The organism is Variovorax sp. Soil_C_17 (assembly GCF_057657265.1).
The window spans coordinates 1-56,392 of the sequence record NZ_JBDGIT010000009.1 but is presented as its reverse complement, the minus strand read 5'-3'; the positions used below and the strand labels follow the sequence as shown (position 1 = coordinate 56,392).

Annotated in this window: 48 protein-coding genes and 8 pseudogenes (1 of these 56 cut by a window edge); 24 read left to right on the top strand and 32 right to left on the bottom strand. The window is 65.8% G+C overall.

Annotated elements, in window-relative coordinates; translation table 11 throughout:
• Positions 1-231, bottom strand: the start of a protein-coding gene (locus tag AC3A6Y_RS28755; RefSeq protein ID WP_487871641.1) for a class I SAM-dependent methyltransferase. 606 nt of this gene lie to the left of the window's left edge; only the first 231 of its 837 coding nucleotides appear in the window; the start codon lies at positions 229-231; its stop codon lies off the left edge, out of view.
• Between the two features lie 496 nt (positions 232-727).
• On the opposite strand from AC3A6Y_RS28755, the gene AC3A6Y_RS28750 reads away from it, so the two are divergent.
• Positions 728-874 (top strand): hypothetical protein, encoded by a 147-nt coding sequence (locus AC3A6Y_RS28750; protein ID WP_487871640.1) that lies wholly within the window; start codon positions 728-730, stop codon positions 872-874.
• Positions 875-1,044: 170 nt separating this feature from the next.
• Here the strand turns inward: AC3A6Y_RS28750 and AC3A6Y_RS28745 are convergent, their stop codons facing one another.
• The gene (locus AC3A6Y_RS28745; RefSeq protein WP_487871639.1) at positions 1,045-1,743 is read right to left on the bottom strand and encodes a winged helix-turn-helix transcriptional regulator; all 699 of its coding nucleotides are present in this window, start codon (positions 1,741-1,743) and stop codon (positions 1,045-1,047) included.
• A gap of 104 nt (positions 1,744-1,847) precedes the next feature.
• Between AC3A6Y_RS28745 and AC3A6Y_RS28740 the strand changes: the two genes are divergently transcribed.
• The 4 genes and pseudogenes from AC3A6Y_RS28740 to AC3A6Y_RS28725 all read left to right on the top strand — a co-directional run bounded on the left by AC3A6Y_RS28740 (position 1,848) and on the right by AC3A6Y_RS28725 (position 5,207).
• The gene (locus tag AC3A6Y_RS28740) at positions 1,848-3,275 is read left to right on the top strand and encodes an FAD-binding oxidoreductase (RefSeq protein ID WP_487871638.1); all 1,428 of its coding nucleotides are present in this window, start codon (positions 1,848-1,850) and stop codon (positions 3,273-3,275) included.
• 146 nt (positions 3,276-3,421) lie between these two features.
• Positions 3,422-3,814 (top strand): annotated as a pseudogene (locus AC3A6Y_RS28735) (DesA/ISL3 alpha bundle tail domain-containing protein); the annotation flags it as partial.
• A gap of 82 nt (positions 3,815-3,896) precedes the next feature.
• On the top strand, positions 3,897-4,055 hold the full coding sequence (locus AC3A6Y_RS28730; RefSeq protein WP_487871637.1) for a DUF3309 family protein: 159 nt from the start codon (positions 3,897-3,899) through the stop codon (positions 4,053-4,055).
• 345 nt (positions 4,056-4,400) lie between these two features.
• Complete coding sequence (locus AC3A6Y_RS28725) at positions 4,401-5,207, top strand: transglutaminase-like domain-containing protein (protein WP_487871636.1); 807 nt, start codon at positions 4,401-4,403, stop codon at positions 5,205-5,207.
• Between the two features lie 341 nt (positions 5,208-5,548).
• Here AC3A6Y_RS28725 and AC3A6Y_RS28720 read toward each other — a convergent pair whose 3' ends face one another.
• The 3 genes and pseudogenes from AC3A6Y_RS28720 to AC3A6Y_RS28710 form a co-directional block, all read right to left on the bottom strand.
• On the bottom strand, positions 5,549-5,698 hold the full coding sequence (locus AC3A6Y_RS28720; RefSeq protein WP_487871635.1) for a hypothetical protein: 150 nt from the start codon (positions 5,696-5,698) through the stop codon (positions 5,549-5,551).
• A 42-nt stretch (positions 5,699-5,740) separates the two neighbouring features.
• A pseudogene (locus AC3A6Y_RS28715) lies at positions 5,741-5,983 on the bottom strand (ISKra4 family transposase); the annotation flags it as partial.
• A 1,112-nt stretch (positions 5,984-7,095) separates the two neighbouring features.
• Positions 7,096-8,829, bottom strand: coding sequence for a winged helix-turn-helix domain-containing tetratricopeptide repeat protein (locus AC3A6Y_RS28710; RefSeq protein ID WP_487871634.1), 1,734 nt, complete (start codon positions 8,827-8,829; stop codon positions 7,096-7,098).
• Here AC3A6Y_RS28710 and AC3A6Y_RS28705 point away from each other — a divergent pair.
• A complete protein-coding gene (locus tag AC3A6Y_RS28705) occupies positions 8,789-9,343 on the top strand; it encodes a tetratricopeptide repeat protein (protein ID WP_487871633.1) in 555 nt (184 codons plus the stop codon). The two genes, AC3A6Y_RS28710 and AC3A6Y_RS28705, sit on opposite strands and share 41 nt — an antisense overlap.
• A 462-nt stretch (positions 9,344-9,805) precedes the next feature.
• Here AC3A6Y_RS28705 and AC3A6Y_RS28700 read toward each other — a convergent pair whose 3' ends face one another.
• The 10 genes from AC3A6Y_RS28700 to AC3A6Y_RS28655 form a co-directional block, all read right to left on the bottom strand.
• Entirely contained in the window at positions 9,806-11,056 is a 1,251-nt protein-coding gene (locus AC3A6Y_RS28700) for a TIGR02270 family protein (RefSeq protein ID WP_487871632.1), read from the bottom strand.
• Entirely contained in the window at positions 11,053-11,820 is a 768-nt protein-coding gene (locus AC3A6Y_RS28695; protein ID WP_487871631.1) for a hypothetical protein, read from the bottom strand. The genes AC3A6Y_RS28700 and AC3A6Y_RS28695 overlap by 4 nt, the downstream gene beginning before the upstream one ends.
• On the bottom strand, positions 11,813-12,724 hold the full coding sequence (locus AC3A6Y_RS28690; RefSeq protein ID WP_487871630.1) for a type VI immunity family protein: 912 nt from the start codon (positions 12,722-12,724) through the stop codon (positions 11,813-11,815). The genes AC3A6Y_RS28695 and AC3A6Y_RS28690 overlap by 8 nt, the downstream gene beginning before the upstream one ends.
• A 32-nt stretch (positions 12,725-12,756) precedes the next feature.
• Positions 12,757-13,596 (bottom strand): DUF4150 domain-containing protein, encoded by an 840-nt coding sequence (locus AC3A6Y_RS28685; RefSeq protein WP_487871629.1) that lies wholly within the window; start codon positions 13,594-13,596, stop codon positions 12,757-12,759.
• Between the two features lie 4 nt (positions 13,597-13,600).
• On the bottom strand, positions 13,601-14,671 hold the full coding sequence (locus AC3A6Y_RS28680; protein WP_487871628.1) for a hypothetical protein: 1,071 nt from the start codon (positions 14,669-14,671) through the stop codon (positions 13,601-13,603).
• Positions 14,668-15,744, bottom strand: a complete 1,077-nt coding sequence (locus tag AC3A6Y_RS28675; protein WP_487871627.1) for a DUF2169 family type VI secretion system accessory protein — start codon at positions 15,742-15,744, stop codon at positions 14,668-14,670. Before AC3A6Y_RS28675 ends, AC3A6Y_RS28680 begins: the two co-directional genes overlap by 4 nt.
• A gap of 29 nt (positions 15,745-15,773) precedes the next feature.
• Positions 15,774-16,256 carry a DUF6484 domain-containing protein gene (locus AC3A6Y_RS28670; RefSeq protein WP_487871626.1) on the bottom strand — a complete coding sequence of 161 codons (483 nt, stop codon included), beginning with the start codon at positions 16,254-16,256 and terminating at the stop codon, positions 15,774-15,776.
• Positions 16,257-16,259: 3 nt separating this feature from the next.
• A complete protein-coding gene (locus AC3A6Y_RS28665) occupies positions 16,260-18,602 on the bottom strand; it encodes a type VI secretion system Vgr family protein (protein WP_487871625.1) in 2,343 nt (780 codons plus the stop codon).
• A gap of 782 nt (positions 18,603-19,384) precedes the next feature.
• On the bottom strand, positions 19,385-19,633 hold the full coding sequence (locus AC3A6Y_RS28660; RefSeq protein ID WP_487871624.1) for a hypothetical protein: 249 nt from the start codon (positions 19,631-19,633) through the stop codon (positions 19,385-19,387).
• A 109-nt stretch (positions 19,634-19,742) separates the two neighbouring features.
• Positions 19,743-24,440 (bottom strand): beta strand repeat-containing protein, encoded by a 4,698-nt coding sequence (locus tag AC3A6Y_RS28655; protein WP_487871623.1) that lies wholly within the window; start codon positions 24,438-24,440, stop codon positions 19,743-19,745.
• Between the two features lie 484 nt (positions 24,441-24,924).
• Here AC3A6Y_RS28655 and AC3A6Y_RS28650 point away from each other — a divergent pair, with 484 nt between their 5' ends.
• Positions 24,925-25,134, top strand: coding sequence for a hypothetical protein (locus tag AC3A6Y_RS28650; RefSeq protein ID WP_487871622.1), 210 nt, complete (start codon positions 24,925-24,927; stop codon positions 25,132-25,134).
• Between the two features lie 375 nt (positions 25,135-25,509).
• On the opposite strand, the gene AC3A6Y_RS28645 is transcribed toward AC3A6Y_RS28650, so the two are convergent.
• Together AC3A6Y_RS28645 and AC3A6Y_RS28640 are read right to left on the bottom strand one after the other, a co-directional pair.
• Positions 25,510-27,102 carry an OpgD/OpgG family glucan biosynthesis protein gene (locus AC3A6Y_RS28645; RefSeq protein ID WP_487871621.1) on the bottom strand — a complete coding sequence of 531 codons (1,593 nt, stop codon included), beginning with the start codon at positions 27,100-27,102 and terminating at the stop codon, positions 25,510-25,512.
• Between the two features lie 86 nt (positions 27,103-27,188).
• Positions 27,189-27,444, bottom strand: a pseudogene (locus AC3A6Y_RS28640) (urease accessory protein UreD); the annotation flags it as partial.
• 416 nt (positions 27,445-27,860) lie between these two features.
• On the opposite strand from AC3A6Y_RS28640, the gene AC3A6Y_RS28635 reads away from it, so the two are divergent.
• From AC3A6Y_RS28635 to AC3A6Y_RS28625, 3 genes are all read left to right on the top strand, one after another.
• The gene (locus tag AC3A6Y_RS28635; RefSeq protein WP_487871620.1) at positions 27,861-28,046 is read left to right on the top strand and encodes a DUF3606 domain-containing protein; all 186 of its coding nucleotides are present in this window, start codon (positions 27,861-27,863) and stop codon (positions 28,044-28,046) included.
• A gap of 632 nt (positions 28,047-28,678) precedes the next feature.
• Complete coding sequence (locus AC3A6Y_RS28630; RefSeq protein WP_487871619.1) at positions 28,679-28,846, top strand: hypothetical protein; 168 nt, start codon at positions 28,679-28,681, stop codon at positions 28,844-28,846.
• Positions 28,830-29,099, top strand: a complete 270-nt coding sequence (locus tag AC3A6Y_RS28625) for a hypothetical protein (protein ID WP_487871618.1) — start codon at positions 28,830-28,832, stop codon at positions 29,097-29,099. Before AC3A6Y_RS28630 ends, AC3A6Y_RS28625 begins: the two co-directional genes overlap by 17 nt.
• A gap of 496 nt (positions 29,100-29,595) precedes the next feature.
• Here AC3A6Y_RS28625 and AC3A6Y_RS28620 read toward each other — a convergent pair whose 3' ends face one another.
• Positions 29,596-31,668, bottom strand: a complete 2,073-nt coding sequence (locus tag AC3A6Y_RS28620; protein WP_487871617.1) for a thioredoxin domain-containing protein — start codon at positions 31,666-31,668, stop codon at positions 29,596-29,598.
• A gap of 463 nt (positions 31,669-32,131) precedes the next feature.
• Here AC3A6Y_RS28620 and AC3A6Y_RS28615 point away from each other — a divergent pair, with 463 nt between their 5' ends.
• Positions 32,132-32,455, top strand: coding sequence for a hypothetical protein (locus AC3A6Y_RS28615; RefSeq protein WP_487871616.1), 324 nt, complete (start codon positions 32,132-32,134; stop codon positions 32,453-32,455).
• Between the two features lie 21 nt (positions 32,456-32,476).
• Here the strand turns inward: AC3A6Y_RS28615 and AC3A6Y_RS28610 are convergent, their stop codons facing one another.
• Positions 32,477-32,644: a hypothetical protein gene (locus AC3A6Y_RS28610; protein WP_487871615.1), complete on the bottom strand. Its 168-nt coding sequence runs from the start codon at positions 32,642-32,644 to the stop codon at positions 32,477-32,479.
• 8 nt (positions 32,645-32,652) lie between these two features.
• On the opposite strand from AC3A6Y_RS28610, the pseudogene AC3A6Y_RS28605 reads away from it, so the two are divergent.
• A pseudogene (locus tag AC3A6Y_RS28605) lies at positions 32,653-33,200 on the top strand (Crp/Fnr family transcriptional regulator); the annotation flags it as partial.
• A gap of 62 nt (positions 33,201-33,262) precedes the next feature.
• Here the strand turns inward: AC3A6Y_RS28605 and AC3A6Y_RS28600 are convergent.
• Genes AC3A6Y_RS28600 through AC3A6Y_RS28580 form a run of 5 tightly spaced genes read right to left on the bottom strand, consistent with a single transcriptional unit; the run spans position 33,263 to position 39,270 of the window.
• Positions 33,263-34,363, bottom strand: coding sequence for a tartrate dehydrogenase (locus tag AC3A6Y_RS28600; protein ID WP_487871614.1), 1,101 nt, complete (start codon positions 34,361-34,363; stop codon positions 33,263-33,265).
• 24 nt (positions 34,364-34,387) lie between these two features.
• Positions 34,388-35,194 carry a 4-hydroxy-2-oxoheptanedioate aldolase gene (gene hpaI / locus AC3A6Y_RS28595; RefSeq protein WP_487871613.1) on the bottom strand — a complete coding sequence of 269 codons (807 nt, stop codon included), beginning with the start codon at positions 35,192-35,194 and terminating at the stop codon, positions 34,388-34,390.
• 8 nt (positions 35,195-35,202) lie between these two features.
• Positions 35,203-36,672 carry an NAD-dependent succinate-semialdehyde dehydrogenase gene (locus AC3A6Y_RS28590; RefSeq protein WP_487871612.1) on the bottom strand — a complete coding sequence of 490 codons (1,470 nt, stop codon included), beginning with the start codon at positions 36,670-36,672 and terminating at the stop codon, positions 35,203-35,205.
• A gap of 40 nt (positions 36,673-36,712) precedes the next feature.
• Entirely contained in the window at positions 36,713-38,263 is a 1,551-nt protein-coding gene (locus AC3A6Y_RS28585) for a UxaA family hydrolase (RefSeq protein ID WP_487871611.1), read from the bottom strand.
• A gap of 23 nt (positions 38,264-38,286) precedes the next feature.
• Positions 38,287-39,270 carry a tripartite tricarboxylate transporter substrate binding protein gene (locus AC3A6Y_RS28580; RefSeq protein WP_487871610.1) on the bottom strand — a complete coding sequence of 328 codons (984 nt, stop codon included), beginning with the start codon at positions 39,268-39,270 and terminating at the stop codon, positions 38,287-38,289.
• Positions 39,271-39,377: 107 nt separating this feature from the next.
• On the opposite strand from AC3A6Y_RS28580, the gene AC3A6Y_RS28575 reads away from it, so the two are divergent.
• Positions 39,378-40,382, top strand: a complete 1,005-nt coding sequence (locus AC3A6Y_RS28575) for a LysR substrate-binding domain-containing protein (RefSeq protein WP_487871609.1) — start codon at positions 39,378-39,380, stop codon at positions 40,380-40,382.
• Between the two features lie 95 nt (positions 40,383-40,477).
• Positions 40,478-42,232: an adenylate/guanylate cyclase domain-containing protein gene (locus AC3A6Y_RS28570; protein ID WP_487871608.1), complete on the top strand. Its 1,755-nt coding sequence runs from the start codon at positions 40,478-40,480 to the stop codon at positions 42,230-42,232.
• 411 nt (positions 42,233-42,643) lie between these two features.
• On the opposite strand, the pseudogene AC3A6Y_RS28565 reads toward AC3A6Y_RS28570, so the two are convergent.
• Positions 42,644-42,844, bottom strand: a pseudogene (locus AC3A6Y_RS28565) (IS110 family transposase); the annotation flags it as partial.
• 180 nt (positions 42,845-43,024) lie between these two features.
• Here AC3A6Y_RS28565 and AC3A6Y_RS28560 point away from each other — a divergent pair.
• Positions 43,025-43,231 carry a hypothetical protein gene (locus tag AC3A6Y_RS28560; RefSeq protein WP_487871734.1) on the top strand — a complete coding sequence of 69 codons (207 nt, stop codon included), beginning with the start codon at positions 43,025-43,027 and terminating at the stop codon, positions 43,229-43,231.
• Between the two features lie 3 nt (positions 43,232-43,234).
• Here AC3A6Y_RS28560 and AC3A6Y_RS28555 read toward each other — a convergent pair.
• From AC3A6Y_RS28555 to AC3A6Y_RS28540, 4 genes and pseudogenes are all read right to left on the bottom strand, one after another.
• Positions 43,235-43,389 (bottom strand): annotated as a pseudogene (locus tag AC3A6Y_RS28555) (IS30 family transposase); the annotation flags it as partial.
• Positions 43,390-43,589: 200 nt separating this feature from the next.
• Positions 43,590-44,540 (bottom strand): LirA/MavJ family T4SS effector, encoded by a 951-nt coding sequence (locus tag AC3A6Y_RS28550; protein ID WP_487871607.1) that lies wholly within the window; start codon positions 44,538-44,540, stop codon positions 43,590-43,592.
• Positions 44,541-44,957: 417 nt separating this feature from the next.
• Positions 44,958-45,155, bottom strand: a complete 198-nt coding sequence (locus AC3A6Y_RS28545) for a hypothetical protein (protein ID WP_487871733.1) — start codon at positions 45,153-45,155, stop codon at positions 44,958-44,960.
• Entirely contained in the window at positions 45,098-45,601 is a 504-nt protein-coding gene (locus AC3A6Y_RS28540; RefSeq protein ID WP_487871606.1) for a thermonuclease family protein, read from the bottom strand. The genes AC3A6Y_RS28545 and AC3A6Y_RS28540 overlap by 58 nt, the downstream gene beginning before the upstream one ends.
• A 936-nt stretch (positions 45,602-46,537) precedes the next feature.
• On the opposite strand from AC3A6Y_RS28540, the gene AC3A6Y_RS28535 reads away from it, so the two are divergent.
• The 4 genes and pseudogenes from AC3A6Y_RS28535 to AC3A6Y_RS28520 form a co-directional block, all read left to right on the top strand.
• On the top strand, positions 46,538-46,915 hold the full coding sequence (locus AC3A6Y_RS28535; protein ID WP_487871605.1) for a DUF1330 domain-containing protein: 378 nt from the start codon (positions 46,538-46,540) through the stop codon (positions 46,913-46,915).
• Between the two features lie 108 nt (positions 46,916-47,023).
• Entirely contained in the window at positions 47,024-47,317 is a 294-nt protein-coding gene (locus tag AC3A6Y_RS28530; RefSeq protein ID WP_487871604.1) for a GYD domain-containing protein, read from the top strand.
• Positions 47,318-48,086: 769 nt separating this feature from the next.
• A pseudogene (locus AC3A6Y_RS28525) lies at positions 48,087-48,311 on the top strand (SDR family oxidoreductase); the annotation flags it as partial.
• Positions 48,312-48,364: 53 nt separating this feature from the next.
• A pseudogene (locus tag AC3A6Y_RS28520) lies at positions 48,365-48,530 on the top strand (ISKra4 family transposase); the annotation flags it as partial.
• Positions 48,531-48,856: 326 nt separating this feature from the next.
• Here AC3A6Y_RS28520 and AC3A6Y_RS28515 read toward each other — a convergent pair.
• Genes AC3A6Y_RS28515 through AC3A6Y_RS28505 form a run of 3 tightly spaced genes read right to left on the bottom strand, consistent with a single transcriptional unit; the run spans position 48,857 to position 51,566 of the window.
• Entirely contained in the window at positions 48,857-49,813 is a 957-nt protein-coding gene (locus tag AC3A6Y_RS28515) for a LysR substrate-binding domain-containing protein (protein ID WP_487871603.1), read from the bottom strand.
• Positions 49,813-50,598 (bottom strand): alpha/beta fold hydrolase, encoded by a 786-nt coding sequence (locus AC3A6Y_RS28510; RefSeq protein ID WP_487871602.1) that lies wholly within the window; start codon positions 50,596-50,598, stop codon positions 49,813-49,815. The genes AC3A6Y_RS28515 and AC3A6Y_RS28510 overlap by 1 nt, the downstream gene beginning before the upstream one ends.
• Positions 50,595-51,566: a Bug family tripartite tricarboxylate transporter substrate binding protein gene (locus tag AC3A6Y_RS28505; protein ID WP_487871601.1), complete on the bottom strand. Its 972-nt coding sequence runs from the start codon at positions 51,564-51,566 to the stop codon at positions 50,595-50,597. Before AC3A6Y_RS28505 ends, AC3A6Y_RS28510 begins: the two co-directional genes overlap by 4 nt.
• 213 nt (positions 51,567-51,779) lie before the next feature.
• Here AC3A6Y_RS28505 and AC3A6Y_RS28500 point away from each other — a divergent pair, with 213 nt between their 5' ends.
• From AC3A6Y_RS28500 to AC3A6Y_RS28480, 5 genes are all read left to right on the top strand, one after another.
• A complete protein-coding gene (locus AC3A6Y_RS28500; RefSeq protein ID WP_487871600.1) occupies positions 51,780-52,763 on the top strand; it encodes a Bug family tripartite tricarboxylate transporter substrate binding protein in 984 nt (327 codons plus the stop codon).
• Positions 52,764-52,788: 25 nt separating this feature from the next.
• Positions 52,789-53,856 (top strand): mandelate racemase/muconate lactonizing enzyme family protein, encoded by a 1,068-nt coding sequence (locus AC3A6Y_RS28495; protein WP_487871599.1) that lies wholly within the window; start codon positions 52,789-52,791, stop codon positions 53,854-53,856.
• A 7-nt stretch (positions 53,857-53,863) separates the two neighbouring features.
• Complete coding sequence (locus AC3A6Y_RS28490; protein ID WP_487871598.1) at positions 53,864-54,829, top strand: Bug family tripartite tricarboxylate transporter substrate binding protein; 966 nt, start codon at positions 53,864-53,866, stop codon at positions 54,827-54,829.
• Positions 54,830-54,854: 25 nt separating this feature from the next.
• A complete protein-coding gene (locus tag AC3A6Y_RS28485; protein ID WP_487871597.1) occupies positions 54,855-55,631 on the top strand; it encodes an enoyl-CoA hydratase/isomerase family protein in 777 nt (258 codons plus the stop codon).
• Between the two features lie 51 nt (positions 55,632-55,682).
• Positions 55,683-56,392: acyl-CoA dehydrogenase family protein (locus AC3A6Y_RS28480; protein ID WP_487871596.1), on the top strand; the 710-nt coding region annotated here is incomplete at its 3' end.

The following is a 56,392-nucleotide window of genomic DNA, read 5'->3' as shown; positions in this document are numbered from 1 at the left end:
TGCAGCGTCGCCTAGCCGCTGCTGCGCCAAGCGCGCCACGATACCGGTGCCGCACGCGATGTCGAGCACTCGGTCGCTAGCGGACACGCCCAGTTCTGCCACGGTGAGTTCAGCCCATGGTCGGAACAGCGGGCCGACGAGCCACCGCTCGTACATCTGCGGGAAAATTGCCTTCTCCATGGCATAGGTGGGAAGGATCATCGTGGCCTCCACCGTGTCGATCCGATCCATGTCCTTGAAGATTACTGCGCACCGCAGAGATGTCAATGCGCCGGCCAAGATGGATTCTTTCGTTGGTGCCGGGCAGGCGCTCGCAACCTCGGATCTAGCCGCTATCCCATCCCACCGTGATCGGAGCCGCAGGCTCCGGCAAGGCTTCGATCTCCGCTGGCCTCCGCTCTCGCAGAAAAGGTTCCGGCCCGAGCTGCGGCTCGAGTCCGTCCGCGGTGGCATGAATGTGCCGGCGGGTGGTCTTGATGCGATCCTTGTTCGATCGGCAGCATCTCCTGCAGCAGCGCTCTGACTGATGCGAAGGCGGCTTGTGCCGCCCGCTTGAACTCAAGGTACGTTTGCACCGTCAGTCCACTGTGGCGTGCGCACTGTGAAGAATTCGCAGGATGTGAACGCAATCCTTTTCGACCCGATGGGCACTATGTACGGCGTGCGGCGAAGGACCCGTTCGCGTGTCCCTTGAACGCGCCCTGGACGCCCATCCTCTGGACATCACTTGCTTGGCGATGCGCTCGACCACGGCAAGCGCTGCGCGCGGATCATCCTGTTCGATGAAGTCGAGAATCCGCGCTCGGTCATCCATCGCCAGTGGCATGGGCAATTCGGACGACGGAACGTCATCGACCTCTCCCGTGTTCTCTAGGATGCTCGCCTCAACGGTCAGTACCAGGCCATCGAACGTCAAGGTAAGAAGCGCCCGCCCGCTCGACAATGAACGCATCGTGCTGCAGAGCGCCAGCGTGGTCGGATTGACCCCGAGGTCCCCAGTGCCGGCCGATTGCGGTGCCCGAGTGGGAGTAGGCGTCGAGGATGTCAGCCTGCGGGGCTTGCGTCGGCACGGGCGATCGGCGTGATCTGGGCGAACATGCTGCGTGAGTTCCAGGTCGGAAAAGCTCTGACGAGCGGCATGGGACCGTGGAGTCGGATTCGGCCCTCGCGGGTGGCTTGGGCCCAGGTGAGCTGGCCGGCATGCCATTTGACAAAGGCTTCGGCTTCCGCTGTGATATAGAGGTCTTCGTCACGGCCTGGGCACGTCTTGCAGATCTCGGTGTCTTTGAGCTCGATGAGGAGCCAATAGCGCTCAGGGCGCGGACGACCGGTGAAGTCGAAGCGGATGACGATGCGTCGATCCGGGAGCCGGTCCCGGCGCAGCGCCCGACACATCGACCACAGGGCCACATACGGGTCGAGGTGCTCGGGGGCGATATCGAGCCAGCGCGCTCCCCACTCGCCGAGCGACTGGCAAACCGCGAAGAGCTCGTCGCCCGCGGACGTGAGCTTGTAGCGGTGCCCGCGCCCGTGGGGCTTGGGTGCCGATTCGACGATGCCGCGGCGTTCAAGCTGCCCGAGTCGCTCTGTGAGCAGGGTACGTGGCAAACCGGGCGCGCCCTGCAGGATCTCACTGAAGCTTCCGCAACCAAGGTGGAGGTTCCGGATGATCAGCGGCGTCCATCGCTCGGCAAAGATCTCGGCGCCACGGGCGATGGGACAGTATTGGCCGTACGTCCTCATGACCAAAGTGTCGCGCGCCCGCCTTAGGTTGTGAAGTCCAGATTCTTGACTTTACGGCCGCGGCCCCCAGTGGTCCGATGGAGTCCTCGAAAGTGGAGGACACCATGACGACACCCACGACCGCGGAACTATGCCACAGGAGCAAGCAGCCAATCCTTGTCGAGATCGACGGGTTTCGAGGCCGGCTGATCAGTGCTGACCACACCGAATACGACAGCGCGCGTGCGGTGTGGAACGGCGCCATCGATCGGCGCCCGCGTCTGATTGCCCGATGCATCGGGACCGCAGACGTGGTCGCGGCCGTGCGTTTCGCCCGCGACCACGATCTGGAGATCGCCATACGGGGCGGAGGCCATAACGTGGCGGGCACCGCCGTTTGCGATGACGGCATTGTCATCGACCTCTCCGCCATGCGGGCCGTGCGGGTCGATCCGGCCCACCGCTGGGCCTGGGTGCAGGGCGGTGCGCTGTGGGGCGACGTCGACCGCGAGACTCAAATGCACGGTCTGGCTACTACAGGGGGAATCGTGAGCCACACCGGCGTCGCCGGGCTCGCCCTTGGGGGTGGCGTCGGATGGCTGATGCGCAAGTACGGATTGACGGCGGACAGCCTTCTGGCCGCCGACGTCGTCACCGCCGATGGCGTGCTGCTGCACGCGTCCGAGGACGAGCACCCCGACCTGTTCTGGGCGTTGCGCGGGGGCGGCGGCAATTTCGGCGTAGTCGTATCGTTCGAATTCCGCCTCCAGGGCGTCGGCCCCACCGTCCTGGCCGGGCCCATCCTGTGGGATGCGAGCGATGCCAGGGAGGTCCTGCGCTTCTACCGCGACTTTGTTCGCGATGCTCCCGACGAGCTCGGTACGGTGGTGAGGTTCGGCACCGCTCCACCGCTACCGGCCATCCCCGCGGATCTACACTGGCGGCCGGTGATGATGGTCGGGAGCTGCTACGCAGGGCCGATCAAGGACGGGGAGCGGGTGCTCGGGGCGCTGCGCGTGTGCGGTTCTCCTCTGCTCGACCTTGTCGGCCCTACACCCTACGTAGCATTCCAGGGCGCGCTCGACTCGATCGTCGTCCATGGCTGGAACTACTATTGGAAGTCAACTCACCTTCCCGCACTCGGCGACGAGCTCGTTGACGTGATCGTCCAGCACGCGTTCGCCTGCGCGTCGCCACGATCGTACGTGGCAATGTTCCATCTGGGAGGCGCGGTGAGCCGGGTGCCCGAGGGCGGCACAGCATTCGGGAACCGGCAGGCTGCGCACGCGATCACACTTGATGCGGTGTGGCGACCCGGCGAGAACTTCGCCGCGCCGGACTCCGTTTGGGTGAGGGAGTTCTTCGCCTCGCTCGGCCCGTTCCGACAAGGCGTCTACGTCAACTTCCTCGGCGGCGATGAAGACCCCGGCCGGGTGCGCGAGGCGTACGGCGCCCGCGTCTACGACCAGCTGATGGACGTGAAGACGAAGTACGACCCCGACAACGTCTTCCACCATAACCAGAACATCCGCCCACGCTTGAGTCATGCCTGAGTATTTGCAATCGCGCGAAATCCGCCGCCGGGTCTGTCATATGTTGACATGGATGCGCGCGGCATGCCGACCATTGTTCCTCGGCGAACAAGGACGCCACGGTCTACCCCATCAATGGCAAGCGGCGTGATAGAGGCATCCGCCGGATGGGATGCCCACGCGCAAAGTCGCGCCCCGGGGATCCATCGAGGAACCGTTGCGACGTGGGCACCCTGCAGGCTGTCATTACCCACCGCTACGACGTACTGGCCACGTTCGCCAGGTCCTTGCGCCCGGCTGCCGTGGAAGAGCTCCTCAGGTTGCGGGGCACCGCGATCACGGGCTTGACGAAATCCAGGGCATTGGACCCGGTCAGGTACTTGCTGCAAAGGGATGCGAGGGAATTGCCGGAGAAGGAAAGCTCCGTCTTGCAGCAGGCTTTGCACTCCAGCACGGTACTGAGCACCATCTACGCGATACGACAGGATCTCACCGCCCTGTGGAGCCGATCTGCCGCCTCCAAGGAGCAGCTGGTGAAACAGCTGAAAGACTGGTGCGGGCGCGCTGAGGAAAGCGGCATTGGTGCACTGCGTGTGTTTTCTCGAACGCAGCGCTGTTACGACTCACTGGCAGGAGAGATGAATGACCCTGGGAACAATTCTGCTGATCATCGTGATCCTGCTGCTCATCGGCACGATTCCAAGCTGGCCCCACAGTCGGGGATGGGGCTATGGTCCGAGTGGGGGCATCGGGCTGGTGCTGCTGGTCGTGGTCGTCCTGTTGCTGCTGGGCAAGATATAGCCGCGGCTGATCGGCAAGTGGCTGATGGCCGGCGTCATGGAAGACGGGAAGATGCAGGAGGTGCGTGAGGGGTGGCGAGCGCGCAGGCGCTGAGCGGGTGCGCCGAAGTCTCAAGCGTCAAGGGCTGCGTCCGGTGTGCCGACGGGCGCGGGTGACAACTACCGACTCAAGGCACCGCCTGCCGGTGTCACCTAGTTGGCCGCCATACATGCCTATGCCGAGCCCCACGACATGCGCACGCCAAGGCCACGATTGATCTTTCCGCACGACCAGGGGCCGAGAAGCGTTTGCGACCCAGGCCAAGAATTCCCTTCGGAATTGCCAATCAAGGCGCATCATGGGCCCATGAACATCCATCTTGGTTTTGAGATCGCCTACAAGTTTCCCCAGCCGACGCCGATGATCCTGACCCTCAGCATTCATTACTCGCGCGCCTCGGACCTTCTGCACCCGGACCATCTGCTCACGAAGCCGGCCGTACCCACCACCGCGTACCGCGATCTGTTCGGGAACTGGTGCACACGCCTGGTCGCCCCCAGGGGCCGCTTTGTGTTGGGCACGGATACTGTGGTCCACGACAGCGGCGCGACGGACCTCGTCGTGCCCTCGGCGCCGCAGACGCCGGTGGAGTCCCTGCCCGAGTCCACCCTGCTCTACCTGCTAGGCAGCCGCTACTGCGAAACTGACCTGCTGTCCGATTTTGCTTGGCAACGCTTCGGGAGCGGCCCGACAGGCTGGGGCCGCGTGCAGGCGGTCTGCGATTTCGTGCACCAGCACATCGAGTTCGGCTACCAGCACGCGCGGCGCACCCGTTCGGCTTTTGAGGCCTTCAAGGAAAAGCAAGGCGTGTGCCGCGACTATGCGCATTTGGCGGTCACCCTCTGTCGCTGCCTGAACATTCCCGCGCGCTATTGCACCGGCTATCTCGGCGATGTCGGGACCCCGCCGCCGTACGGCACGATGGACTTTGCGGGCTGGTTTGAGGCTTTTCTGGGCGACCGCTGGTACACCTTCGATGCACGCAACAACGTGCCCCGCATTGGCCGCGTGCTGATTGCGCAGGGGCGCGACGCGAGCGATGTGGCGTTGTCCAGCACCTTCGGCCCCAACGAGCTGGACGGATTCAAGGTCTGGTGCGACGAGGTTCAGTGATTCCCATTGCCTTATGAAGCGTCCCTGCAGCAGCAAGAACGCCACACCGGTGCGTCCGCCGTAGTCGTAGGCAGGCAGGAACTGTCGAGGAGTCATTGTTCGAACGGGCGCGCGATGCCCCGCGCAGGTGCACCTCCATCGACCTGCCGCGCGGCGGCGGCGTCCTGCTGCTCGATGGCCCGCTCCACGGCCGGGTGTCCTTGGCACACGCCCGTTCGTCGCTGGCATTGCGGCCGTCCCGCAGGCTGCGTGAAAGCCGGATGCTGAAGCGGGTCTGCGGAGACAGAGCTGTCATCATCATGCTGAAGAAGCGGTCGACGCAAGCTTGGGCCACTGCGTCGTCAAGGCGATGTCTTCTTCCACTGCATCGCTTCCGTCCGCGAGGGGCCTGCTCGAAGCGCTCGCGGCCACAGGCGGATATGGTCCATCTGATGGGTGGTGCGCGTCAGCGCCGCGCGGGCGGCGGCCTCGCCGTCCATGAAGGAGAGCATCACATTCCTGGGGGTGTGCAGTGCGGCTTGCTTGCTCCCTGCCTATGCTGCGAGCGGCGCATGATCCTGAGCGCCGAAGCCCGGATACCACTTCTCGAAGGACGCGTGTAACTTGTCATTCAGCATCTGCGTGCGGTCCTGCAAGAGCAGATGGGCTCCGCGTGGCGTCCAGCGCATCTGCTGCTTCTTCAAGAACCGTTTGGCGATCACCTGGTTGGCCGCGGATTCGACGAAGCCGGTGGAGATCCGTTCCCCGCACCGGTAGCGCTCCCCGGGATTGGGCATCCCTCGCAGCGTAGCGTGGGAGGAAGGATCTGCACTGCGCACCCCCAACGCGGCCGCCCTCACCCAATTTGAGGCCGGGACGGCCAGAGGTGCCACCCACGACCCATCCACGACGGTGCCGAACGATTGCACAACCGCACGCCACTATGCGGCAACACGCCTGCCTTGTGGCCGGTGTCAGCGACGGGAATACCATCACATGCGTGCTGCGGCGCTGAAAGACTTCGAGCAAGTCAAGATGCTCTACGCCGATCGTGGATTCACCTTATCCAAAGCCCATCAAGAGATCCGGCGGCGAGAGGCGAGAGGCGAGAAGCAGGCAGACGAGAGTTCGGGTCGCCGAAGGCATGGAAATCGGATCAACACCAGGTCAAGACCAAGTCCAGTTCACGCTTGGTGCGCCTCACGCAACACTGCTCCCACGACGTCAGGTATCACCATGTTTACAGAAAGCGGTCGAATGTTCCCGACGCGATACCAAAATAGTCTACACATTCTGAAATTCGGGGATCACACTGCTGTCCACCAGCCAACACCAACACCAACACCGAAGGGATTTTCCATGAGAGTCTTATCTTTGGGACGGCCCGTGCGGACGACTGCTCTTGCATTTGCTTTCGTATTTAGCCTAGTAGGCTCCGCTTACGCCGACTTCACAGTCGATCTTCCGAAAGGAAACGCATGCCCTAGCTTTGACCTGAGGGTGCAGAGCATAGGTGAAGGCACGGCCAAAGACTTTCTCGACAAGGAAGGTAATTTGGTGAAGTCGATAACTGCTGGCCGAGGCGCACAATTGACATTTACCAATCTGGCTACCTCGGTCAGTCTCACCCTAAAGTCGAACGGGTCAGTAAGCAAGGTAACGCGCAACGCCGATGGTACTTCTACTTGGGTCATCACAGGGCATAACGTCCTCATTCTGTTTCCTACGGACGTGCCGCCCGGCCCCACGACCACGCTTTATGTGGGCCGGGTGGTATTTACGGTTGACAACTCGACCGGAGTCTTCACATTGCTAGGGACGAGCGGGAAGTCAGTGGACATTTGCGCCATGTTGGCATAGATGTTTTGGGCAAGGGGATCCGGCTACCGATCGCCCTCGCCCTCCGCACTCAGTCCAAGCCGATCTGGCGCAGGCAGTCGATCAGGTGCTCGCGACCTTGCAGAAAACGAGGATCGTCTCCCTGGACCATGTTGGTAACGCGTGCGGTGTCAAGACCAGGTGGTCGGGTCAGCGGCATGGCCAGGATCGCGCGACCCTCTGCCAAGCGGCCGGCGGCCACCAGGGCGGCAGCCAGCACCAGGGGTGGCATCGGAAGGTGCGGGTTGGCCGCTCGGCCCAGACGCGCTGCACTCGCCGCTTCTTCGTAGCGCGCCGACATGAAATGCGCCGTGGCCACGAGGCCATGCCAAACCCCGGCGCGGAAGTCACCCAGGCTCAGCCGCGCCGCCTGCTGGGCTGCCGCGATGCACTCGTCGAACCGACCCAGGCCCAAAAGCGCCTCACTCCTCATGTAGTGCGCTGTCGGGTTGCCCGCGTTGCGCTCGACCAGCATGTCGGCCAGAAGCAGCGCTGCTGCCCACTCGCCGCGCAGCTGGGCGGCCTTGGACCGCGCCAGCAAGGTCAGCGTGTCCTCCGGGTATTGTTGTTCGAGCCGCTCGGCGGCCTCGAGCGACCGTCTCCGGCATACGTCGGGATCAACGGCCCATTCGAAGTCCACATGGCAGGCATTGATGAGACACACCCCGCCCCAGCCGCGAAGCGAGTGCGGATCCTGTAACACGGCCTGTTCGAACCATTGCAGCGCCTCCCCGAGATTCTCCTGACTGATGCCGCGGTACACCGTCCCCCAGCCGAGCATCGCCAAGTCTTCGGCGGACCTGGATTGGCGCCGGGCCGCACGCTCTCCGGCCGATCGGTGCATTTGCACAAGGATTGCCCGGGCGGCCTGAGCGACGAAGTCGTTGATCGCCGCCTGCGACGGCCGCTTGCGATCGAGCGCAATCTGGCCTGCCCAGTGCTGCTGGCCGCCGTCTGCGTCGATCATCACCATCAGTAGCTCCGTTTGGCCAGCATGCACTCGAAGGTTGCTGCACACGACATGCCGCACCGCCAGTGCCCTGCCGATGTCACGCGGATCAACGTGGTGCTCGCGGTAGCTCGTCAATGCTTCGTGGGCGATCACGCGCCCGCCCGTCAATCCCGATCCGACGGCCAGCGTCAGGTCGGCCACTAAACGGTCGGCCCACCGCCGGGCAACGGCAGACCCTTGGGCCTCTGCTGCCGGCAAGAGGGCGATGGACAGCGCTGGCGGTTCAGAGCTTGGAACGTCGCTGTCTTCGGCCTGACTGTCCCATTCGTCGGGTACAAGCATGTAGCCCTGCCGCTTGACGGTTCGCAGCCACCGCTGCTCCTTGTCTCCCAGCGCCTTGCGGATGTCGGCAACGGCCTGCACGAGCGAATCGTCGCCGACGATCACTGTGGGCCAGACACGCTGCATGAGGCTCGGCTTGTCAACCACATGGCCCGCCCGCTCACCCAACACGAGTAGGACCTTCAGCGCTTGGTGGCGCAATGGGACGAGGTTGCCAGCGTGGGAGCGCAGTTCGCTCGCATGCAGATCAAGCACGTGCAGGCCCAGCGGCAACCGGTATCTGGGGCAATCAACGGCGACATCTCGGTCCATCGAGACCTCCGCGACGACAACGGCATCGTACGTCTTTCGTGGCAGTTTCGGGTTGCCATCAGGACGCGGCACGCGATCGGCGCGAGCATGGTGCGAGACCCGTGCAAAGGAGGCGATGATGCGCACGACGTTGCTTGCAGTGTTGATCGCGATCGCCACGATCACCGCAGGGGCACAGACACTCGACGAAGACGATCGCCCGGACCCCGACGTTGCCCAAGCCGGGCTGGCGTGGCTGATCGGCGACCACGGCAAGGCGCTGCGGCATTTTCAGGCTGCCGCCGCGCGCGGTAATGCCCATGGACAGTACAACCTCGCCATGATGCTGCTGCTGGGTGAAGGCACGGCAGCGCAGCCGCGGCAGGCAGTCGCGTGGCTGCGCAAGGCGGCCCGGAACGGGCTCGCACGCGCCCAGTACGAATTCGCTGAACTGCTCTTCGAGGGTCGACACGTGCCGCGGTCCCTGTCTCAGGCTGCCTGGTGGCACGGCAAGGCTGCGCGGCAAGGCTGGTTGGAGTCCCAGCTCAAGCTCGCCGACATGCACATGCGGGGCAGTGGCGTACGCCGCGACCGGCGTGAGGCGCTGCGATGGTACGTCTTGGCCGCCGCCCGAGGGAATGCATACGCCCGGGACAAGGCACTTGAACTTGGGCGACGGTTCGACGATATCTAGCCACCGTCTGAGAAGCAATCGAGTTCAAGTCGAGTTCCAATTGTTCGTATCGACAGTCCCGCTATGTGGTAGATCGTCGAGTGTCGCGCTATGGCCGGAGGCGGCGTTGCTTCGACTACAACATCGACGAAAACCTTGGCTTCGTGATGCTCTCCCACGCGACCTGCTACAAGTTCGGCTGAGGGGCCTGACTCGCCTGCCACCGTCGATAATCGGCTTCGTTTGGCGGCGAGAAGCCCCAGTGCGTCCGGAACGCGAGGGCATGCGCGTCCCTATCGCACGCAGGGGTTCGGGCTGCACCGGTCGGACCTGCAAGCGGGGTGCCAGCGCAAGTCAGCAACAGCGTCCAGCGTGGGACGCACCATGATGAAGAATCGGCGCTCCGGTCTCCAGGAGCAGGTGCGCTCGGAAACCGGCATCGGCGCCGCGGCTGCGTCCGGGCACCAACTTCCAGAGTGGCGGTCAGGCACGCTCGCGCAGCCAGCGCTGCTGCCGCCAGGCCGGCGCACTGGTGGCAAAAAGCACGCTGCCGGGCCGCAGCAGCGCCAAGTGCAGCGCAGCCGCCACGCGCTGCCGCTGGAAGCCTTCGCGCAGGACCTTCACGCAATGGTCAGGGGTCACCGGTTGCCCGAGGAAGTAGCGGCTGCCGCTTGCGAACCGTGCGCCGTGCCGATCCCACCAAGAGCGGATTTTTTTGACATCCGGCCATGGCAGCGCGATGTCTTCGGGCGGTTCGACATTCTCGTCGTCCGGGTCTTCCGTGGGGCCGTCCTCGAAGCCGTCGGGCGGTGGAACTTCCATCTGTTCGCGATCGAAGTCTGCGCCTGTGATGCAGACGAAGGCCTCGGCAGCGATGCGTGCGACGGCCGGGTTCGCCATCTGGTCGATGAGCCAGGGTGCGTAGCGCGCGTCGCCGACGAAGCCCGATCCGATGATGCGCAGGCGCTGCGCGCCGGGCAGCGTGCTGAGTTCGGTGAGCAGCGCATGGCCGGCGGCGCCCTCCATCGCCTGCAGCGCGAGTTGAAGCGCGCCCATCTGGCGCGGACCGGGCCTGGAGGCGACGGCTGCCAATGCCTCGATGGCCTGCAGTCGGTCACCCAGGAGCACCGCGGACCAGGCGCCCCAGAAGCGCGGTTCGGGCCGGGATTCGCCCATGGCTTCCCGCAGTGGTTGTATGAGATCGGTGCGCCCGAGTTCGCCGGCGGCGCGAAGCGCACGCGTTCGCACGCTGACGGCGCCCCTGTCGAGCACTTCGCCGAGCGCCTCGCCGGGGTCCCTGCGGTGCAGCGCACAGGCTGCGACGCCGAGCTTCTGCCTCAGCGGCAAGCCGTCCTGGAGCAGCGACTTGACCCGGCCGCCGAGGAACTGGGGCGACACCCAGCCGAGCGCTGAAATGAGGCCGGGCACGACGTCCGACGTGGCGTCCCCACGGTCGATCAATGCATCGAGGCTGGTGTCCGCCTTCTCCGCAGCCAGTACCGCGGCCGCGAAGAAGTCCTCGGGCCCCTCGTTGTCGAGGGCGGCCTGTGCCATCTCCCAGCCTGCATCGCCGGCCGTGCGCAGGCCGTCGACGTGCGCGGCGAGCCGCTCGTCCAGGTCCGCAAACTGCCGCCGGTCGTAGTTGGGCGCATGGACGGCGCTTGCCCGCTGGAGCCAGAGGAACGAGGCTTCGTCCGCGTGCTCCGCGAGCACGTTCGAGAGCGTCGCGTTCACCATATCTCCACCATCGACAGCTTCGCGCCCAGTTCGTCGTCCGTGCGCGCCAGCATGTTGACGAAGCCGTCGAACGCGGCATCCGCGGCCACGCAGCCATAGACGGTCGCCTCAAACTGGTACGGGGAGAGCCAGTAGATCTCGACCTCATCCACATCCGGCCTATCGTCGGGATCGCTCTCCGGTTCGAAGTACGCGCCCCTGCCAACCAGGTCCTTCCAGAACAGAACACGCGACGTCAGCAGTTCGATCTCCGCCTCCGAGGGCGGGGCCGCAAACTCCAGCCGAAGGGTGACGGGTTCGAGGGACTTGCCCGGCAAGGAGATGCCGAGCTCGAACGGCGCCTGCGCCGTCCCTGCCGGATAGGGCAGTTCATCCACCATGGCCAGGCCGGCTCGTCCGTCGCGTCCGCTCGTCATCAGCACCGGCATCGGCGCCTCGCGCTCGCCGAGAGCCATGCGAACCAGGTTCGCAAGCAAGCGCGCAGCGCCGGCATCGACGTCGTGGCAGGCGATGTCGGTACCCGATCCGTCAGGTGCGGAAGATTCAACCACGACAGCCCCGGATCGCCGGGGCTCGAAACGGTGGCCTGCACAGATGCCGGCGTTGACCGCGAAGACGAACCATTCGACGCACTCGTCGATCCGGCGTTCATCGCCAGCGGCGACCCGACCGGGCAACATCTCGACCCTGAGCGAAAACGGGTTCGCCTCCAGTTCGGGAACCGCGCGCATGCGCACGCGGCTGTGGGCACGCTCAGTCATCGAATCTCGAGAGCCAGGCCTCGGTGGCGGCGTCGTCGTCCAGGAACAATGGCGCATGCACCTGCAGGCGGAAAGGCGCGAGCAGGTGGCCCACTGCGCGATAGGCGGGCAGCCGTTCCTTCTGTCGCTTGTCGCCGATCGATGGCACGGGGCCGGCCTGGATCAGGTAGCGTCCTTGCATGTTGATCACCTCGCAATCGCCGGGCAAGGCCTGCCGCAGTTCCTCCGGCGGCCCGATGTGTTCCGCCAGCGCCGTGCCCAGCAAGGTGATCCAGTTGATGCACTTGAAGGCCGGTTCGTCGTAGTCCTGCATGTTGACCAGGGTTGTGTTGATCTCGGGGATATCGATGCCCAGGTAACGGGCGGCGACGCCCCGCAGGTGTTCCTCGGCCTGCAGTGCGTTCTCGCCGCGAGAGTCCCAGTTGAGCGCGAAGCCGGCATGGCCGGATTCGAAATCGAGGCGGCCGGTGATCTCCGCCACCAGCTTGGCGAATGCCGCAGGCGAGCGCTCGAGCAGCGAGGCCGGCAGCACGAGACGCATCACGCCCATCGCGGGCGGCTGCTCCTGGTCGTAGAACAGCACGAAGGCGCGGTCCGAGGCATCCCTTTGCGTCTCGCCGCCCTGCAGCACCAAGGCCTGGATGCCGCGCCGGGCCTTCGGGTTCCGCAGCCAGAAGGGCAGCATGTCGAAGACCTTGCCGTGGATGGCCTCGACATCGCCCATCGTCTCGGTCTCGTACCAGCACACACTGTCGCCGATCAGTTTCAGCGCGCGCTCGTAGAAGGCCAGGATGCCCTCGGCCCTGTCCAGCATCGAACCGCGCCAGTACACGGTGATGTCGGCGCACAGGGTGACGAGCCGGACTCCGTCGACGGTGAGTTCGGGCGTGGTCTTGGCAGGCATGTGGACACTCCTTGGTTAGGCCTTAACAGGCCCTAGCAGCTGCATGTTTCGGCGCTGATCTCCACCGGTTTGCGACCGCCGGCCAGGCGCTTCTGACGGTGGTGCTGGCTCAGGCTGCGCCGGCCGGTCGCCGGGTTGATCTTGCCCTTGCGAAACCGATCCCTGGGAAACTTGAAATCGAAGCAGCGCATCTTCGATCCGTTGGCGGCGGTGCGCAGCACATCCGGGGGCGTTCTCCGGATGTGCCGATTCTGGAAGGTGATGCCCCATTTCTTCCATTTGCTCGCGCCGCTGTCCTTGAGCCGCTTCTCCAGCCGGTCGGACAAGCGGGTTCCCTTCTTGACCTTCGAGTAGTCGCGCTTCCATTTTCCGTTGCTGTCCTTCTTGAAGCTCTCCTTCAGGTCCTTGCAGAACTCCTTGCACAGCTCGTCGGCAATGTCCTTGCTGTCTCCCACCAGCACGACGGGGCCGATGTAACCCGTCAGGTTGGCAGCGTTCTCGCTGTTGTGGAACATCTTGTCGGTCAGGCGGCAGGCGTTCTTGCCGTCCATCTTGACGTCGAAGGAATACAGGATCCACGTGGCCTCCTTCATGAAGACGTTCGACTTGACTCCCCCGACAGTGCCGGCGTTGTCGCCGTTGGAAAGAGAGAACTTCGAGCCCTTGTTGGCCCCCATGATCTTGTCTGTCTTGACAGTGGTGGTGCCGCTCGACAGCGTGATGATCTGTGCGATGTTCGGATAGGGAACGGGCACCGGCCCGCCGGGCGACGGCGTCTTGCAGACATCCGGGATGGTCGCCGTTGACAACCCGCCGGCCATCTTGTGAGCCAACGAGAGGTTCGTGCCGTTGACCTTGATCGTGACCGGCATGTCCTCACCCTTCCAGGGGGTCCAGGCCGCGGATGACCGCGGCGCCGCGCTCGCCCGATTCGGAGCTCGCCCAGGCCAGCGACAAGGGCCCGTGGCCGTAGCGCTTGCGGTGGCAGAGCACCGCAAGCGCGATGTGCAGCGCGGCACTCGCGGCGCCGACATCGCCCCAGCAATCGGCCGGGGCGACGAAGTCGGTGGCCGACCTGAAGCGTTCGCTCGTGCGCAGGGCCGCGAATCCGTACTCGTCGGCCCGGTAGGGCTCGCCGTTAAGGTCGCAGAACACGTTGTGGACCTGCTCGCCTGCTTCCAGCGCCTGCAGTGCCTGCCGGAACGCCTGCGTCAGTCCCTGGCCGACACAGACTGCATCGGTCTTGATGAGGTGGGCTTCACGGCCGATGCCCACGCTCACGATCTCGCCCAGCGCCTCAAGGCCGTGGCGGGCGGCGAACGCCGGGGACGCAACGAGCATCGCACCCGCGGCCTCACCGGGAATGAATCCCCAGGCATTGTTGAGAGGACCGCCGCCGTGCAGTTGGTCGCATTCCTCCACCCAGTCCAGCGTCTCCGGAGCCAGGTAAGAGTCGACCCCTGCGACGATGCAGGCCTCGATCGAACCGGCGCCACATCCCAGGCAAGCCGCCTCGAGCGCCAGATAGCCAGCCGCATGGCCAACTTCGTAGGCCAGGATGCGGGCGAACAGGCCGGGATAGCGATGGGCCACCCTCTCGCGCAGCTCTTCGGCGAGTTCGGATGGTGTTCCGGGCCGTGGCGGAGGCAGGGCCAGGGCCAGGCCCAGGCGCAGCGGCCGGGCGGCGACAGCGCCGGCCAGCGGGCCGAGCGCCTCGTCCAGCGCAGGAAGCAGCAACCCGCCCCAACGTACGCCGGGGTCGACGTCCAGGTCCAGCCAGGGGGCGCGCGCAACGCGCATTGGCTCGCCGGCGGTGTCCACCATGTACGGGTGCTCCGAGAAGCCGCACACACCGGCACGCGCCGCCGCCGCGCTGGCCAGGACGTTGCGCCCGACGGGCGTTGACGCGCCGAGCCCGGCGATGAGCAGCGCCGGGGCGCCGCTCACGCCTCCTCCTCTTCTTCTTCTTCTTCTTCTTCTTCTTCCGTTGCGCCCCGCCCGCCCCCCAGGGACAGGATGCGCTTCTCGATCACGCGTGTCCTGAGAAGCTTGTGGACCTTGGGGTGGCACGGCAAGGCGCTGTGCCACACGAGCGAGACGCGCATGAGCTCGGGCTCGAGGATCACGGTGTTCAGCCGCGGCCGATCGTGATGTCGCCGCTCGCCGTCGGAAAAGAAGGTCTCCAGCCCCAGCACCACTCGCGGCAGCTCGAACTGCAGCTCGCCGCCAGGCGTCAGGTGAACCAGGGCGACCGACTCCCCGCCGGCCAGGAAGCGCGGCGCCTGCTGGTCCGCGGGCGCGACCTGGTAGTGCCGGTCGTCGAAGTTGGCCGGCAGCAGCGGGAAGCGATCCTGCTGCCACGCATCGTCATAGCGCCCGGCGAGGCCGAGCCGCGGCTGCCAGTGTGCGCAGACCGGTCCCGGCGCAGCCGGATCGGGCCTGTCGCTCCATGTCTTCACGAGCTGGTCGGGATACTCGACGTTCGGCAGCCGCAGGCCCTCGATGCCGGAGGCCGACAGCGCGAAGCCCGTTCCGACTGGATTGCGCTCGTCCCATTGCGGGCAGGCTGCATGCCGGCTCGCCGGATCGACGCCCCCATAGGCGCGCTCATGCACCAGCGGCATCGTCACGAAGGGCAAGGGTGCAGAGGCCGCCCCGCCCCGCCAGACGCGATCGCCGGTCACGCGCAGTCGCTTCACCACGGGCCCGACCCGGAATCCCACGTCTAGCTCCGTCACCGGCTTGCCGCGCGGCGCCTGCGCCTGCCCGAGCAGCAGCACGTCGGTGGTCGTCTTGGTGCGGACTAGGTCCATGTCGTGCCTGAGACTCGATCGGCCCGGCTCGCCGACGTATTCGGGAACCATCACGACCGGCGGCTGCTCGGCACTCGGCGCGGTCGTCCCGTCAGGCCGGATGTCGAAGCTGCACTTCACCGCGACCAGCCAGATCTCCTCTCCGTCCTTGGCCCGCACCCAGCTGCGCTGCGCTGCATATGGTGTGCGGTTCTCGAGTTGCCACATGGTGTGCGGGCAGGCAGCGTTGCATCGCCTCAATTGATGTCGACGAACGCTCCCTTGAGCTTGTTTAAACCGCTCGAACGCGAGAGCACATAGGTGCCGCGGATCAGGATCTTCCCGGCCCGGGTGAGCACGATGCTGGCCTCGCCGCAGCGCAGTTCGATCCGCTGCCTGCCCTGCAGCACGACGCACTCGCCGTCGATCCTGAGGGCGGCCGCGGGGGCCGGCGCCTCGCGTGGCTGCAGGCGCCCGAGGATCACCGGCTCGCGCACCTTGCCGTTGCGCAACGCGATCACGACGCTCGTGCCGATGTCCGTTTCGGCAAGGCCGAGCGTCGACAGCGCCGGCACCGCATGCAGCGCGTCGGTCAGTGTCACGAGAAAGTGGCCCTCGGCATCGAAACCCGCGAAGGTCGCGAGCGACACGCCCTCCCCCACCACCTTCGACCATTCGGCGACGTCGGCGATCATCGTGCGAACGTCCTGCAGATCGTCCCGGTCCTGGAGCTGTTTCACCGCTTAGTCCTCCCCGAGGTTGGCGCCCTTGATCTTGATCGACCCGCCGGCCTTGAACGACGCGCTGCCGTCGGCCGTGATGGTGATCTTGGCGCCCTTCATCGTGATGCCGCTTGAGTTCATGATGATCTTGCTGCCGCCGGCCTTCAGCACAATGGTCGGCGCTTCGACCATGCAGACCGCGCCCGCCTTGATCTTGATCGGCCCCTTCGAGGTTTCCCCGATGACCGCGGCCGCCAGCTTGTGAGGCCCGCCCACGCTGAACGATTGCGGTCCGCCGACGTTCACCTTGTGCAGGCTTCCGACATTGACCATCTGCGCGCCCCCGATGTTCACCATCTGTGCGCCGCCGACATCGATCATTTCGCCCGCGCCGACGTTGTGCATCCGCCCGGCCCCTACGGTGTGCGTCTCGGCGACCGAGATCGTCGTCGACTGGACGCCGTTGACCGTGTGCGTACGGCCGCCGTTCACCGTCACCGTCTCGCCGCCGTTGACGGTCTCCGTGCGGTGCCCGCCGATCGTGAGGGTCTCGGTGCCGCCCACCGTCTCGTCACGGTTCGCGCCCACCGAGATCGACTGGTTGGCGCCGATCGACTGCGTCTGGTTGCTGCCCACGGTCTCCGAGTCATCGACGTCGATCGTGTCCGTGCGGTTGTTGTTCACCGTCGTGGACTGGTCGTGCAGCACCGTCGTGCACATGTCGTACTGCCCGTGGATGGTGATCATTTCCTTTCCTGCGGTGTCGTTCATCGACATCTCGTTGTAGCCCTTGCCCTTGTGCGTGTTCGTCTTGAGACCGCTCACCACCGCACCGGCGGGCAGTGCGTACGGAGGCATGCTCTCGCCGTTGTAGAAGCGCCCGACGATGATGGGCTGGTCGGGGTCTCCCTCGAGGAAATCGACGATCACCTCCTGCCCGATGCGCGGGATCGCCACCGCGCCCCAGCCCTTACCGGCCCACGGCTGCGAGACACGCACCCAGCACGAGCTGTTCTCGTCCTTCTTGCCGTAGCGGTCCCAATGGAACTGCACCTTCACGCGGCCGAACTCGTCGGTCCAGATCTCCTCGCCCGCCTTGCCCACCACCAAGGCGCACTGCGGGCCCGGCATGCGGGTGCGTGGCGTCAAGCGCGGCGGGCGCCAGGGCATGTCGGTAGGCAGCAGCGTGAGCAGGAAGGCGCCGCTGCCCTGCAGTCCGGTGCGCAAAGCCGGCGATTCGACGATCAGCGCTTCGAATGCCGAGCGCGCGTCGGCATTTACCGCGTCCTGGTCGAGCACCGCCTTCAGCACCTCCGCCAGGGAGCGGCTGGACCGTGTCGGCTCGACGCTCACGTAGCCGGGGTGGGCGACGACAAAGGTGCAGCCGGCGATGACGTACTCGCCATCGCGCAGGCCGTCGGGGTCGCCCTTGAAATCGAAGCGCCTGCCGACGGCAACGTCGGGCCAGCGCGTGAAGGCCCAGTGGCGCTGGCGCCGCCCGACGAGCTCGTCGAGCCGAACGGCGGCGATGTTGTCGGTGTCGTCGCCATCGGCATAGCCGCCCGGGAACTCGAACGCTTCGAGGTCCGACAGCTCATGGGCATCCGGATCGGCCTTGTCGGCGCTGAGTTTCTTGCTCACAACCTTGAAGTCATTGTCGCGCGACGTGAACTTGCCGGTATCGAGCTGGCGCATGCTCACCCACTGCGTGATTTCATTGAATCGCGCCTCGCGCCCATCCGGTGCGTAATCGAGCGTGTCCAGGGCCGGCAGCTTCTCATGCGCGAGGTCCAGCGTGTCCGACAGGTGCATGGTGCCCGGCTCGTCGTGCGCATCGAACCAGTAGTAGATGCCCTCGTCCTCCAGCAGCCGCGAAATGAACGCGTGGTCGCTCTCCTGGTACTGCACGCAGTAGCTATGGGGCGTGTGGATGCCGATGACCTTGTTGGTCCGGGTCTTCTTCAGACTCTTGATGGGGCTGTCCTCGAGCACCTCGTCCATCACGTCGAGCACCGGCTTTTCCTGCAGGATGCGCGAGTTGGTGCGCTTGGTCAGCAGCCAGAACCATGAGCGCAGCTGGATCTGGTACTCGAAGTGGCGCCCCACGGCGCCAAGCCGCATGAAGCGCGTCGCGTGGCCGTGGCAGTGACGTGCGTGCAGGGTGCCGTCGGCGTCCTCGAACTCGATGGCCACGTCGAACACGTGACCCAGGATGTCCCAGGGCGTGATCGCATGGTTCTCCGAGAGCACGACGAGTTCGTAGAACGACGCGCGCGAGAGGCCTTCGTGCCCGGCAACGCTCCAGAACATCAGGTCGGCCGCGACCGGCGATTCGCTCTTGATCTGAAACCGCGCCGCTGTCACGAGGTCATTCCAATCTCTTGTACCGGGTCAACGCATGGCAGCGACTATCGAACTGCGCTCGCGGCGAGTCCATACGTCAGACGCCATCGGCCATGTGGAAGGGGACATGGGGAGTGCCAGGAAGAACGCCTGCTCGACCAAGAAACCGCGGAATTCTTTCGGCTCGCAGGGCACCTTCCTGCACTTGCACTTCCTGCCGCCAATGTCCGTGTCGCCGTCATCACTGAGCACGCAGAAGCGCCCGCTCTCGGACACCTTGAAGATCGTCACCGGATTGGGGCCGGCAAGCGCCTTCTGGCCCGCGGCTGCGGTTGGCTTCCAGGCCGGGCCGAGCGATTGAGCTCCAAGCCGCGGAGCAGGTCAGGATCGGCGATCTGTTTGACGAGTCCGGCATGTCCCAGTTGCTCCAGCAAGGGCAATGCATCGGGACGGGACCAGGACCTTGCCGTTGGGGGCGGGCGCGCCGGGTCACCGAGGGGGCTTGCGCCGGGATTCGGTCGCTCGCTTCCTTGACGCGGGCGGTTGCGATAGGTCGATATTGCTCCTTCGAGGCTTGGTGGACGCGCCCCATCCTCAGCGACCGCAAGGAGGTCCGGGCCCACTGCTAGGAGAACCCCTGCGCTTCGAGCGAGCTACGCCGCGCAGCCTGATCGGACCCTAGGCCTTGGGACTGGCGTGGGGCGCACTTGGGCCGAGCATCTACCTCTTGGCGCTTGGCTTCTCGATCGAACGAACAGCCTTTCCGACGTAGTCGGCGTACGCGACATTCGTCGGACTGCCAATCAAGGCGATGTCCGCGCCGAGGGTGTCAGCCGGCGGGGCTCGCGTCGACACGGGCGGGACACCCGGCTGGACCGAACGTCCTGCAACAGGCATGCGGTGCGCTTCATCCCCCGCAACTCAGGTTGGTCGCTTCTTCGGTGCTTGCCGCTCTCCGCATCCTCAAACGCGATGACGACATCGAAGGCCCGGCCCAGGATGTCGCTCGCTGCAATCGCCTTGTTCTTCGAGATCACCGTGAGTTCATACATCGAAACCGAGCCAGCGCCTCATGCCCGACCACGCGCCAGAACATCAGGTCGGCGATGGCCGGTGAAATCGCTTTCGATGAGGAACTGGAGGTCGGCCATGGCTGTGGCGTCAGAAGTCCGAGCAGCTGTTCCGCTTCTCGGTATCGACGCAGCTCGTCAAGTTGGGCCGTGCGCGCACGCGCGACCACTCGCGCGCGAGGATGTCGGCGCCTTGTTCCGTGCGGTCGGCTTCCAGCGGTCCCGTCGCGAGGCAGATCGGCGCCTGCTGGCCGATGTTGCGCTCGTACAGCCAGGTGGTGGGCGTCTCGCGTGCAACGTCCGGCAACTTGAATTGCGGGAATTCGTCGACGACCAGGCGGCCCGGCACCACATTGACGGCATAGCCTTCGGCCGAGGCGAAGCGGCCGCCGACCCGATACGTGCCGCGTGGACTCAGGGTGCTCGGGAGCGGGTCGAGCGCGCCGGTGATGCCGATGCCCGTGTCGCCGAGGATCAGCCCGTCGACGATCCTGAAGTCTATGTGGGGATTGGGGAAGCCGGCGCGCCGGGTCGCGCTGCCGATCTCCACCGTGAGCCCGGGCTGCTGCGCATAGACGAAGTGATTGCCGCTGGGCAGGATGGTCACGCCGCATGGCCCGCCGTAGCTGCAGTTGTAGTAGTTGGGAAGGAGACCCGACCCTGCGAGCCCGCCACGGTCCTCGCCCACCCAGGTATCCGCCCAGACGCGCCAGTTGCCGCTCGCCGGTGCGCCCGCGGCCAAGGGGTTCTGGAACCGAGCACCGGCGATCAGATCGGCCTCAATGGAGGTCACAGGCGCCGCCAGCGTGAGGTCTTCCGTGTAGGTGCGCACGCGCACTGTGTTCGCCGCGATGCCCGTGGCAGACAGCGATTGCTGCTGGTCCGAAACCGTCACGGTCCCCACGGTCAGCGCATCCGCATCGGCATAGTCGAAGCGGCCGGACGCACTGCCAGCGACGGTGGCGACGCGATTGTTTGGATTGGCCAGCGACACGTCGCCCGTGGTCGAGCGCGCCAGCAAGCTGACTGCCGTGATCGGCGACGTGTCGCTCGGCGCGTGTTGCTGGGTGCCGCCCGGCTTCCCCGCACCGCCGGGCCCGACCGCCTGCGTGATGCTGCCGGCGGCGCCGAGCACGACGTTGCTCGCGCGCAAGGCACTCGCGATCTGCAGGTCGCCGGCGCCCCGGGTCTGCAAGATCGCGTTGCCGCTCGCGATGACGGGCGCCTCGACCGCAAGGTCAGCACCCTGCGTCTCGACGCGCACGTTGGCACCGCTGATCCCAATGCCGCCCACCGGCTGCGAGGCATCTGCAACCGCAACGCTGCCAATCCTCAGTGCGCCCGGCTGCGCATAGTCGAATCGACCACCGGCGCCCCCTGCCACAGTTTCCACGAGGTTGCTCGCGTTCAGCAGCGTCACATCGCCGGCCTGCGCGTTCGCGAGCAGCCGTTTCGCCGAGATCGCGCCCGGCGCCGCCTGCAGCACGCTGACGCCAGCCAGCAGTGCCACCTCCGTCGCTTGCACGCCGGCGTTCAAGGCGACGCTGCCCGCGCCGCCGGCTTGCAGCAAAGCGCTGTCGCCGGCATCGATGACGGATGCAGTGGTTAGATTGCCGTTCACGGTCCGCACACGCGCGGAACTGCTCGTAATCCCGTTTGCGCCGATCACTTGCAGCTGGGTGCCAGGAAGATTGCCGACGAGCACCCCATCGTTGAACTGAGGCGGAACTGCAGGGACATTGCCGACAATCAGGCCGTCGGCGTCGAGATAGTCGAAACGCCCGGAGGCACTGCCAGCCAGCGTGCCAACCTTGTTGGCGGTCGAGATGAGGCTCACATTGCCCGCCAGCGAAAGCGCAACCAGGCGGGTCGCGCCGATGCCGCCGGTGCTTTGGGCGATATCGCTCCCGGCTGCCATTCGCACGTCGCTGGCCCCGAGAGTGGCACCGAGGGCGATGTTGCCGGCGCCAAGCAGACCGAGAGTGCCCGTCGCGAACACGTTGTTCGCGATCGTGAGATCGCCCGCGGACACCAAACCGACATCAGCCGCCTGTACCCCAATGCCGAAGGCCGGTGCACCCGAAGCGGACTGGAAAGCCACTGTGCCGACGGCGAGCGCGCCGCTGCTTCGCAGTTCGAACGAGCCGTTGGTCGCGAACCCCGCCACTGTGCCGACCTTGTTGTCCGCATTCACGAGACGAACGTCGCCGTTGCTGCTGCTGGCCATGACACTGTCGGCGCTGATGGGCGCCGTCGTCCCTTGCGTGATGGAACCCGCGGCGAGCAGCGCGAGCGATTCCGTCGCGAGAGGCGCGCCGAGAAAGATCGACCCTCCGGCGGTCTCGAGCGTGACGCGGCTGGGCAGATCGACCGATTCGGCGAGCGCAATGTTGCCGCTGAAGCCACTGAAGGCACCGGCGCCGATGCTCACCGCGGGGGCCGACAGCAGGGTGAACTCGGCGGTATCGACGACGAAACCGTTGCCTGCACCACCCAGCGTGATCGTCTGCGCGTTGAGATCCGAGATGCCGCCGCCGGTGGTAACCGCGCCGGCGCGCACGTTGATCTGGCCGCTCTTGCTGCTCACCGGGCCGCCGACGCTGATCATGTCGCCCGCCGTGGTCGACAGGGCGCGCAGCGTCACGTTGCCTGTGTCGGTGGCGATCCGGGCCTGGGGGCCCTCGGCCGCAGCGGCCGTGATGATGAGCCCGCTCTGCGCGTTGACGGCATTTGTCGAGCCCGACACTTCGATGTTGCCGCTGGTGCTGGTGAGGCCGGTTCCGTTGCGCAAAATGACGCCACCGGTTGGGAACGCGGTCGCCGGGTCGGTGAATCCTTGGGCCGGCAGGCCGAGACCTCGCACGCTGATGTTCCCGCTGCCCGAACTGATGGCGACGTTGCTGAGGTCTGTGCCCCAGAAGGCGGCCGGTCCCGGATCAACGACGGCCAGCGCGGCTATCGCCGGGCCCGGATCAAAGAACCAGGCCCGCCCGGAGCCGAAAAGCGTGACGTTGCCGCCGTTGGTCGTGATGCTGGTGTCGGTGAGGCTGATGCCGGAGCCGCCAAAGGGCCCCTCAATGAAAGCGCCGCTCGGCGCGGTGGCGTTCATCAGCACATGGCCGCCGTTGGTGGCAATCGTGCCCTGAAACGCGATCCTGCCGCCCTGCGCGCTGTCGTTGGCATTCGCGATGAACTCGACATTGAGCTTGCCGCTACCGCTCGCCTGGATCTGCGGCGCATTGACCACGGAGCTGAACAGGATGCTGCGATTGGCCTCAAGGCGGAAAGTCCGCGTGGCCGAGCCGCCATAGGCAACGTTGACGTTCTGGCCGAAGCTGATGTTGCCCGCGAAGGTTCCCCCAGTCCCCGTGTTGATCGTGACATTGCTGTTCACGAGCGCTTCGTTGATGACACGATCGTAGATCGTCGAGTTCTGGCCCTCGATCGCGGTGAATGGCGCACCGAGGTTGGGCGGCAGCACGGCGCCATCAGCGAGGTGGCCGATCTGTATGTCAACGGGATCGAGCAGCCACTGTCCAGCGCCCCCCGAAGGCGCCCCGGTGTCGACCCGTATGCTCGCCACATCCAGTGCAGCGCCGGAAGTCTCGACGAAGCCGCCGCGGCCAGCGCTGCCGGCGCCGCGCGCCGAGAACTGTCCCAGCGCACGCAAGCCGACGTCGCCCAGCGCAACGATGCGGCCGCCGTCGCCCTGCGTTGTCGCATCGCTGCGCAGCACCGTGCTGTCGGTGATCGCCGCCATGTCGGTCGCATGGATCGTGATCTGGCCGCCGCCCGCGGCGCCACTTGCGTCCGCAGTGGCGCCGTCGAGCAGAACGCGCCGCGCCACGAGATCGATGCTGCCGCCGCGCTGCCCGGCCGACGCGCCGGTGACATCGAGCACACCCGTGACATGCAGGTCATTGCCAGATCCGCCGCCCAGCACGATCTCACCGTTGCGCTCCGACAGGGAACGTGCGCGCACCGTGCCCTGCTGATTGACCACGCGTGCGCCAATGGAGTTCGCATCTGCCAACATCACCACACGGCCACCATTGGCTGCAAGTTGGCCAGCCGCCGCGTTCTCGACCGTTGCCGAGCTGCCGAGCGCGTCGGTCGTGACGTGGAAGGTGGTCAGTCCGTCGCCATCGAAATCCATCGTGACCTTGCGTCCTGACAGCAGGCCGATCGAGCCGCGTGCCACTTCAATCGAGCCGTCGTTACGAACCTGCGCACCGACCAGCGCGACCGTACCTCCCTCCCCAGCGGTGATGCGGCCCGAATTTACGACCGGGGCCTGGTTGGCGTCCGTGCGCTCGAACACGAGCTGCTTGCCCGCCATGAAGTTGGCATTCGAGATGTCCAGTGTCGACGCCACCAGACCGCCGACGGCGACCGACGATCCCTTGCTGAAGAGCACGCCGTTCGGATTGACCAGGAACACTTGCCCGTTGGCCCGCAGGCTGCCGGCGATGGTCGAAAGCTCGTTGCCCACCACGCGATTGAGAAGGACGCTGTTTGGTCCCGGCTGCATGACGTTGACCGTAGCGCCTGCGCCGATGGAAAAGCTGCTCCACTGCGCAATGCCTCTGGCCGTGCTTTGGTGAATGTTCAACGTGGCGGCGTTCGGTTGGGCGATGCTCAAGCCGCCAGCGATGGCGTTGAAGCCGGTCGGTAGCGTCTGCGCCACAGCCTGCATGACGCCAAGGCACAAAAGTGCCAGTGCCAGCGGACGCAGCGGCAGGCAATATGGTCCACCGTCGACACCATCGGAAGGGTTGCGAACTTTCATTGCAGTTCTCCACCGCGTCGAGTCCAGGCCAGTCCAGGTCCAGTCCAGGTCCAGTCCAGGAACACCTTGGTGTCCGCTCTGTCACCGATGTGGCATCTGCACAAAAAGAGGCACATCGAGCGCGAAGACCTGGGAACGCGCTTCAGTGCTTGTCGGCGCAGTCTAGAAAGAGCGCTGCTCGCCGACCATTCTCAAGACGATCTAGCACCAACGCTCTACGTAAATCTGAGGACATACAACTGGCCGAAATTCAGAGGCTCGAGCGATCAAGGGCGCCACTCGCTGCGCTTGCGCACCGCCTTCGGGGATATCGACTTGCGCTGGGCCCACGTTAGCACCGGTGTCACTGCGAAGAATCCCGGGAGGCCGCGTTCTGCCCGGTGAGCGAACTCCTGGCGGTGCACACGTCACCACAACTGAAGTACCTGAGGCCAAGTGGCGCGCAGTCTCCTTCGCGGCGGTCGGTGCGCTGTTGCATGAAGTGTTGCCCGTCGACCACGGGCTGCGTCCGGAAACCATTCGTCGGCATGTTCTGGAAACCGCTGAGCAACTCGAAGCGAAGCTCGGGCCGGAGGAGTTTGCCTACGACTCGCAATGGTCATCGGTGCTCGGCTGCACTGATGATGGCGGCTTCGCTGACGACCGAATGAGCGGGTATGCGCCGCTCTTGCTCGTGCGCAAGGGGCGAATGTGATGCGTCTGGACGGCAGAACAGGCCTCAGTGAACCTAGCCTTCACCGGTCCCGGATGGGCCGACGGCTCTGATCCATGGGGAATCCGCGCCCGGTTTGGCTCCCCTCTCGGCAAGGACCAATTCCTGCAGATGATCAATCCATTGCTCCCGCGAAAGCACGGGACGTGGCGCTTGCGGTTGTGCCAGCTCCGCAATGGAGAGCACCACGGTAGCCATGAGACGCTGATTTCAGCCTATTGCCGCCGATCGAGCCCATCAGCGTGACCCCGAGATCGTCGAGCACCTAGGCTACGCCGAGTGCGATCACCACGCGCCCGTGCCAGCGCGACCCGGGCAGGCGATCGAGGCGGGCCGGGATGTTGCTGTGAAGAGGCGTCATGCGGGCGCGAGCTTGCGATCGGCCGGCGCCGGCGGCGTCCATTCGTACAGCCAGGTTTCGCTCAAGGCTTGGCCGTCGGCACGCAGGAAGAGCCGCAGCGTGACCGGACCACTGCGCGGCGGCGGCACCGCGTCGAAGGTGGCGCGCACGCCGTTCACCGATGCGAGCGGGCGTGCCGACTTGAGCTCGATGCTTCCACTCGATGCGGTGATGACGGGCTCGACCGTCGTCGTCTTCAGGTCGATTCGCGCCAGCTGGCCGCCTGCGAAGTCGACCACGAAGCGCCAGGACCAGTGCCGCCGCTTGCGCCCGACCGTGCCGCCGATGCCGGTGCGCGTGGCCACGCAGGTGGCGAGTGCCGGGCGCACCGGCGCGGTGGCGCCCCAGTAGAGGCGATAGCCGTACAGCAGTTCCTGCCCGCGCTGCGGCTTGTGCGCCGGGTTCCAGAAGGCCACGACGTTGTCGAAGGTCTCGTCCACCGTCGGTATCTCGACCAGCTGGACCGCCCCTTCGCCCCAGGCCGCCTTGGGCTGGACCCAAAGCGAAGGGCGCTTCTCGTAGAAGGCGCCGTCGTCCTGGTAGTGGTCGAAATCGCGGTCGCGCTGCATCAGGCCGAAGCCCTGGGGGTCCTTGTCGACAAAGGAGCTGAAGCGCAGCGTGGCCGGGTTCACGAGTGGGCGCCAGATCCATTCGCCGTTGCCGCGGTGCATCGCCAAACCGTCGGAGTCGTGGATCTCGGGACGCCAGTCGCGGGCGGTGCGGCGGTCGTTCTCGCCGACCTGGAACATGCTGGTGCAGGCGGCGATGCCAAGGCGCTCGATCTGCCTGCGCGGATAGAGCGCAGCATCGACGTCCATCGTCAGCAGCTCGCCCGGCGTGATCGCGAAGCGGTAGGCGCCGGTGATGCTGGGCGAGTCGAGCATCGCGTAGACCACCACCGAGTTCGCGCCCGGCGCCGGCCGCTCGAACCAGAAGTCGGTGAAGTCCGGAAACTCCTCGTCGCGGCCCAGCGCCGTGTCGACTGCCAGGCCGCGTGCCGACAGGCCGTACTGTCTCTCGGCGCCCACCGCGCGGAAGTAGCTGGCGCCCAGAAAGGCGGCGACATCCCTGTCGAAGTCGGGCGCGACGTGGACGCGAAAACCGGCAAAGCCGAGGTCGCGCGGCTGCCGCGCGCCGTCGAGGCCGCTTCGGCCGTAGTCGAACATCGCAGGGTCGTAGGCGAGCTCCTGCGCCTGACCGCCGGCGAGCTCGAACATGCGCACCGGCCGCTTGAAGAACAGTCCCAGATGGAACAGGCGAATCCGGAAGCGCAGCCTATCGTCGGCCCACAGCGCATGATCGGGCTTGAAGCGGATCGCCTGGTACTGGTCCCAGTCAAGCGCCGCGACATCGCGCGGCAGCGCTCTGCCGTGCGGCCGATAAGGCCTGTGAGCGAGATCGCGCGCGGCGCCCTTGAGCCAGGCGTAATCGAATTTTCCGGGGCTGCCGAGCGGCTGGAGTTCGGCGGCCCAGGCTGCGGGTGCCACCGCAAAGCTCGTGCAGCCTGTGCTTGCGACCGCGCCGGCAGCGAGAAAGCTTCTTCTTCGCATGGCGCAGTCTAGGCAGCGGCGCGGCCGCGGTTCGTCGGACGAGCGCCTGTTCGGAGGGGCTTCGGGCCTGTTGACAGGCACTGCATCGCCCAGATGCGCGCCGGCGTGCCCGTCATGTGCCAGAGCTCGGCCCGCCAAGCCTGCCACACCTGGCGCAGTAGCTGCATGGCCAGCCCGACCACCAGCGCGAGCGCACGCAGGACGCGATGGTCTCGGCATGCGGGCTGGTCGCGCCGGCCATAGGCAACGATCAGCGCGCGCGGCATCGAGCGCGGCGTCGCGCCGTGCACGCGCGATCGGCGAGCCTGCGACCAGGTATGCCAGCGGCCGTGCACCGTCATACCAGCGCCGCCGACGCGCTCGGTCCTGCAGGTATCGACGTCGCTGCGGCCGTACTTGTCGAGCACGCACACCTCGCCATCCGTGATGTAGAGGCCGCCACGCACTGGGGCGAGGCTCTGGCAGACCTCGGGGAACCACTTTGACGCGTCGGCGCCCTTGCCGGTCCTGAGCCGGCAGCTGCCCTGCCCGAACTCGGCCAGCAGCCAATACCCGTCGTACTTCAGTTCGCAGATCCACCCCGGCTCTTCCAGGTTGAGCGGCCGCTCGTCGAGCAGCATGGCCGCGAGAGTGTCCAAGTCGGCCATGCCGACATTTCGGGCCCCCTGGTCCAGCACCGCGGCTCGGCAATCCGAAGAAGCCGACACGCTCTGATCAGGGGGGCCACAGACCCCCGCCCGAGCGCGGCGACGTTGCGCATGCCAACGGGGAGAACACCATGCCTGACGACACCAAAAAGACTGGCAGCGACCGGAATTTCATCTCGCTCGAGCAGCGATTGGGCGAAGAGCCTGGGACGCACGCCCGAGCAGTTGCGCGCCGCCGTGAAGGCCGTGGGCAACTCGACCGACGCCGTGCGCGAGTACCTCTCGGCGCACCTCTAAGCGTGGGGTGCGCAAATTGGCCTGACTCAGTTCGGTCTGCGAAGACCTATTTGTAGCGCGAAGCTCGCCTTGCGACTTCCACAGTATCGCTCTCCCTATGGGCAGGCCCACAGTTCCAGGGCCCAATCCAGCATATCGTTAAAGGCCGCGCGCCCCTCTGTAAGGCGCTGCATCTCTGCGGCAAACTTCTCCGCCCACCTAACCACTCAACTTCTCCCGATACCAATCAGCCAAGGTGAGGCGCAAAGGCAAGTTCACCTGCACGGGCTAGCTATCAAAGGCTTTTCCGATCGTACGGTCGCCGCTCGCTGCACGCCTCAACCGCCCGCGGCTGCCATGCGCAGTAATCAGCCGAAGGCGACCATCAGACCGACGAGCTCAGTCAACATCAACCACTTGAACAGGACGCTGCCTTCGGGTTGCGGCCAGGTCGACGCCTTGTATGCTGCATGGCACCAAATCTCGATCCTGCGCAGCAGTTCGGCGCTCAGGGTCTTTGAGGCCGGGATCTACGCCGGGCGAGGGGCCGAAGCTCTACGCCGCCAAGGTGAAGTCCGTACTCGGCAACGAGCTGAGGATGGCGGCCTAGAGAGATTCGCGGCCGCGAGTACGGTGTCCATCGGGAGGGCGGCGTGTGCTTCGACACCGAGGCACATGAAGTCCTGACCGGCCAGCTGAAGCTGCGGCGCCTTGCCCGCCACAAGGTTGTTGAACTTCTGCTCCGGTTGTTGTTGGCCAGCCATCTTCATATCGAACACGTCCAGGAAGTTCCGGCAGCAATTCGTGAACAGCTTCCTTGAACGCGACGGTCTCATTCAGGAAACTGCAGATGATGAAAGAACGCACAACATGAACCCGGCGGCGTCATTGACTCTGACGGTCAAGGAGTTGGAGCCTGGCGAATTTCACTGGATGCTGCTGGAGGAGGTCGAATCGACGCAGGAGCACCTGGGCTACAGACCTGGGAAGATCGGCGATCCTGAACCCAACATTGCTGCGGCATGGGTAGCCGGCTACCTGGCTCTGCGCTCGATACTTAGAAAGTCATCCTGAGATCGCATCGACGTACGCTAAACAGTCGCCAAGCGCGCGCGTCAGCTTTAAATTGGAGCCACCAGGATCGTTGACCTCCAAGCGTGCTTCGTGAAATCCGCAGTTTGCCAGCTGATCGACAACCAGATGTCGAAGCCCGGAGCCTCGCCTGGAGTGGAGCACAACCTTCTTGATCGACGTCATTGGTGGGGAGCAGGTGTCAGTGGGCCGAGGTTATCAATGACTGGTTCTGGCCGCGACTGCGAGTTCGCCGCCGAACCCGGCAGCAGCGTTCGGGCCGATGGCTTGGGTGCCCCATGGCAGCCGGCAGCGCGCGTCGGAGACAGGCGGTCCCGGCCGTGAGTCGACGGTGGTTGACGACCGCTTTCCGGCATTCCAGCACACATCAGCGGGTCGAAGCCGCATGCACCCGTCGGCGCGGGGCACCATGTGCCAATCTCCGCGTGTTGAACGATCGCCCGGCCTTTTCTTGAGCCGATGGCTCGGCCGCAACTCCTCAAGCGGTGCCGTCCGATGCTGCGAACTTGCCGGGCGGGCCAGAGAACTCCTTTGCGAGTTGCTCTCGCAGCGCTTCGACCGATCGCGCCGGCAGCTCACAGCTTCCATTCCGACACAGGTAGGCCTCGCCCACGACCCGGCCTTCCAGCGGCGGCATCGATCCTGGAAAGCCACGCAAGAGTGTGACCAGTGGCGCGAACGCCGACTGCGCCGCCGCCCACAGGGGTTCGCTGCCTGGTCCGGCCGGGATCGCAAGATCAGCCCCCTGCTCCGCCAGCAGCTGTGCATGCAGCAACGCCGATGCGGCCATCGGCGCTTCCTCCATCAATGCGCCGTGACCCTCGAGCGCGGCGCGGGCGATGTTGGCCCAGTCGTCGCGCTCAAAGGGGCCTGCCAGTCGCAGCAACAGCTCGCACGCCGCCGCAGTGCCCGAGGGCACTGCGCCGTCGAAGAGGTTCCGCGCCCGTATCGGCAGCTGGATTGACGCGCTGTCGAAGAAGCCTTCGACCACATCATGGAAGCGCTCGACCATGCCATCGCCCAGGTCAAGCGCGGCGTTCAGCCACTCCAGCTCGCCGGTGGCTGCATGCAGTTCCAGGAGGCCGAGCCCGAGCTGCGCGTGGTCGGCCAGGTACCCCTCTTCTCGCAGCGTGCCGTCGCGCCAGGCGTGGTGGACCCGCCCATCGCGGACCAAGGCGGCCAGCAGGAAGCGCGCGAGCTCTCGCGCAGCCTGCACGAATTCGTCTCGCCCGAGCAGCCGCCCTCCTTCAGCGAATGCGCGCAGCGCCATGCCGTTCCAGTCGGCCAGCACCTTGTCGTCGGTAATCGGCCAGGCGCGCTGGGCACGCGCTGCGTAGAGGCGTTCGCGCACAGAGCGCTCCCAAGACGCAAAGGCCTCGGGTTCCAGGTCGAGTTCGGCGCGTACGCCTTCCGGATCGAGGCGCTTGAGCACGTTCGCGCCGTGCTCCCAGTTGCCTTGCTCCGTCACGCCATGCAGTCGCGCCGCGGCCTGTGCATCGGCGCCGAGCACGGCGCGGAACTCGGCCAGCGTCCAGACGTGGAATTTGCCCTCGACGCCCTCGGCGTCGGCGTCCTGCGCGCAAGCGAAGGCTGCCGGCGCGGCCGCTGGGTGCATCTCGCGCAGCAGGTACGTCAATGTGCCCTCGGCGACGTGGCGCAGCCTCTCTTCACCGGTCAGCCGGAAGGCGCCGGCATACACGCGCGCGAGCTGGGCGTTGTCGTACAACATCTTTTCGAAGTGCGGCACATGCCAGCCCTCGTCGGTGGAGTAGCGAGCGAAGCCACCACCGACGTGGTCATACATTCCGCCGGCGGCCATGTGGTGCAGCGTCGCAACAAGCATCGTGCGCGCACGCCCGTCGCCGCTGGCCGCCAGCGCCAGCAGATACTGCAGCAACGGAGTCTGCGGAAACTTGGGCGCGCTGCCGAAGCCCCCGCGCGTTTGGTCGAAGCGCAGGGCGATCTGGGCCACGGCTCGCCGGTGCATGTCATCGGTCAATGCACGGGGCGAGAGGGCCGTGCCGCGGTGCACGAGATCGAGCAGTGTTTGGGCCTCCCGCTCGATGTCATCCCGCCTGTGGACCCACGCCTCGCGCACGGCGGCGAGCACCTCGCAAAAGCTGGGAACTCCTTGGCGCGATCGCGGCGGAAAGTACGTACCGCCGAAGAATGCGCGAAGTTGCGGGGTGAGAAACATGTTCATCGGCCAGCCGCCGCGGCCGGTGAGCGCCTGCAGGGCGCTCATATAGACGTGGTCGACGTCTGGTAGTTCCTCGCGGTCGACCTTGACGGCGACGAAGCCATCGGCCAACTGGCGCGCCAGCCCCACGTCCTCGAAGCTCTCGCGCTCCATTACATGGCACCAGTGGCAAGTGGCGTAGCCCACTGACAGCAAGATGGGCTTGTCCTCGGCGCGCGCCTTGGCGAACGCCTCCTCGCCCCATGGGAACCAGTCCACCGGGTTGTGCGCGTGCTGCAGCAGGTAGGGGCTCGTCTCGCGAGCAAGGCGGTTGGTGGGGCGGTCCGCGGGTTGCGAACTGCGAGGCGTCATGGACGCCGACCCCGGCCTCGGAGTTTGTCTGGAAACGTTCGACATCTTCTAGCCTATGCCTTATCGAAGGCGTGGTCATGATCAAGGAAAGAAGGTACGCTACACCTCCATGGGAATGTGGTGGCGCTGACATCCACAACGCCGACAAGGTCGAAGCGGCGCTGCGCTATCACGAGGGTGTACCAGCGCGGCCGGTACAGCCAGCGAAGTCGGCCGAGGACCGACTCGGGCGATGTCCGGATCCCCGGTGCCTCTTGAGAGCCTTGGCCACACATGCGCGTTAGTGGTTCTGCGCGAAGGCGCTGTCGTGGAACCCAGCATTGCATAGATTGTCTAAGCGTCAGCGCCGCAGTTGATGATGTCCATCTTGGGCAAAGCCGCCGGCCCGCAAGAGCTATTGGTCTTCCCGATGCGCTGACACAATCGACTGCGACGAACCACCGCCCACAGAAGGAAATGGATCGTGCAAGAGCTGACCTTCCGCACTCTCCTGTATCGCTACTTCTTTTTCGAGTGGCTCTTCCTGGACGTCACACAAGGCAGCCTCATCGAGCGCTCAGCGGCCTGGCGACACAACCGATCCCAAGCTCACTGGCTTGCCACTTACATGCGACGCTGGCTGTGGTGCGCCGTGCTGTTGTACGGGTTGGGGGGGATTGTCGAAATCCTGATTGGCGCGCCGGTGGTCTCGGCGCTGTTCTATGTGCCGAGTGCCTTGAGCGTGTCGGTGAATGCGGTGATCGCGGCGGCTTGGCTGGGGCTCAAGACCTTGTACGAACCCCTCTGAGATCGCGGCCCCATCGAGGAATCAGAAGCTGTGGACTTTTGCACCGCGATCCTGACCTGAGCCATGCCACTTCGACACATGGATGACGGTACAAATGTCGATCCGGCAGAAATGGGGGTCCTTGTACGCCAGGACGTCATCGTTGAAGGTGCCGAAGTTGCCGAAGGTGCTGTCGGGACGGTGTTTCATGCCGTGATTCGCTGCTCTATGTGCTCGAGAACGGGCAATCCGCCGAGATCGCGGTCCTGGAGTTCGAGGGCATGGTCGGTGTCTCGCTCCTGATGGGCGGAGGCAGCACGCCGAACCGCGCGGTGGTGCAGAGTGCAGGCCGTGCGTATCGCCTGGGCGCCGGCCATGTCAAGCATCTGGTCGAGAGGGAGGGCCCTTGCTCCATCTCCTGCTGCGCTATACCCAGTCGCTCATTGCGCAGATGTCGCAAACGGCAGTATGCAATCCACACCATTCGCTCGAACTGCAGCTATGCCGCTGGCTCTTGTTGAGCCTCGACAGGCTGCCGGGCCGCGAACTGGTGATGGCGCAGGAGCTCATTGCCAACATGCTCGGCGTGCGGCGCGAAGGCGTGACGGAGGCGGCCGGCAAGCTGCAGCGACTGAACTTGAACACTACTCCCCTGGGTCACATCGCGGTGCTGGATCGCGCAGGTCTCGAACTGCACGTGTGCGCGTGCTACGAAGTGGTGAAGCGCGAGACCGCGCGCCTGCTGCCCCACGAAATAGCGACCTGATCCGTCGAACGCGTCGATTGGTTTCACCGTGCGGCAGCGCGCAGACGAACGTCATCGTTTGATTAGCATCGAAGGCGGGGCGTCGCGATGGCTTCCGAATCGACGAGCGCGGCGATGGCCGCACCCATCTCGACCGTCGTCGCCTTCCCGCCCAGGTCGCCCGTGCGCGGGCCCGACGCCAGCACCTGCTCGATGGCCCGCACGATCACATCGTGCGCTTCGCGATGCCCGAGGAAATCGAGCATCAGCGCGCCCGACCAGATCATCGCCACCGGGTTGGCAATGCCCTTGCCGTAGATGTCGGGCGCCGAGCCGTGGACCGGCTCGAACAGCGAAGGAAACTTGCGCTCCGGGTTGAGATTGGCCGACGGCGCCAGGCCGATCGTGCCGGTGCAGGCGGGCCCCAGGTCCGACAGGATGTCGCCGAACAGGTTGCTGGCCACCACTACATCGAAGCGCTGCGGCTGCAGCACGAAGCGCGCCGAGAGGATGTCGATGTGCTGCTTGTCCACCTTCACCTCGGGATAGCCGCTGCCGACAGCATCCGCACGGCGATCCCACCACGGCATGCTGATCGCGATGCCGTTGCTCTTGGTCGCCACCGTGAGCTGCTTGCGCGGCCGGGACTGCGCAAGGTCGAAGGCGCACTTCAGCACCCGGTCGGCGCCGAAGCGGCTGAACACGGCCTCCTGGATGACCACTTCGCGCTCCGTCCCCTCGAACATCACGCCGCCGAGATTGGTGTATTCGCCCTCGGTGTTCTCGCGCACGATGTAGAAGTCGATGTCGCCGGGCTTGCGGTCGGCCAGCGGCCCGGGCACCCCTTCGAACAGGCGCACCGGCCGCAGGTTCACATACTGGTCGAACTCGCGCCGGAACTTCAGCAGCGAGCCCCACAGCGAAATGTGATCCGGCACCGTGTCAGGCCAGCCGACCGCGCCGAAGTAGACGGCGTCCATGCCTTCGAGGCGGGCCTTCCAGTCGTCGGGCATCATCTGCCCGGTCTTGGCGTAGTAGTCGCAGCTGGCCCAGTCGATGTGGGTCACGGCCAGTTCGATGCCGAAGCGGCGCGTGGCCTTCTCGAGGACGCGCAGGCCCTCGGGCATCACTTCCTTGCCGATGCCGTCGCCCGGGATGGCGGCGATGCGAAGCGTCCTGCTCATGGTGTCTTTCCTGTGTGTCGATGTTCAGTAGGCGGAGGCGCCGGCGGCGCTCATCGCGCTCTCGGTGCCGAGACCGAATTCCCCAGCCAGCCGGCGCGCCGCCTGTGCCAGCAGCGTGACGTCGATGCCGACCGCAACGAAGGTGGCGCCGAGCTCGAGGTACTTGCGAGCCAGCGCGAGGTCCGCCGTCAGCGTGCCGGCTGCCTTGCCGCTCGCGACGATGGTGCGGATGGCGCGATCGATGGCGGCCTGGACCTCGGGGTGCCCGGCTGCGCCGCGGTGGCCCATCGACGCGGCTAGGTCGGCGGGGCCGATGAACACGCCGTGCACGCCGTCGACGGCGCAGATCTCTTCGAGGTTGTCGAGGGCGGTGACGGTCTCGGCCTGCACCAGCAGGCAGACCTCGTCGTTGGCCGCGCCCAGGTAGTCGCGCCGCGCGCCCCAGCGCGAAGCCCGCGCCACGGCGGCGCCGACGCCGCGCACGCCCTCCGGCGGATAGCGCGTGGCCGCCACCAGCGCGCGCGCCTGCGCAGCGGTGTCGACCATGGGCACCAGCAGGTTCTGCGCGCCGACGTCGAGCAGCTGCTTGATCAGGGCGGTGTCACCGCTGACGGCACGCACGACGGGCTGGCCGGGATAGGCGGCCACCGCCTGCAGCTGCGCCAGGGTGCTGCGCACATCGTTGGGTGCATGCTCGCCGTCGATCAGCAGCCATTGGAAGCCGGCGGTCGCGCAGACTTCCGCGCTGTAGGGCTGCGCCATCGACAGCCACAGGCCGACCTGCGGCTGCTTGGCCAGCAGTGCCTGCTTAAAAGAATTGTTCATAACCATCGCCTCCGTCAATCCAGTGCGCCCTGGCACACATACTTGGTGTGCAGGTAGTCGTCCAGGCCGTGGACCGAGCCCTCGCGCCCATAGCCCGACTCCTTCACGCCGCCGAAGGGCGCCGCTTCTGCCGCGAGCGCGCCTTCGTTGATGCCGACGATGCCCGTCTCCAGCGCATCGGCCACGCGCCAGATGCGGCGCACGTCCTGCGAGTAGAAGTAGGCGGCCAGTCCGAAGGGCGTGTCGTTGGCCTGCGCGATGACGTCGGCCTCGCTGTCGAAGCGCGTGATCGGTGCCACGGGCCCGAAGGTTTCCTCGCAGGAGCAGGCCATCGTGGCGTCGGCGTTCACCAGCACCGTGGGCGCGTAGTAGTGGGGCCCCAGCGCCGTCAGGCGCTCGCCGCCGGTGAGCACGCGCGCGCCGCGCGCCACGGCGTCGCGGACGTGGCGCTCGATCTTCTCGACCGCGCGCACATTGATCATCGGGCCGATCTGCGAAGCCGGGTCGGTCGCGGGCCCGACCTTGAGCGCCGCGACGCGCGCGCCCAGCTTGTCGGCGAAGGCGTCGTGCACGCTGCTGTGCACGAACACGCGGTTGGGGCACACGCAGGTCTGTCCTCCGTTGCGGAACTTGGCGGCCATGAGCCCTTCGACTGCGGCATCGAGATCGGCGTCCTCGAACACGATGAAGGGGGCGTTGCCGCCCAGCTCCAGCGACAGCTTCTTGAGCGTGTCGGCCGAGCGGCGCGCCAGGTGCTTGCCCACCGGCGTCGAGCCGGTGAAGGTGATCTTGCGCACGCGCGGGTCGTCGAGCCAGACGTCCACCACCTCGGGCGTGCGTTCGCGCGAGGCGGTGACGATGTTGAGCACACCCGGCGGCACGCCCGCCTGTTCGGCCAGCGCCACCAGCGCCAGCGAGGTTAGCGGCGTGTCCTCGGCCGGCTTGCAGACGACGGTGCAGCCGGCGGCCAGTGCGGGCGCGATCTTGCGCGCGATCATCGCGGCCGGAAAGTTCCACGGCGTGATCGCGGCGACCACGCCGACCGGCTCCCTGAGCGCGAACATGCGGCGCCCCGGCAAAGGGGCGGGAATGAAGTCGCCGTTGGCGCGCGTCGCCTCTTCGGCGAACCACTCGATGTAGCTGGCGGCGTAGGCGATCTCGCCCTTGCCCTCCGCCAGCGGCTTGCCCTGCTCGCGCGAGACCAGCTTGCCCAGGTCGTCCTGGTTCGCCAGCACGAGGTCGTTCCAGCGCTTGATGATCTGCGCGCGCTGCTTGGCCGGCACCTTGCGCCAGCCCGCGAACGCGGCGTGCGCGGCATCGACGGCGCTGCGCGCCTCGCCGGCGCCGCTGTCGGGCACCTGGGCGATGCACGCGCCGGTGGCCGGGTCCGTCACATCGAGCGTCGCGCCGGTGGCTGTACGCCACTCGCCGGCAATGAAGTTGGCGCTGCGCAGCAGGCCGGGTGAGGAAAGCGTCAGGGGCATGGTGTCCGGGTGTCGGTGGGTTCTGGTCGCGAAGGAAGGCTCAGCTCACGATGCCCATGTGCCAGGGCACGAACTCGTGATCGCCCAGGCCCAGCAGCTCGCTCTTGGTCGGTTCGCCCGAAGCGGCGCGCAGGATGTGCTGGAAGATGCGTTCGCCCATCTGCTGCACGTCGAGCTCGCCGTCCAGGATCAGGCCGCAGTTGATGTCCATGTCGTCCTCGAGGCGGGTGAACATGGCGGTGTTGCTCGCCAGCTTGATGGTTGGCGACGGCTTGGAGCCGAACATCGAGCCGCGGCCGGTGGTGAAGCAGATTAGGTTCGCACCGCTGGCGATCTGGCCGGTCGAGGCCACCGGGTCGTAGCCGGGCGAGTCCATGAACACGAAGCCGGCCTTGTCGATGGGCTCGGCGTATTCGTACACGGCCTGCAAGGGCGTGGTGCCCCCCTTCATCGCGGACCCGAGCGACTTCTCGAAGATGTTGGCGAGGCCACCGGCTTGGTTGCCCGGGCCCACGACGCCATTGAACTGCCCGTTGTGGCCGCGTGTGTACGCTTCCCACCAGGCGAGGCGGTCGAGCAGTTTCTGGCCCACCGCAGGGCTCACGGCGCGGCGCGTCAGCATGAACTCCACGCCGTGGATCTCGGGCGTCTCCGAGAGGATGGCGGTGCCGCCGTGGCGCACCAGGATGTCCATCGCCGCGCCCAGCGCCGGATTGGCGGTGATCCCGGAAAAGCCGTCGGAGCCGCCGCATTCCAGGCCGATCTTCAGGTGCGCGGCGCTGACCGGCTCGCGCTTGACGTCGTTGGCGGCCGGCAGCATGGACTCGATGGCTGCGATGCCCGCGGCGATGGTGGCGCGGGTGCCGCCCGTGTCCTGCATCACGAAGGTTCGCACGTGCGGGCCGGGCACCAGGCCTTGCGATGCCACGAGATCGGCAACCTGGTTGCGTTCGCAGCCGAGACCGACGATCAGCACGCCGGCGAGGTTCGGATGGCGGGCATAGCCGGCAATGGTCCGGCGCAACACGTCGAAGTGCTCGCTCGGCGAGGACATGCCGCAGCCGCTGGTCTGCGCGAAGGCCACCACGCCGTCGACATTCGGGTACGCCACCAGGCGCTCGGGCGTGAAGTGCGCCGCGATCTGCTTGATGACGGTGGCCGAGCAGTTCACGGACGAGATCAGCCCGATGAAGTTGCGCGTGGCGACGCTGCCGTCGGGCCGCACGATGCCCATGAAGGTGGCGCGCTCGGCCTCCGGGACGTAGTCGACGTGGCGCACGTCCTCGCAGAAGCCCGGGTCGCGGTCGAAGTCGACCAGCTCGAGGTTGTGCGTGTGCACGTGCTCGCCCGGCTCGATGTCGCGCATGGCCGCGCCGATGACGGTGTCGTACTTCTTGACTTTCTCGCCGGCGGCAATCCGGCGTGCCGCGATCTTGTGGCCGGCGGGCACCTGCGCACGCATGCGCAGGCCGAGCTGCGGCAAGGTCTGGCCCAGCGCGATGGGTGCGCGGGCGATCAGCACGTTGTCGTTCTCGTGCAGCCGGATCAGCGGCGAAGGGGCCGTGTCGGCAGTGGTGGCAACAGCGGTCATGCGGATCTCCTGGCGGCTTCGCCTCAGTTCTTGCTCATCAGCTCCTTGAGCTTGAGCCTCTCGATGAGCACCTTTTCCTTGGCCACGCTGGCGCTCACGTACTTCTCGTAGTCCGGCGCGTCGAGGTACATCAGCGGCGCGTCGATCTTGGCGCAGGCGGCAGTGAATTCCGGGCTCGTGGCGGCGACCTTGAAGGCCGCGCGCAGCCGGGCGGCGATGTCCACGGCCAGGCCCTTCGGTGCGCCGATGCCGTTGGGGGCATCCACCACGAGGTTGTAGCCGGCTTCTTTCAGCGTGGGCGCGTCCTTGAACTCCGCCGTGCGCTGCTCGCCCCAGGTCGCCAGGAGGCGCAGCTTGCCCGACTTGACGTGCGGTGCCCAGGAGCTGGAGTCGGCCAGCACATCGACGTGGCCGCCCATCAGCGCCTGCAGCGCCTCGGAGCCGCCCTTGAAGGGAATGGCGTTGAACTTCACGCCGGCGGCGATGGCGAACTCTTCCATGCCCACATGCGTCGCGCCGCCCAGGCCCGCGGTGCCGTAGGTAATCTTGTCGGGATTGGCCTTGGCATCGGCCACCAGGTCCTTGAGCGTCTTCCAGGGCGCTTCGGCGCGCACGGCGATGCCGAAGGTCTGGCCCGAGACGCGCGCGATGTAGCTGAGGTCCTTGAGGGGGTCGACCTGCACCATGCCGAGCTGCGAGAAGCGCGTCACCGAGATCGGGATCTGGCCGATGGTGTAGCCGTCCGGCTTGGCGCTCGCCAGCGCTTTCAGGCCGATCATCCCGGAGGCCCCGGCCTTGTTGTCCACCACCACCGATTGGCCGAGCTCCCTGGCGGCCGCGGTGCACAGCGCGCGCATGGTCACGTCGGCGGTGCCGCCGGCAGGCCAGGGGCAGATGAAGGTGATGGGGCGCTCGGGGTAGCCGGCGGCGACAGCGCGCGTGGCGGCAAGCGGAAGCAGGGCAGCGCCGAGGCTGCCCAGCACGAACTGGCGGCGATTGGATCGCATTGTCTTGTCTCCTGGAGGCATCGTAGGGAAGCACCGATTGTTCAAGGCTTCATCATTACGATCAAATGAAGATAACGACTCTGTACTTTCCGAATGGGTTATGAACCATGCCTGATATCGACCGCGTGCTTCGCTCCAACCTGAAGCTGCGGCACCTGCAGTTGCTGGTGGCGCTCGACGAGTTCCGCCACCTTGGCCGTGCCGCCGAATTCCTGTCGGTCAGCCAGCCGGCGGTGTCCAAGACACTGGCGGAGATCGAACGAATGTTCGACCTCGCGCTGTTCGTGCGCTCGACACGCGGGACGGAGCCGACCGCCTACGGCTCGGCCGTGGTGCGCTTCTCGCGCTCGGTGCTGGCCGACTACGGGCGCACGCGCGACGAGCTCGCGGCCGTGGCGAGCGGCGCTGCGGGCCGCACCAGCGTCGGCGCCATGGTGGTCGCCACGCCGTCCCTGCTGATGCGTGCCGTCGCGCTGCTGAAAGAGCGCTCGACGCAGACCACCGTGATGATCGAGGAGGGCGACCTGACCCGGCTGCTGCCGCGCTTGCGCGTCGGCGAACTGGACCTGTTCGTGGGCCGCCTCGAGCCGGGGTACGCGGCGCCGGACCTGAAGACCGAAGCCCTGTATGCCGAGCCCATGTGCGTCGTGGTTCGGCCCGACCACCAACTGGCGTCCGCCGCCAAGCCGACCTGGCGCCAGCTGGTTCAACTGCCGTGGGTGGTGCCTCCGCCCTGGGCGTCGTCACGCATGAAGCTCGAGCAGATGTTCTACAAGCACCGCCTGGTGCCGCCCGCGGACATCGTCGAGACGGCCTCCTTCCTGGTGACGCTCAGCTGCATCCGCGAGCGATCCGCCGTCGGCTTTCTGGCGCTTGGCGTGGCGCGGCATTTCGAAGGCGAGGGCCTCGTCAAGACGCTGAGGCTGCCGGTTCCGATCGAGCTGCCGCCGGTCGGCATGATCACGATGCAGGGGCGCAATCCGACGCCAGCGACCGGGCAGTTGATGCAATGCCTGCGGACCGCGGCGGCCGAGCGAGTGTCGGCCGAAGCTGCCCGGAGGGGCAAGGCGGCGGGTGCGCGGACCGGCTTGCAGATCGAAGGACGTGAATGACAGTCGAGGTCGGCCGCGAAGCCGGCTTCGTTTCGACGGGGATGATGAGCAAGGGTCGTACGCACCTATGGTAGCGACGCCTGTTGAGGTCTACGATGCAGCTCTCTCACCCATCGGGGCAGGCAGTGGACGACACGGGCATTCGGCAGCGCCTGGCGGCAATATTGGTTGCGGACGTTTCGGGTTATTCGCGGCTCATGGCAAAAGATGAGCGCAGCACCATCGCTGCGCTCGATACCGGGCGCAGCGTCTTCAAGGCTCAGATCGAATCCCATCAAGGTCGCGTGATCGACATGGCCGGGGATTCGGTGCTCGCCATGTTCGAGACGGCGATCGGAGCAGTGACAGCTGCCCTCGAGATACAGAAGACGCTCAATGGGTCGATCGGGCAGACGCCCGACGATCATCAAATGCGATTTCGAATCGGCGTGCATCTGGGCGATGTGATCGAAAAGACCGACGGCACGATCTATGGTGATGGCGTGAACATCGCTGCGCGGCTGGAAGGACTGGCCCAGCCGGGTGGCGTGACCATCTCGGGGATGACCCAGGAGGCGGTGCGCAGTCGACTCCAGGCGACCTTCGAGGATCTGGGCGAGCAATCGGTCAAGAACATACCGTACGCCGTTCGGGCATTTCGCATCCACACCGACGGCATGGGCGCGCCACCGGTTCGTGCCGCGCCGCCCAGCCGCAGGTCGAGGAGCCCGGACGCCAAGCCGAGCGTGATGTTGTTTGCGTTCGAATCGCTCGGCGACGACTCGCAAGGTCAACAGCTCGCGACCGCTGCGACCGAAGAAATAGAGTCTGCGCTTGCAAAGCTGACCGGGCTTTCCGTGGTCACCTCCGCCGAAATGGCCGACTATGCGCTAAGAGGAAGAATCCAGAACGCAGCAGGCCGTGTGCGGGCCACTGTCCATCTACTCGATCAGCACACGACAAAGGAATTCTGGTCGCAGCGCTTCGACTGCACATCGACCGATGTATTCCAGGCGATCGACGACCTTGCCCTGCACGCCTCGACGGCGGTGCGCTACGAAATTCACGCGCGCGAGACCGAAATGATCGCGTGCCATGCGCCCGAAGAACTCAGCGACGAGGAGCTGATGTCGCAGGCGGGTCATATTCTTCTGTGCTCCAGGGCTGCCGACTGGCAGCGCTCCAGGGAACTAATCGATCGGGTGATCGGCAGGAGTCCAAACAACTTCATGGCGCTGAGCATCCGCGCGGCTGGCGCGATGACGCAGGTAATGTGCGGCTACAAGGAGATGTCCGCCGAAGACGCCGCCGATTGCCGTCGTCTTGCGCAAAGGGCCATCGACCTGAACGAGCGAAGCGATTTCGCTCATTCGATTCTCGGAACGTTCCATCTCTATGGCGAGCGTGATGTTGCCGCGGCCATTCGCGAGGCCAAGCGCAGCATGGAACTGAACGCAAGCTACATCATGGCGATGGATCTTCTCGGCGCAGCGATGATCTTTTCAGGGGATGCTGCCGCAGGTGTTGCTCATTGCCTGAAGGCGGCCGAAGCCAATCCGCGCTTCCCCGCAAATGCATGGTTCATGCAGAGCGTCGCGCTCGGACATTTCATCCTCCAGCGATACGACGATGCCGTCGAATGGGCTCAGCGCGCCGACCAACGCGAGCGCAACGTCCCTCGGTACCTTCTACTCCTCACGACGGCCGCATGGCATGCTGGCCAGTTCGACCTGGCGCGACGGGCGGCCGACAACCTGCGGGCAGGATTTCCCGAATTCCGGCTGTGCGACCTGAGAAGGTGGCCATTTCAAGACCCCGGCCATTGGTCTTGGTTTTGTCGCGGCCTCATCGAATGCGGTCTGCCCGAGTGATTGGTGCCGGCGTGCCAGCTTTGCGCGCCGCCGATGAGACGGATTCGGCGGTGCGAACTCGAAGTCGTCTCCCCAGGTGGGGTTGTCGCACTTTTCGTGCACGTTTGGATCCGGCGCCGATTGCAAGCTTTTTTCGATGACATCAAAACGGTCTGCATGCATGTATACCGCTTGCGGTCGAAACATGCCCGCAGCCTCGATGAGATCCGCACACCCAGTCCCCAGCAAATTGGCGGCTCGAGCCCGAAGGGGGCAGCCGGCACGAAAATCGGGCTTCAGGGTGTTGGTCCAACCAGTTTTGTCATCACTTCCGAAAGCTTCGCAAACCAGTGCCGGGGTAATCCTCCCTTGCCGGTATCGGGGATGCTCGCCGGCGAGCGAGTTCGCTCAGTGCACTGCGGCGCTCGGGTGCTAGGGCACGTCCCTACTCCGCAGCACCTGGATCACCCGCGCATTCTTGTTGGCAAGCGCCACGGCCGCTCGGTTATAGCCGCGTCGAGCGATCAATTCCTGGAGCCATTGGCTTTGCGCATCCGTCTTGCCGACCGCGTAGCGTAAGACGGATCGGGCACCATGAATCAGCAACGTACGAAGGTGGGTGGCGCCCCTCTTGCCGCTCGAAAGCGGCCTCCTCTGCCTTGCAATCGGGATTGTCCGCTCGGCTGTCGGCTGGGCCATCGCAGGAGACGTCAGAGCGAACGCGATGGCCAGGATGTGCGGTTTCAGGGGCATGCCGCATCATGCGCCAGCAGCAACTTCACGACATACTGACACCATTGCTGGAGGCGTGACATGGAGGAAAAGAGCTTTGAACACCGCGGGCACCAAGTCACGATCAACGTCTTGCAGAACGGCGAACGGTGGAGTTGGTCGTACCGGATCGATGACCGGGAGCCGGTCTCGAACGCACAATCCGGCGCGCCGTCGGAGGATCAGGCCCTCAGTGAGGCAAGACATGAAGCCATAGCGGCGATCAAGGCACTTCAGGGCGGAGCGTAGTTTCAGCGCCGCGGCGGCGGTGGCATCCTCCATGCGCGCGAGCAGAACCAGACGGCTGCTGCGCTCGACGAGAACGCCCACCGAGGACTTGTTGCCTGCGCCCTTGATGCAGTCACCTTCCCGTGTCCGGGCATGACCCGATCGTCGACCTCGGGCGGGCAGCCCCGACGGAAGCGCGGTTCCGTGCTCCGAAGCGCCGGCATTTATAGATGACGGGCGCCACGGATCCCTGTCGGAGATGATCACTTTGTGGAGCCTTGACCGCGGCAGCTGGGCGCACGCGGCATGCCTATCGTCCTTGTCCGAGCCTGTCGGTGCCTTGGTCGCTCAGATGCGCGCGCGGCCTTGAGTCGGAGGATCAGCTCGCCGCATAAGGCTTGAACGCAGGTTTGGCGTTCTTCGGATAGGCGATGCGCGCTGACGGATTGCGCTTGGCCATGGTTTCGTCGCGCATGTACTCCATGACGAGCGAAATATCATCCTCCGATTTCCCCAGCTTCTTGGCGAGATACCTTTGCATGTCGTAGGTGGATTGACGCTTGGCCATGCGGGTGCGCAGGAACGCGCGCAGGACCGGACAGAACTCCGGCGAGGCGTCACCAACGAGCCACAGGTTGAGATTTTCCGGGGATCGGAAGTCGAGCTTGTCGCCGCCGATCGAGGGATCCTTGGCCAGTTGGTCGAAGACGAAAGTCCACAGATTGGTCTTGCCCTTCTGCCAGGGTGCGATGCTGGCGAACACCGTGGCCTCCTGGTTGGCCGGCACTGTCCTGATCGCGCCTGCCTTGATGAGGATGTACCACTGGAGACGATGGGTGTATTCGCCGTGTTCCGGGCCGGCGCCGACGTCCTTCCAGTGCTGTTTCAACGCCAGCGATTCCTTGAACACGTTCCCGAAGACGAAGCCGGCATAGTTCGGCGGCCGGTCGCCGACAATGACGAATCCGTGATTCCGTTCGAACTCGTCCAGCGCGGTCGTCAGTAGCTTGGAGAAATCCCGATCTTTGTACGGCTGAGCACTCTTGGCTGTGTAGGCCGTCTGCTGCTGCTCGAAGTGCTTGACCGCACGCGTAGCAGCGAAGAACGTCTTGCCAATGCGCCTGGTCATGTCCTCGTCCAGCGCGATCAAGGCGTTTCGAAGGACCGGTTCGCCCCGGATCACTCCCCGTGGGCCGCAGGAGAGATAGTGGCCCATTCGAACGTAGTCCTCGAAATGTGGTGACGCGCTCAACAGCGTGTCGTTGACCTTCAGGCTCTTCGCGTCGAAGGCGTCCGTCAGTTCCTTGCGAATCTCGTCTTGCTTTTTCATCTGAGCTACTCCAACGAACAACGAGAACCCCATGGCCGGCAGTGCCGCAGGGCGATGGCATCTGGCCACCGATGAGCGGTCATCGGCTGGCCGGGTCAAACCGGGTACACCTCGCCTGCGGCCTGTGGCAGACCGTCAGGACGAAACCCATCCGCAGGGCGTCGGATTTCGCGAACTCATCCCAGGGATGTGGAATGACTTGAGTGCCTCCAGCGCAAGTGGGTTCACTGTGCCTCTGGGTGACTCCCCGTCGAGCACGCGTGGCAGCGCCCCTTGCCAAGCACTGCCCCATCTCAGAAGCATTGACGGAAGCGCGGTTCTGTGTTCCGAGGCGCCGCCAGTCATTGATGACGGGCGCCACGGACCCCTGCCGGAGACGATCACTTAGGCTGCGGCAGCTGGGCGCAAGCGGCGCGCCTATCGTCCTTGTCCGAGCCTGTCAGCGCCTTGGTCGGTGAGGTACGCGCGGCCTTGACGGTCCGAGGCCACGAACCCGTTGGACCTGAGGCGGTCCGAAACCCGGATGACGCTCGCCGGGAGACGCCGGGCATCAGCCCTCAACAGCGCCTGCAGCGTCTTCCATTGTTCGTCGTTGAGCTGGATCTTCTTGACCATGGCCACCTCCGTCGACCGGGAGTGTGACGCGAAGAGCAGGTAGCAGCCTTCTCATTAGTGCTCTTGCCTCGAAGTCTGTGTCGGTGTAAGGATCGTCGAAGCTTGCCAACCACAGTGCTGCGCCCGTTCGCCGCACCCAAGTCGCCATGGGGTCGGCCTCGGTCCACAGGCCCACACGCTGCGCTGGGCGGCGTACTGCACTTGACCAGCGCCCCGTCCTCCCTCGTCGCGTGGCGCTCATAGACCCCAGCCAGCCCGGCAGCGACCTGGTGCCGCCCAGCGCCCTCTGCGCGGCATCTCACATCGGCGACCGTCCGGCCGTAGCGATCGATGTCGCGCGGCCAGATCTGCGCCTGCTCCAAATAGCAGAGGCCGCTCAGTTCCTGCTTGCTGCGCTGCTCAAAGGGCTGGTGTGACTCGGACGCGTCGATTGCCGCGAGGCGCACCTTGACCTGCTTGAAGGCGCCGGGAGCGCCGCAGCGCGCTGTCAGGGTAGGGGGTGATCACATTGTTTGACAGATTCACATGGTCATGGTTGTCGCCAATGCCCGCATTGGTTTTCGACGGGTGATCCGGAACCCGCAGCCACAACACGCGCGAAGGAGTAGATTGGCGCCCCATCCCTTCGGAGGTCCTGCTGTGTCCTCGACCATCGCTTCAGTAGCGCTGAGACCCTTGCTAGGATGTCCCAGCGGCGAAGAACCGAGCGGCAATCCATGGATCGAGCAATACAAGTCCCCGGGAACTGGTGTCACACATGCGAGTTGTCGTCTCGAGAAGCGTCGCCTTTCCCTGCTGCAGTTGCTCTTCACAAGAGTCCTGACGACACCCCCCGTTTCACCCCGCGCTGGCGCTCGCAGGTGCCGGCTCGGCGAAAACTGTGGAAGCATGCAGTAGTTCGAAAGAACTACAGACGGCTAGGCATTCAATGGCTAGGCTTAGGTAAGTTGTTCACGCGCGGCCACGTCCCTATAAGGTGGCCGCAGCATCTGCACGACGCGAAGGGATCGCGGTGATGGCAGGATCCTAACCGGCGCATCGATGTGCGAACGGGCTGCCGTTCTTTTGTCGCTTGGCTGAGCGGCGGGCGCGGACCAGCCTCGACCAACGCGGAGCGTGGCCTGTCAGTTCGAATCGTCAGGAGCGAGGAAGGCGATTTCCTTTGGGTGGTGGAAGAACGCATGGATGGGATCTGGCTGCGCGATCTGCGGATCTCCGAGCACCAGTTCCTGACCTGTCAGGGCGCGTTCTCTGAGTAAGAAAAGGTTTTATGCAGCTTGCGTCACATGGGGTGACTCAATCCAGCCGCCTTGGCCGCAGGCCTCCTGCCGGAGCCCGGGCAGGCCTGCCTCAACGGAGGGCCACGTATGCGCAATAGTCGATTGAGCGCCGTTGCCGCACTGGCGCTGTTGGTCGGATGCCTGCTTGGCGCCGGTGGCATGCAGGCGTTGCACGCCCAGCAGAAACCGCTCCCCGTAGCCTATGTCATTTCGGAGATCGAACTGACGAACCCCGGCGCCTATGCCAAGGGCGTGCCGCTCGCAAACAAAGCCCTGGCCGCAAGCGGCCAGAAGCGACCGGCGTCCGGCGATACGACAGTGCCTTTGGCCGGAGAAGCGCCCGCCACGCGCATCGTCCTGTCCGTGCTTGAAAGCCTGGACGCGGTCAAGGCAGCCTGCACCTCACCTGCCGACGTAAAGGCAAGAAAGGTCGGCAACCACTACCCAAGGCTCAGGATCTTTGCCGTCGAAGGGCTTTAGACCGACGTTGCACTTTTCACTGTCAGTGCACCTGAACGACGTCCGGCGGCCGCGTCCGTTCAAGGCAAGTGGCATCGGCCGCTCGATGACGCACCTTGAGGAGTTGACATGGTCACCTACGTTGGATTGATGAACTTCACAGACAAGGGTCTACAGACAGTCAAGGACACGACAAAACGCGCCGCCGCCGCCAAAGAGGCGGCGAAGAAGGCAGGTGTCAGCATGCGGGAACTTGTCTGGACCATGGGAGAGTACGACCTCGTTTCAATCATCGAGGCAGAGGACGAGCAGGCATTGGCAGCGTTCAGCCTCGCCACGGCCATGCAGGGCAACGTGCGTTTCCAATCGCTTCGCGCGTTCACGAGCAGCGAGATGGACGCGATACTTGCCAAGCTGCCTTAGGTGAATGACAAACGACCGGGATGCAGGTCCCGGCGTTGTGAGCGTCTGGCCATCCCCTTGCTCTTCAATGACGCGGCCGTGAGGATCGTCTCGAGCGGCAAATCAAGGCCTGGGCGATGGACGCCGTGCACGGCTCTTCGCCGGAAGCCCGTTGGCAGGTCTACGCGCAGTCATGCCGACGCAACTCAACAGCCGATTCGAAGAATTGTTGCCACATCGTTGGCAGTCATCAGCGACGGGTTGACCGACCCGTAAACCGGGTGCCCGGAAGCTGACGGAGATGGGATCGCTGGCCCAGGTAGTGACGGTGCGGGTGACCATCGACGTCAATGCCATGACCCCGGCCCCCGGGCGCAGAAGGTGACTCCGATTTACGAAATCTTCGTGAACAATTCAGCCGCTCGGCTCGATCGTCGTGTTGCCGCTCAAGGGGGTCAGCACGTTGCCAATGGAAAACGACTGGCTCCGCCGATCGGACCCGCCCACTTCTCACATCTCAACTTCCGCGTTCCGGTTCAGCCTCGCGAAGCATGAGCATCTGCTTCTCTAGCGTCGCTCTGGTAAGTCCACGCGCCGAGTCTGCGGCCGGGACGGAACTGCGCTGCCGAGTAGCCCGGAGGTGCCCTCTCTCACGGGCGCACGGTCAGCGACCGTGTCATATTGCACCAGTCGTACTGAGAGGGGCACGCCTGACGCTGACCGACGTCGACGTGACCGCGGGTGAGGAAACGGCCGCTCTGGTGCGCGTGCGACGTGGCGAGGCGAGGCGATTTTCCTCAAGGTCGACGTCACCCGCGAAACTGAAGTGGCGGCGACGGTCGCGGCGACGGTGGCCGCCTATGGGCGACTTGACTGCGCCTTCAACAACGCCGGCATCGAGATCGAAGACTCGCGCATAACGGAATGCGATGAATCGGTGTTCGATCGGATCGTGGGTGTGAACGTCAAGGGCATGTGGCTCTGCCTGAAACATGAACTGAAACAGATGGATGCGCAAGGCGGGGGGCCATCGTTCCCGCGATCCGAGCACATCGCAATGCCGGCGCCATCGTCAGCTACGGGGAGCGCAACCGGTGCGGGGAACGGATCCACCAGCTTCGTCGAATCGGCGGTCAACCAGGTGATCGTCAACTGGCTCGTGAAGAAGCAGCAGATGCGCGGGACGCCACGCGGAGCCCACCTGCTTCTACAGGTCCGCACGCAGATGCTGAATGACAAGTTACACGCGTCCTTCGTCACTGGTGGTATCCGGGCTTCGGCGCTCAGGTTCATGCGCCGCTCGCAGCATCGGCAGGGAGCAAGAAAGCTGCACATCGATTCCTAGAAGATGAAGGTCCTCGTGAACAAGAGTTCCAGAGTTCCGTTCACTTCCGAGCCGATTCGCCGCGATCGTCGAAGAGATTCTCGTGGTGCATGCCGCCGGAGCCGTTCATCGCCGATCCGGCGCAGCTGCCGTGGAAGCGTCTCCGAGCGGGCATGCGGATGAAGCCGGACGGCGCTGCGTTTTCACGCCGGTGCGGCAGCAATTGAGCTGCCGCCTCACGAACGCCACATGCCCTGCTGCGCCATCTCGCCGACGATGCGCACCAGGTGACCCGCAACGGCGGTGACGGCACGCGATGGTCCCTTGGCCTTGGCGAAGGCCATCGCCACGGTGCGCTGGAACGGCGGCTCCACGATGCGCGCCGCCTGCAGCTTGCCCTCTTGCACTTCCTGCCAGACGGCATGCAGCGGCAGCACCGTGTACAGCCGCTCCTGAGCGGTCAGCTGCTTCTGCAGCGGCAGCGAGTCGGCCTCGATCACCGGTGCCAGCGCGATGCGCGCCAAGCGCGCGCCCGCGTCGAGCGCGGTGCGCAGCCCGTTGGGCGCGCCCGGCAGGATGAAGGGCAGTCCATTCAGGCTGGCGAAGGGCACCGGGCCGGCCGCGGTCAGGCGATCGCCGGCCGGGCCGATGAGATAGCTGTCGACCGTGGCCAGGGCCTGCTCCTGCTCGGGCAGTGTGGGGCCGTAGCGGTACAGGATGGCGATGTCGACACGGGCATCGGTCAGCCATTCCTCGACTTGGCCGCTGGAGCCTTCCAGCACCTTGAGGCTGACACCGGCGTGGCGGGCGCGCACCTCGGCGAACAGCCGGCCGATCAGGATGGTGCCGATCGAGGGCAGGCCACCCAGTGTCACGGTGCCCACCGGTTCCCGCAGGTCGGCGCGGATGCCGTGCTCCAGCGCTTGCGCACGCTCAAGCAGCTCCTTCACCTGCGGGAACAGCCGCTGTCCGGTCTCCGACAACTCCACGCCGCGGCCGGTGCGATTGAACAGCCGCGAGCCGCATTCGCGCTCCAACGCGTTGATCTGGCGGCTCAGGAAAGACTGGTTGCTGTCGAGGAACAGCGCGGCTCGCGTCAGGCTCCCCAGCTCCCCGATCGCGACGAACGAACGCCACTTCTGGAGGTCGGCAGCGATCTCCAGTGCGAAGTCAGTAGCCTTGGGCTTGTGCATCAGGCCGGATTATCGAGCCGTCGCACCCATTCGGCGATGGCGGCTGCGACCGCCTGCGGCTGCTCCGGCACCAGCGCATGGCCGGCGCCGTCGATCACCTGCACCGTGGCCTTGGTGCCCAATGCATCCGCCAGCTCAGCGCGCGTGCCCGGCGGCCGCCATGCATCTTTTGCCCCTTGCAGGTCCAGCACCGGTGCATGGCTGCGGCCGAACCATTCGTCCTTCGGTGGATGCCGTGCGGCCTGGCGATAGGCTGCGCGCCATTGCGGATACCAACCCTGCAGCCAGGGCCGCGGGTCGTTGCCCGGCGCGAACATGCAAAGCCGCAGGGCGTCGAGCCGCTCCCGCTGCGCGCACGCAGGATCGGAAGCGATCGCCAGCGCCTGCGCCAGGCCGGCAGGGAAGTCGCGAGCGGCGGCCCCCAGCACCACCACGCCGCGCACACACGCGGGATGGCGCAGATCGGTGACCCGCGCCACCCAGTGGCCGTAGGCATGGCCCACCACGACCGCAGGGGCAGCGTGGAACTGCGCGATGACGCCGGCGACGTCGGCTGCCAGCGTCTCGAGCGTCATGCCGGCGGGTGGCGCACTGCTCAAGCCCATGCCGCGCGGCTGCGGCCGCACCACGCGGAAGTCTTCGGACACCAGCAGGTCGGCGAGCAGGTCGAAATCCTCCGAATCCCTCAACGAGGACGGCAGCAGCACGATGGCCGGGCCCGTGCCCTCGACGATCACCTCGATGCGCGCCGGCCCGAGCTGCAGCAGTTCGCGTCGGCGGCTCATTCCACCGTCGCGCCGGATGTCTTGACGAGCTGGGCCCACTTGGGGATCTCGCTGCGGATCAGGTCGGAGAACTCGTCCGGTGTGGACGCCGCGGGCTCGATGCCGAGGGCGGTGAGCTGCCGCTTCATGCCGGCGTCCGACATGGCGCGGATCACCGCCGCATGCAAGGCGGTCACGATCTCCTTCGGCGTGCCGGCCGCCGCGAGCACGCCCAGCCAGTTGGAGACTTCGTAGCCGGGCACGCCTGCTTCCGCCAGCGTGGGCACCTGCGGCAGCACCGCCATCCGCGTGCGTGAAGTCACCGCCAGGGCGCGCACCTGGCCCGACTTGATGTGTTTCTCGTACACCGTGAACGAGTCGAAGGTCGCGTCGATCCGGCCAGCCAGCAGGTCGGTGAGCAACGGCGCGCTGCCCTTGTACGGCACGTGCACCAGTTTGACGCCGGCGAGACTTTCGAACAGCGCGCCGGACAGGTGGCTGGAGCTGCCGTTGCCGGCCGAGCCATAGGTAAGTTGGCCGGCCTTGGCCCGCGCCAGCGCCACCAGATCGCCGACCGTGCGCGCCTTCACCGATCGGCCCACCACCAGCACCCGCGGCGTGATGTGCGTCAACGCGATCGGAGCGAAGTCCTTCAGCGGGTCGTAGCGCAGCTTCGAATACAGCGCCGGATTGATGGCCTGTGTGCCCATGGTGCCGAACAGCAGCGTGTAGCCATCGGCCGGGGCGCGTGCCACGATCTCGCAGGCCACCGTGCCGCCGGCGCCGCCGCGGTTGTCGATCACCACCTGCTGCCCGAGTTGCTCGCCCAGGTGCTGCGCCAGGCCGCGCGCCATCAAGTCCGCGGCGCCGCCGGCTGGAAACGGCACGACCAGCCGCAACGGGCGCTCGGGGAAGGCGGCCCACGCGGCCAGCGGCGCACCCGAAAGGGCGGCGGCCAGCAGGATGCGGCGGCGGGTCGGGCTGTGCATGGTCTTGTCTCCTGGGTTCACGGCGACTCTAGCCCTCGGTTCGGCGTGCGCCCATGCAGGCACGCACAAGGCTGCTATGCAGGACGGGTCAGGCCGGCCTGCATAGCAGCCTTGGCGAATGGTGCATGGCTGGCGTGGGTCGTCGCTCCTAGACTGCCCCATCGCCGCATTCGGCCCGAACGCCGGACCCACCGCATCCCAGGAGACAACACCATGCCACTGAGCCGCCGCCCGTTTTTCGCCACCGTCGCCCTGACGTTCATGGGCGGCCTTTTCATCGCCGGTACCACCGCGCACGCCGAGGACTGGCCGGCCAAGCCCATCAAGCTCATCGTGCCCTACGCGGCGGGCGGTCCGACCGATGCCATCGCGCGCCTGCTGGCGACGAAGGTCGGCGCCACCCTGGGCAAGCCAGTGGTGGTCGACAACCGAGCCGGTGCGGGCGGCACCATCGGCGTCGATGCGACCGTCAAGGCGCCTGCCGACGGCTATACCCTTGCGCTGGTGGCGCCCGGCCCTCTCGCCGGCATGCCCAACCTGATGAAGGCGCCCTACGCGCTCGACGACCTCCAGTACCTGACGCTGGTGGCGAAGATCCCCAGCGTGCTGGTGGTCAACAGCAAGTCGGGCATCGATTCGCTGGAGACGCTGGTGAAGAAGGCCAAAGCCGAGCCCGACAAGCTGAGCTACAGCTCCGCCGGCCCCGGCACCACCCCGCACATCGGCATGGAAATCTTTAAGGACCAGGCCAAAATCCACATTCTGCACGTCCCATACAAGGGCGCCGCGCCGGCTATCACCGGCTTGCTGGGTGGCGAGGTGCAGGTCGCCATGGTGGACCTGCTGCCGGTGATGGCACACATCAACAACGGCTCTCTGAAGGCGCTGGCGGTGGCTGCCGCCAGCCGCGCGCCACAGCTACCCAACGTGCCGATCACGGCCGAGAAGGGCTTGCCAAAGGTCACGATGGAAACCACCTACGGCATCGTCGCGCCCAAGGGCGTGCCGGCCGCGATCGCGACGCGGGTGCGCGAGGCGTTCGTCTCCGCCGTCGACGCCCCCGAGATGAAGCAGCAGTTCCTGCAGCAGGGCGCATTGCCGGTCACCGCCACCAGTGCCGAGTACCAGCAGCTGATGCAGGTCGAATCGGCCAAGTGGAAGGACATCATCAGCAAGGCCAAGATCACGCTGGAGTGATGCACTTCCCGCTGGACGCCTAGCCATGAAGATCACCACAGCCACGCTGCAACCCTGCACGCAGGCGCTGGCCGACTCGCAATGGAAGTTCGCGCGGGCCCAGGTGCCGCGGCTGGAGGGCTGGGTGCTGCGCCTGTCCGATCAGGATGGGCATGTGGGCCTGGGCTATTGCCATGCCATCCCCGCCATCTCGACCCACGGTGCCGGCGCCGAGGCCGCCCTCGCCTTCCTGACGCAGGGGCTGGTCGGGCGGCAGGTGGACGACCTCGCGGGCACGATGGAGGAGATCGACACCACGCTGGCCTACCAGCCCACCGTGAAGGCCGCGATCGACATGGCGCTGCACGATCTGCTGGCGCGTCGCCTGGGCGTGCCGGTGCATGTGCTCCTGGGCGGCAAGCTGCGCGACGCAGTGGCGCTGTCGCGCATCCTGCCGATCAAGACGCCGGACGAGATGGCCGCCATGGCCGGCCGGCTGGCCGAAGAAGGCTACAGGCAACTGAAGCTGAAGCTCTCCGGGGACACCGACCTCGACGTGCTGCGCGTCGCAGCGGTGCGCACGGCCGTCGGCGACGGAGTGGCACTCACGCTGGACCCCAACCAGTCGTACAGCGCCAAGCAGATGATCGCCGCCTTCGGCCGCATGGAGCGCTATGGTATCGCGCTGATCGAGCAGCCGGTGCCGGCCGCCGATGTCGCGGGCCTGGCCTTGCTGACGCGCACCTTGCCCGTGGCGATCGAGGCCGACGAAAGTGCCCAGAGCGTGCGGGACGTGTTCCGTCTGGTTTCGGGGCGTGCCGTGGACGTGATCAACCTGAAGCTCACCAACTTGGGCGGCATCCGCCGCTTCCTGCAAGCCGTGCGCATCTGCGAGGCCGGCGAAGTCGGCTGCCGCATGGGCGCGGCCTTCGGGCCCGCGCTGCTGCAGGCCATGAGCCTGCAAGCCGCCAGCGTGATCCGGCGCTTGCCCCATGCCTGCGAGCTGTCGGAGCACCTGCACCTGCAGGACGATCCCTTTACGCCATTGCCGGTGCACGGCGGACAGCTGCGGCTGCCGGAAGGCCCCGGCTGCGGCGTGCGCTACAAGAACTGAGGAAAACATGAAGACAAGTATTCGCCGAAGCGCTGGCCTCCTCCTGGCCGCATTGGCCATGGGCGCTGCGGCGCAGGACTATCCCGACCGGCCCCTGCGCCTGGTGGTGCCCTTCGCGCCGGGCGGCGGCGCCGATATCGTGGCCCGTGCCGTGGCGGCCCCGCTTGGCAAACGGCTCGGGCAGCCGGTAGTCGTCGACAACAAGCCGGGGGGCGGCGGCACGCTGGCCGCCGACCTGGTCGCCAAGGCGCCGGCGGACGGCTACACGCTGCTCTACACCACGCCAGGCCCGCAAATGGCCAACCCCTACCTGATGGCAAAGCTACCCTACGACCCGGTGCGTGACCTGGTGCCGGTGTCAGAAGTGGCCATCGTCCCCAATGTGCTGGTGGTGAACAAGGATCTGCCCGTGCGCACGCTTAAGGAATTCATCGCGTACGCCAAGTCCCATCCGGGCAAGGTCAATTTCGCCAGCGCCGGCCAGGGCGCCAGCAGCCATCTGGCCGGTGAGTCGTTCAAGCAGGCAGCCGGCGTGTCCATGGTCCATATCCCCTACCGCGGCACTGGTCCGGCACTGACCGACTTGCTGTCGGGCCAAGTGCAGATGGCGATCGACAGCATCGCGGTCTACAAGCCGCACATCGACAGCGCTGCCTTGCGCGCGCTCGGTGTGGCCACTGCCAGGCGCTCGCCACTGCTTCCCGACGTACCACCCATCGCCGACGAGCTGAAGGGCTTCGATGCGGCGCCGATCAACTACATCTCGGTGCCGGCGAAGACGCCGCAGGCGGTCATCGACCGTTTGAACCGGGACATCAACGTCGTGCTGGAGTCACGGGAACTCAAGGAGCAACTCGCCGCGAGCGGTGTCGTTCCTCAGGGCAGCACGCCGGCTGAGATGGCCGCACTGATCCGCAGCGAGGCGGCCAAGTGGAAGAAGGTGATCGAAGTCTCCGGCGCCAAGCTCGATTGAATCCGAACGAAGAAAGGAACCCTCCATGAACGACCTGGCACAACTTGAAGTACGCATCGAGGACTTTGTCGCAACCCTCACCATGAACGCGCCGCCGGTCAACGCATTGACCCGCACGCTCAACGACGAACTCACGCTCGCACTCGATCGCATCTCCGAGATGGACGAGGTGCGCGCGGTGGTGCTGACCGGTGCCGGCAAGGTGTTCTGCGCTGGCGCCGACCTCAAGGGTCGGGCCTCGGTGATCAAGGGGCCGGGCGACCTGCCGGCCCATTCGCGCCGCACCCGCGAGTGCTTCCATGCGATCCGCGAATGCGCGAAGCCGGTGGTGGTCGCCATCAACGGCGCGGCCCTGGGTTCCGGCCTGGCCATGGTGGCTTCGAGCGATGTGCTGATCGCCTCCGAGAAAGCATCGCTGGGCCTGCCCGAAGTGGACGTTGGCCTGTTGGGCGGCTGCCGCCATGCCATGCGCCTGTTCAGTCACTCGCGCCTGCGCCGCATGGCACTCACCGGCATGCGCGTGGACGGCGCCGAACTGTACCGGCTTGGCGTGGTGGAGGCTTGCGTGCCGCCCGAGGAGCTGATGCCAAAGGCGCTGGAGATCGCTCGCTCCATCGCCTCGAAGAGCCCGGTGTCGACCCGGATGGGCAAGCACACCCTGAACGTGATCGAGGACATGAGCCTGCGCGACGGCTACCGCTACGAGCAGGACATGACGGCGCAGATCGGCAAGACCGACGATGCCAGGGAAGCGCAGCGCGCTTTTGCGGAGAAGCGGGCGCCGGTCTTCACCGGCCGCTGAGCGCTGTCGGTCACCCCGGCTCCAATGGCGACTTCGTCCCAAGGAGCGCCCATGTTTGCCGAACCGTCCCCCAAGTCCGCCGAGTTGCTGCAGCGCCTGCGCGCATTCTTCGACCAGCACATCTACCCCAACGAGGAGCGCTACCACCGCGAGATGGATGCGTTCCGCCGCCAGGGCAGCCCCTGGCAGGTGGTGCCGCTGATCGAGGAGCTGAAGCCGAAGGCGCGCGCGGCCGGCCTGTGGAACATGTTCCTGCCGCACCCCTACGAGGGCCACGGCGGCATCTCCAATCTCGACTACGCACCGCTGTGCGAGGTGATGGGCCGGGTGTCCTGGTCCGGAGAGGTGTTCAACTGCTCGGCCCCCGATACCGGCAACATGGAAACGCTGGAGCGCTACGCCACCGAAGCGCAGAAGCACCAATGGCTCAAGCCGCTGCTGGCCGGCGAGATCCGCTCCGCCTTCCTGATGACGGAGCCCGCCGTGGCCTCCTCGGACGCCACCAACATCCAGTGCTCGATCCGGCGCGAGGGCGACCACTACGTGATCAACGGCCGCAAGTGGTTCTCCTCCGGCGCCGGCAGCCCGCGCTGCAAGATCTTCATCGTGATGGGCAAGACCGATCCGGATGCGCCGCGGCATGCGCAGCAGTCCATGGTGCTGGTGCCGCGCGACACCCCCGGTGTCACGGTGCTGCGGCACCTGTCGGTGTTCGGCTACGACGACGCGCCGCACGGCCACATGGAAGTGGTTCTGGAGAA

Bases quoted from the DNA above. Each gene is read 5' to 3' on its own strand.
- AC3A6Y_RS28745 (WP_487871639.1), bottom strand. From the start codon at position 1,743: ATGAGGACGTACGGCCAATACTGTCCCATCGCCCGTGGCGCCGAGATC.
- AC3A6Y_RS28580 (WP_487871610.1), bottom strand. From the start codon at position 39,270: ATGCGATCCAATCGCCGCCAGTTCGTGCTGGGCAGCCTCGGCGCTGCC.
- AC3A6Y_RS28620 (WP_487871617.1), bottom strand. From the start codon at position 31,668: ATGACGCCTCGCAGTTCGCAACCCGCGGACCGCCCCACCAACCGCCTT.
- AC3A6Y_RS28585 (WP_487871611.1), bottom strand. From the start codon at position 38,263: ATGACCGCTGTTGCCACCACTGCCGACACGGCCCCTTCGCCGCTGATC.
- AC3A6Y_RS28730 (WP_487871637.1), top strand. From the start codon at position 3,897: ATGACCCTGGGAACAATTCTGCTGATCATCGTGATCCTGCTGCTCATC.
- AC3A6Y_RS28720 (WP_487871635.1), bottom strand. From the start codon at position 5,698: ATGCTCTCCTTCATGGACGGCGAGGCCGCCGCCCGCGCGGCGCTGACG.
- AC3A6Y_RS28725 (WP_487871636.1), top strand. From the start codon at position 4,401: ATGAACATCCATCTTGGTTTTGAGATCGCCTACAAGTTTCCCCAGCCG.
- AC3A6Y_RS28690 (WP_487871630.1), bottom strand. From the start codon at position 12,724: ATGCCTGCCAAGACCACGCCCGAACTCACCGTCGACGGAGTCCGGCTC.
- AC3A6Y_RS28635 (WP_487871620.1), top strand. From the start codon at position 27,861: ATGCCAACGGGGAGAACACCATGCCTGACGACACCAAAAAGACTGGCA.
- AC3A6Y_RS28505 (WP_487871601.1), bottom strand. From the start codon at position 51,566: ATGCACAGCCCGACCCGCCGCCGCATCCTGCTGGCCGCCGCCCTTTCG.
- AC3A6Y_RS28570 (WP_487871608.1), top strand. From the start codon at position 40,478: ATGCAGCTCTCTCACCCATCGGGGCAGGCAGTGGACGACACGGGCATT.
- AC3A6Y_RS28655 (WP_487871623.1), bottom strand. From the start codon at position 24,440: ATGAAAGTTCGCAACCCTTCCGATGGTGTCGACGGTGGACCATATTGC.
- hpaI (WP_487871613.1), bottom strand. From the start codon at position 35,194: ATGGTTATGAACAATTCTTTTAAGCAGGCACTGCTGGCCAAGCAGCCG.
- AC3A6Y_RS28600 (WP_487871614.1), bottom strand. From the start codon at position 34,363: ATGAGCAGGACGCTTCGCATCGCCGCCATCCCGGGCGACGGCATCGGC.
- AC3A6Y_RS28485 (WP_487871597.1), top strand. From the start codon at position 54,855: ATGAACGACCTGGCACAACTTGAAGTACGCATCGAGGACTTTGTCGCA.
- AC3A6Y_RS28550 (WP_487871607.1), bottom strand. From the start codon at position 44,540: ATGAAAAAGCAAGACGAGATTCGCAAGGAACTGACGGACGCCTTCGAC.
- AC3A6Y_RS28660 (WP_487871624.1), bottom strand. From the start codon at position 19,633: ATGTATGAACTCACGGTGATCTCGAAGAACAAGGCGATTGCAGCGAGC.
- AC3A6Y_RS28645 (WP_487871621.1), bottom strand. From the start codon at position 27,102: ATGCGAAGAAGAAGCTTTCTCGCTGCCGGCGCGGTCGCAAGCACAGGC.
- AC3A6Y_RS28500 (WP_487871600.1), top strand. From the start codon at position 51,780: ATGCCACTGAGCCGCCGCCCGTTTTTCGCCACCGTCGCCCTGACGTTC.
- AC3A6Y_RS28675 (WP_487871627.1), bottom strand. From the start codon at position 15,744: ATGTGGCAACTCGAGAACCGCACACCATATGCAGCGCAGCGCAGCTGG.
- AC3A6Y_RS28610 (WP_487871615.1), bottom strand. From the start codon at position 32,644: ATGAAACACCGTCCCGACAGCACCTTCGGCAACTTCGGCACCTTCAAC.
- AC3A6Y_RS28740 (WP_487871638.1), top strand. From the start codon at position 1,848: ATGACGACACCCACGACCGCGGAACTATGCCACAGGAGCAAGCAGCCA.
- AC3A6Y_RS28705 (WP_487871633.1), top strand. From the start codon at position 8,789: ATGCGCACGACGTTGCTTGCAGTGTTGATCGCGATCGCCACGATCACC.
- AC3A6Y_RS28695 (WP_487871631.1), bottom strand. From the start codon at position 11,820: ATGACTGAGCGTGCCCACAGCCGCGTGCGCATGCGCGCGGTTCCCGAA.
- AC3A6Y_RS28575 (WP_487871609.1), top strand. From the start codon at position 39,378: ATGCCTGATATCGACCGCGTGCTTCGCTCCAACCTGAAGCTGCGGCAC.
- AC3A6Y_RS28685 (WP_487871629.1), bottom strand. From the start codon at position 13,596: ATGCCGGTCACGATCAAGGTCAACGGCACGAACCTCTCGTTGGCTCAC.
- AC3A6Y_RS28490 (WP_487871598.1), top strand. From the start codon at position 53,864: ATGAAGACAAGTATTCGCCGAAGCGCTGGCCTCCTCCTGGCCGCATTG.
- AC3A6Y_RS28530 (WP_487871604.1), top strand. From the start codon at position 47,024: ATGGTCACCTACGTTGGATTGATGAACTTCACAGACAAGGGTCTACAG.
- AC3A6Y_RS28545 (WP_487871733.1), bottom strand. From the start codon at position 45,155: ATGGTCAAGAAGATCCAGCTCAACGACGAACAATGGAAGACGCTGCAG.
- AC3A6Y_RS28590 (WP_487871612.1), bottom strand. From the start codon at position 36,672: ATGCCCCTGACGCTTTCCTCACCCGGCCTGCTGCGCAGCGCCAACTTC.
- AC3A6Y_RS28560 (WP_487871734.1), top strand. From the start codon at position 43,025: ATGGAGGAAAAGAGCTTTGAACACCGCGGGCACCAAGTCACGATCAAC.
- AC3A6Y_RS28495 (WP_487871599.1), top strand. From the start codon at position 52,789: ATGAAGATCACCACAGCCACGCTGCAACCCTGCACGCAGGCGCTGGCC.
- AC3A6Y_RS28515 (WP_487871603.1), bottom strand. From the start codon at position 49,813: ATGCACAAGCCCAAGGCTACTGACTTCGCACTGGAGATCGCTGCCGAC.
- AC3A6Y_RS28510 (WP_487871602.1), bottom strand. From the start codon at position 50,598: ATGAGCCGCCGACGCGAACTGCTGCAGCTCGGGCCGGCGCGCATCGAG.